This window comes from Thermus sp. NMX2.A1 (assembly GCF_000511705.1).
Classification (GTDB): domain Bacteria; phylum Deinococcota; class Deinococci; order Deinococcales; family Thermaceae; genus Thermus; species Thermus scotoductus.
The window spans coordinates 1-54,711 of sequence record NZ_ATNI01000054.1; the positions used below are offsets into that span (position 1 = coordinate 1).

Genomic DNA, 54,711 nt, shown 5'->3' on the forward strand with positions numbered 1-54,711 from the left:
TTTTGGTAAACTGAATGCGGTGCCTGTAGGCACCTCCTTCGGGGCGGGGTGGAAGTCCCCACCGGCGGTGAAAGCCCGCGAAGCCCCTTTGGGGCCCGACCCGGTGGAATTCCGGGGCCGACGGTGAAAGTCCGGATGGGAGAAGGAGGTCTTTTGCGAGAGCTGGACGAGAGGTTCCTTCGTAGGGCGTTGCAGTTGGCCGAGAGGGCTCGAGGCCACACCCACCCAAACCCCTTGGTGGGGGCAGTGTTGGTGCGGGATGGCCGCATCGTAGGGGAGGGGTACCATCCTAGGGCGGGGGAGCCCCATGCGGAGGTCTTTGCCTTAAGGGAGGCGGGTTCCCTGGCCCAGGGGGCCACCGCCTATGTCTCCTTGGAGCCCTGCAACCACCATGGCCGCACCCCCCCTTGTTCCCTGGCCCTTTTGCAGGCGGGGGTAGCCCGGGTGGTGGCGGCGGCCCGGGATACCAACCCGGCGGCCCGGGGGGGCTTGGAAAGGCTTCGGGAAGCCGGGGTAGAGGTCCAGGCCGGGCTTTTGGAGGCCGAGGCCCAGGAGCAGAACGAGGCCTTCTTTACCGTCCAGAAAAGGGGGCGGCCCTTCGTCCTCCTCAAGGCGGCCCTCACCCTGGACGGCAAGGTGGCGGCCTTGAGTGGGGATGCCCGCTACGTCTCCTCTGAGGAAAGCCGGCGCATCGCCCAGGCCTACCGGCAGTGGCTTCCCGTGGTGATGGTGGGGGTGGGGACGGTCCTCAAGGACGATCCCTGGCTCACCGTGCGGGAGCCGGACTTCAGGCCCTTCCCTCTCATGCTGGAGCCCCCGCCCCTCAGGGACCCGGTGAAGGTGGTCTTGGACACCGAGGGCCGCACTCCCCCCACCGCCCGTATCTTTCAGAAGGGACCCCGGGGGGAGCCTGCCCGCGTGTACGTGCTGGTGGGCAAGGGTGCGCCCAAGGATCGGCTTAGGGCCCTCGAGGAGGCGGGTGCCCGGGTGGTGGAGCTTCCCCGGGAAGGAGGGAGGGTGAGCCTCGAGGGGGCCTTGCACCTTCTCTTGGAGGAGGGACTGGACGGGATCCTTCTGGAGGGGGGTCCGAGGCTGGCTGGGGCCTTCTGGGAGAGGGGACTGGTGGACAAGCTGGCCCTCTTCGTGGCGCCCAAGGTGTTGGGGGAGGGGAGGGGGTTCTTGGAGGGGTTTGCCCTGGAGCGCATGGCCGAGGCCAAGAGGCTGAGGCTCGTCCGCAAGGAGTGGCTTGGGGAGGACCTTTGGCTGGAGGCGTACCCGGAGGGGTGATGTTCACGGGATTGGTGGAGGAAACCGGCGAGATCGTGGAGGTCCGGGAGGGGCCTTTCCTCAGGGTCAGGATCGCCGCCAAGGAAGTGCTTTCTGACCTTAGGGTAGGGGATTCGGTGGCGGTGGATGGGGTCTGCCTCACCGCAGTGGAGGTGGACGAGGGCGGTTTTTGGGTGGAGCTTGCCCGGGAAACCCTGCGCCGCACCGCCCCCACCTGGCGGGTGGGGCACCGGCCCAACCTGGAGAGGGCCCTTAAGGTGGGGGACCGGCTTGGGGGGCATTTCGTCACCGGGCATGTGGACGGGGTGGCGGAGGTGGTGGCCATCCGGGAGGCCCCGGGGGCCAAGGACTACTTCTTCCGACTCCCCCAAGACCTTGCCCGCTACATTGCCGAGAAGGGAAGCGTGGCCCTAAACGGCGTTTCCCTCACGGTGGCGGGCCTAAAGGGGCAGGACTTCTTCGTCACCCTCATCCCCCACACCCTTAAGGTCACCAACTTAGGAAGCCTAAAGGTGGGGGATGGGGTGAACCTGGAGGTGGACCTCATCGCCCGCTATCTGGAGCGGCTTGTGAAGGGGGAATGATGGAGGGTTTGGCCAGCGTCAGGGAACTCATGGAGGAACTCCGCCAAGGCCGCCCGGTGATCCTGGTGGACGACGAGGACCGGGAAAACGAGGGCGACCTCATCATGGCGGCAGAGCACGTGACCCCGGAGTGGGTGAACTTCATGCTCAGGGAGTGCCGGGGGCTCCTTTGCGCGGCCTTGACCGAGGAACGGGCCAGGGCCCTGGACCTGCCCCTTATGGTGGAGAAAAACCAGGATCCCCAGGGTACCCGCTTCACCGTGAGCGTGGATGCCCGGGGGACCACCACGGGGATCTCCGCTTTTGAGCGGGCGGCCACCATAAGGCTTCTGGCTGATCCCGAGGCCACCGCCCAGGATTTCCGGCGCCCTGGGCACATCTTCCCCCTGGTGGCTAGGCCGGGCGGGGTCCTGAGGCGGGCCGGGCACACGGAGGCCACCGTGGACCTTTTGCGCCTGGCGGGGCTTAGGCCGGTGGGGAGCCTCATCGAGATCCTCAAGGAGGATGGCACCATGGCCCGGCTTCCGGACCTTTTGGAGTTTGCCGGGCGCCACGGCCTTAAGGTGGGCACCATCGCCGACCTCATCCGCTACCGCCTGGAGAAGGGGGACCTCTACGTGAAACGGGAGGCAGAGGCCCTTTTGCCCACCCGGTTTGGCGAGTTCCGCATCGTGGGGTATCGGGATAGCCTCACCGGGGAGGAGCACGCCGCCTTGGTCATGGGAAGCTGGGACCCTGAGGAGCCCGTCCTGGTGCGCATGCACTCCGAGTGCCTCACCGGGGATGCCCTGCACTCCCTGAGGTGCGACTGCGGTTTCCAGCGGGATCTGGCTCTGGAGCGTATCTCTAAGGAGGGGAAGGGGGTTTTGGTCTACCTGAGGCAAGAGGGGCGGGGAATCGGCCTCATCAACAAGATCCGGGCCTACCACCTGCAGGACCAAGGCCTGGACACGGTGGAGGCCAACCTGGCCCTGGGGTTCCCGCCGGACCTGCGGGACTACGGGGTGGGGGCCCAGATCCTCTACGACCTTGGGGTGCGCAAGATGCGCCTCCTCACCAATAACCCCCGCAAGGTGAAGGCCCTGTCGGGTTTCGGCATCGAGATCGTGGAGCGCATTCCCCTGAGGGCCGGGGACAACCCCCACAACGAGCGTTACCTCCAGGCCAAAAAGGAGAAGCTGGGGCACTGGATGGACTGATGGGGTTCCCTGGATGGCCCAGGCCATCCCAAAGCCTCTAGCATGAGGCTATGCTCCGGCTTCTTAAGGTTGGGGTCCTCATCCTACTTTTCTTGGCCTTCCTGGATCCCAGGTGGCCCATGCCGGGGCGGGTGGTGTACCTTCTGGACTTTTCGCCCTCTGCCCGGGAAAGCGTCTTCGCCTTGGCGGATAGGCTTCCTAGGGATGGGATCTATGTGGCCTTTGCGGAGCGGGCGGCGAGGCTTCCTTCGCCCACCGCCCGCAGGCTGGACCTGGGGGAGAGGACAGACCTGAAGGCGGCCTTCCAGGAGGCAGAGGCCCTGAGGCCGAGCCGCGTGGTCCTGGTTTCCGACGGGCTTTTCGAACCCATTTCAGCCCCCTTTCCCCTGGATGCGGTTTACGTTCCCCCCAAGCCCCATGTGGCGGTGGAGCTGGTCCCCCCGCCTTACCCCCTGTACGGGGAAACGGTGGGGGTGGGAGTGGTCCTCGAGGCACCCCTCTCCGTGGAGGCACGCCTGAGGGTGGAGGGCCCCGCAGGGACCTGGGAACGAAGCCTTCGGGTGGAGGGGCGTAAGAGCCTGGCGTACACCTTCTCCCTTACGGAGAAGGCGGAGGTGTGGGCGGTGGTGGAGGGTTCCTGGGGCCGGAGCGAGGCCCAGGTGAGCCTCCAACCTGCCGACCGCGGCAGGGCCTTGGTGCTGGGGGACCCGGCCTTGGCCCGTTACCTGGAGGCCCAGGGCTTCCAGGTGGAGGAAGGCCCTTTCCGCCTGCCCCTCGAGGCCGACCTGGTGGCGGTGGGCCTCGGGGTCTTGGACCTTCCCGAGGGGGCCCCGGAGGCCCTGAGGAGCTACCTCCGCCAAGGCGGCGGCCTTCTTTTCACCGCCACCCCCAAGGGTCTTTTCTTCGGCGGCTGGGACCGGGCTTTGCCGGAAGACCTTCCCCTAAAGCCCCTGGGCCGCAAGGGGGCGGCCTTGGTTCTGGTGATGGACGTATCGGGAAGCATGGAGGGGGAGAAGCTTTCCCTGGCGGTGGCGGGGGCCTTGGAGCTGGTGCGGTCGGCGGCGGAGGAGGACTACCTGGGCGTGGTGCTCTTTTCCTCCACCCATCGGGTTCTTTTTCCACCCAGGCCCATGACGGAGCAGGGGAAGAAGGAGGCGGAAAGCCTCCTCTTGTCCGTGCGGGCGGGGGGCGGGACGGTCCTGGGCTCCGCCTTCCGGGAGGCGGTGCGGCTTTTGCAGGGGGTGCCGGTGGAGCGCAAGGGGATCCTGGTGCTCAGCGATGGCCTCATCTCCGACCCCCAAGACCCCATCCTGGCCCTGGCGGAGGCCTCGGGCCTCGAGGTGAGCGCCATGGCCCTGGGAGCCGACGCCGACCGGGCCTTTCTGAAGGTCCTCGCCGAAAGGGGTGGGGGCCGGTACTACCAAGCGGCCACCGCCCAGGAGCTTCCCCGGCTTTTCCTGAAGGAAGGGCAGGAGGTTTTCCAGGGGGAGGGCCTGGAGGGCCGTTTCCCCGTCAAGGCCAGGCTCCATCCCCTGGCCCAGGGGTTTTCCCCACCTCCCCTTTCCGTTCTCCTTCCGGCCCGGGCCGAGCCCTGGGCGGAGGTGGTTTTGGAAAGCGACGGCAGAGCGGTGCTGGCCCTGGGGGAGAGGGGAGAGGGGCGGGTGGCCGCCTTGGCCACGGATCTTTCCCGTTCCTGGCGGGGCTGGAAGGAGGCAGCTTCTTTTCTGGGCGGCCTTGCCCGCTACCTCATGGGGGGCAAGAAGGCCATGGCCCTGTACGCCTATCCCGAGGGGAAAGGGGTGCGGGTGGTGGTTCTGGGCCACCTGGAGCGCCCGCTTTTCCTAAGCGAGGGCCAGGAGATGCCCCTGGTGCCCACGGGGCCTGGGCGGTACGAAATCCAGGCCCCGGCGGCTCCCGGGGTGCTCCTGGACGGCTCGCGCCGCTTGCCCCTGGCCTTCCCCTTGCCCGGGGAGTGGACCCCCAGGGATGGGAAGCTGGTCCTCAAGACCCTGGCCGAGGCTTCCCATGGGCGGTTGCTGGCCCTGGAGGACCTGGGGCAACCTGGATCCTCCCCCCTGCCCCTGCGCCCCTATCTCCTGGCCTTGGCCCTGGCGCTTTTCCTCCTGGAGCGGCTCCTCGAGGCGCGCTCCTTTGCCAGGAAAGCCTGAGCCAGGGTCCAGAGGGCCGGTTCTGGGAGCCAGTGCATGGATCACACCGGGATGCCGAGTCTTTCTTTAATCTGGAATCCATGCGCTGGGATGATTGGGAGAAGCTGATCCGCCGGGAGAGGGAGCAGAGGCGCCAGGAGGAAAAGCCCCTCCATGACCGTATCCACCAGCTGGAGGCGGACCTCTACTTTGCCAGGCAGGAGATCAGGCACCTGCAGCGGGAAAAGAAGGAGCTTTGGGAAAGGTCCCAGGCCGTGGCCCTGGGTACCGTCTTCCCGGGAAGGGAGCTGGAGGAGGTGAAGAAGATCCTGGAAGAAGCCTGGCTGGAGCTGGTTCTGGTGGCCTCCCCCAAAGCCGAGGGTCTTTCCCGCATTATCGGCCTTTTGGAGCGGTATCTCCTTGGCCGAAGCCCTCGATGATCTGCACCAGGACCGCCTCCCCCCGTACGGTCACCTCCCCGTTGGCGTAGAGTTCGGTTTCCACCACCACCTTCCTCCCCTTCACCTCCTTGGCCCGGCCCACCAGGACCAGCTCGGGCCCCAAAGGGGTGGGCTTCAGGTAGTCCACCTTGAGGCTGGCGGTGACGAAGCGGAGGGGGTGGGTTGCCAGATCCAGGCCCTCAGCATGGGCCTTGGCGGCGGCGGCGGTGGCGGTGGAGTGGCAGTCCACCAAGGAGGCGAGAAGCCCCCCGTAGACGAACCCGGGAATGGCAGTGTGATGGGGGCTAGGGGTGAAACGGGTTTCGCTCTGGCCCTCGTCCGCCTTCCAGTAGGTCTTGAGGTGGAGGCCCATGGGGTTTAAGTAGCCGCACCCGTAGCAGTGAGCCCACTCCGGGGGGTAGTAAAGCTGGATGGCCTTCATGCTAAGCCCTGGGCCTGCCAGCGCTCCGGCACCGCCCGTTTCAAGAAGTCCACGATCTCCTGGGTGCTGGTTCCGGGGCCAAAGACCGCTGCCACCCCGAGTTCTTGCAGCTTGGGCACGTCCTCGTCGGGGATGATGCCTCCCCCGAAGAGGAGGATGTCCGAGGCTCCTTGCTCCTCGAGAAGCCGCTTCACTTCCCGGAAGTAGTGCATGTGGGCCCCGGAGAGGATGGATAGCCCTATGGCGTCCACGTCCTCCTGGATGGCCGCGGACACGATCATCTCCGGGGTCTGCCTGAGCCCCGTGTAGATCACCTCCATGCCGGCGTCCCTTAAGGCCCGAGCCACCACCTTGGCCCCGCGGTCGTGGCCGTCCAGCCCGGGCTTGGCGATGAGCACCCGTATGCGCCTGTCCATATGCTAATCCTAAACGTAAGCTGGCTCCTGGTAGGTGCCGTAGACCTCCCGCAAGACGTCCATCATCTCCCCCAGGGTGCAGTAGGCCAGGGCGCACTCCACGAAGTGGGGCATGGTGTTCTGCCCTTCCACCGCAGCCCGCCTTAGGCCCGCAAGGGCCTCCTCCACCCGCTTGGGGTCCCGTTCCCGGCGCACCCGGGCCAGGCGCTCCGCCTGGACCCGCTCCACCTCGGGGTCCACCAGCTGGATGGGGACCTTCAGGGGGATCTCGTCGGTGAAGGCGTTGACCCCCACGATGATCCTCTCCTTACGCTCCACCTCCTGCTGGTAGCGGTAGCTGGCCTCGGCCAGCTCCCGCAGGAAGTAGCCTTCCTCGATGGCCCGCACCACGCCCCCCATGCGCCGGATCTCCTCGATGATGGCCATGGCCTGGCGCTCCATCTCGTCGGTGAGCCACTCCACGTAGTAGCTCCCCGCCAGGGGGTCGATGGTGTGGGTGACCCCGCTTTCGTAGGCGATGATCTGCTGGGTCCTGAGGGCGATGGTGGCGGATTCCTCCGTGGGCAGGGCCAGGGCTTCGTCGTAGGCGTCGGTGTGGAGGCTGTTGGTACCCCCCAAAACGGCAGCCAGGGCCTGGATGGCCACGCGGGCGATGTTGTTGAGGGGTTGCTGGGCGGTGAGGGAAACCCCGGCGGTCTGGGCGTGGGTGCGGAGCATCCAGCTTTGGGGGTTCTTGGCCTTGTAGCGGTAGCGCATCTCCTTGGCCCAGATGCGCCGGGCCGCCCGGAACTTGGCGATCTCCTCAAAGAAGTCGTTGTGGACGTCAAAGAAAAAGCTGATCCTTGGGGCAAACTCGTCCACGTCCAGGCCCCGCTTGAGGGCGGCCTCTACGTACTCAAAGCCGTCCGCCAGGGTCCAGGCCAGCTCCTGCACGGCGGTGGAGCCCGCCTCCCGGATGTGGTAGCCGGAGACGGAGATGAAGTTCCACTTGGGGACGTTCTTGGGCCCCCACTCAAAGGTGTCGATGACCAGCTTCACGCTGGGTTTGGGAGGGAAGATGAACTCCTTCTGGGCGATGAACTCCTTGAGGATGTCGTTTTGAATGGTGCCTCCGAGCTTCTTCCAGTCGTAGCCCTTTTTCTTGGCCACCGCCAGGTACATGGCCCAGATGGCGTTGGCGGGGCTATTGATGGTCATGGAGGTGGTGACCTCCTCGAGGTTGATCCCCTCGAAGAGGATCTCCATGTCCGCCAGGCTGGAGACCGCCACCCCGCACTTGCCCACCTCCCCCTTGGAAAGGGGGTGATCGGAGTCGTAGCCCATGAGGGTGGGCAGGTCAAAGGCCACGCTGAGGCCGGTCTGGCCCGCCTTTAAGAGTTTCTTGAACCGCTCGTTGGTCTGCTCGGCGGTGCCGAAGCCGGCGAACATGCGCATGGTCCAGAGTTTGGACCGGTACATGGAGCCGTAGACCCCCCGGGTGTAGGGGAACTCCCCGGGGAAGCCCCGCTTCTCCTCGTACTCCGGGTCCAGGACCCCGATGTCCTCGGGGGTGTAGAGGGGTTCTGGGGCGATGTCCGAAAGGGTGCGGTGGGCCACAGGCCTCTCGGGCATCTTCTCCAGGCTCTTCTGGTAGGTTTCCCTGAGCCAGTCGTGCTTCTTGCGCATGGGTCCTCCCTTGGGCCATATTCTACGCTTTTATGCGCCCAAGGAAAAGAGCGTTAGAAGACTCCTTCGCCGGCGGGGAAAAGCCAGCCTGTCGGTGGCCCTTTCTGAAGCTACCTTCTCGAGTGGCCAGGGGGGAGCCCTATCCTTTAGCGCTTCCGCTCACTTTCCGGCTCCACGTGGATGGTGACGGCAAGCCCGGGGAAACTTTCCTCCAAAGCCCTTTCCAGCTCGTCGCAGAGCCGGTGGGCATCCTCCACGGTCATGGACCCCGGCACCACCAGGTGGAACTCCAAAAAGGCCCGGTTTCCCGCCTTGCGGGTTTTGAGGTCGTGGACCTCGAGGGCCCTTCCCCCCAAGGCCTCGGCGATGGTTTTTCGGATCCGGCTCACCTCCGCTGGGGAGAGCCCCTCATCCATAAGCCCTCCCACGGACTGGCGCACCAGGCGGAAGCCCATGAGGAGGATGTTCCCCGCCACCAAAAGGGCCAGCAAGGGATCCAGCACCCATAACCCCGTGGCCCAGGCAAGGCTTACCCCGGCGAGAACCCCCACGGAGGTGAGCACGTCGGAAAGCACGTGGTAGCCGTCGGCGGTGAGGGCGGGGGAGCGCAGGCGCCTCCCCTGGCGGAGGAGGTGCCAGGCAAGAAGGCCGTTGATCAGGGAAGCCAGGAGGCTGACCAGGAGGCCCGGTCCCAGGTCCCCTAGGGGCCTGGGATGAAGGAAGCGGGGGATGGATTCCTTGGCGATGAGAAGGGCGGCTAGCACCACCAGGACTCCCTCCAGCACCGCGGAGAAGTATTCGGCCTTGCTGTGCCCGAAGGGGTGGGTTTCGTCGGGAGGACGCTGGGCGAAGCGGATGGCGAAGAGGGCCAAAAGCGCCGCGGCCACGTTCACCGTGGACTCGAGGGCATCGGAGAGAAGGGCCACCGAGCCGGTGAGGAGGTAGGCCAAGGCCTTTAGCCCCAGGACCCACAGGGCCACCAGGAGGCTGAGGCGGGCAGCCCTTTCCGCCACCTAGGCTTCTTCCTCCACCAGCTCCCGCTTGGGCTTGAGCAAGGGGAAGAGGAGGACGTCCCTCAAGGAGGGCTGGTCGGTGAGGATCATGGCCAGGCGGTCCAAGCCGAGGCCAAGCCCCGCCGCCGGGGGCATGCCGTACTCCAGGGCCAACAGGAAGTCCTCGTCGGGCTCCGGGGCCTCCTCGTCCCCTTCCCGTCTGCGCCTGGCCTGCTCCAAAAAGCGTTCCCTCTGGTCCAGGGGGTCGTTGAGCTCGGAGTAGGCGGGGGCGAGTTCCATCCCGCCCGCATAGAGGTCCCAGCGCTCCGTGAGCCCAGGCTTTTCTCGGTGCCGCTTGGCCAAGGGGCTGATGGCCAGGGGGAAGTCGAAGACGAAGGTGGGGTTCTGGAGTTCAGGCTCCACGTAGATGCCAAAAAGCTTGTCCAGAAGCTTGTAACTGGGAACCTGGGCGAGCTCGGGGTGGTGGGCGTCGGCGAAGATCCTAAGCCTTTCCAGGTCCAAGGGGTCAAAGGGCAGACCGGCCTTTTCCTTCAAGGCCTCCACGAAGGAGATGCGTCTAAAGGGTGGGGTAAAGTCCAGCACCCGCCCCTGGTAGGGGACCTGGTAGCTGCCGAAGAGGTGGAGGACCAGGCCGGAAAGGAGTTCCTCCACCAGCTTGGCCATGTCCTGGTAGTCGGCGTAGGCCCAGTAGGCCTCCAGCATGGTGAACTCGGGGTTGTGGTTGTGGTCGATGCCCTCGTTGCGGAAGTTCCGCCCGATCTCGAAGACCTTCTCAAACCCTCCCACGAGAAGGCGCTTCAGGTAAAGCTCCAAGGAGATGCGTAGGTAAAACTCGTGGTCCAGGGCGTTGTGATAGGTTTTGAAGGGCCTGGCCTCCGCCCCGCCGGTGGTGGCCTGGAGGATGGGGGTTTCCACCTCCAAAAACCCCCGCTCCTCAAAGAAACGGCGGATGTAGCGCACCATGGCGGTGCGCCGCCGAAAGACCTCCCGCACCTCAGGGTTTACGATGAGGTCCAGGTAGCGCTGCCGGTAGCGCACCTCCTTGTCCTTGATCCCGTGCCATTTGTCGGGGAGGGGGTGGAGGCTTTTCACCAGGGGGGTCCAGGAGAGGACCTTCACCGTGACCTCCCCGGTCTTGGTGGTGAAGACCGTGCCCTTGACCCCCAGGATGTCCCCCACGTCCAGCTTCTTCAAAAGCTCGTAGCTTGGGGTGAGGTCCTTTTGAAAATAGAGCTGGATCTTGCCGCTTTCGTCCAGGAGGTGGGCGAAGGTGACCTTCCCCATGCGCCTCAAGGCCACGATGCGCCCGGCCAGGGCCACCTCTTCCTCCCACTCGCTTTCCGGGGGAGCCCCCTCCTTGGCGGATAGGATCTCCTTTGCGCTGTGGGTCTTGGGATACCGGTAGGGGTAGGGTTGAAAACCCGCCTCCACCAGGGCTTCCAGGTTGAGTAGGCGTTGCCGCGTCTGCTCGTTCATGTTTAGCCGCGCACCGAAACCACCCGGAACTCCTTCTTGCCCTTGGGGGTATCCAGGCTGAGCACATCCCCTTCCCGGTGGCCCAGGAGGGCTTTGCCCATGGGGGAGGCATCGGAGATCTTCATGGGGGTCTCCAGGACGCTGGCCTCGGCGGGGGAGACCACCTGCACCTCCAGGCGCTCGCCGGTGACGGGGTCTTCCAGCTCCACCACCGAGCCCAGGCCGATGACCTCGGTGGTGGCCCCTTCTATGATCACCGCCCGGGAGAGGATGTCCTCGAGGCTGTCGATCCGGGCTTCGATGCGGGCCTTCTCCTGTTTGGCCGCCTCCAGCCCCGAATCGTCGTAGTCATCGGAGGACTCCATGAGCTCCTGCAGGATGCGGGTGGCTTCTTGCAGGCGTTCCCTTTCCTGCAGAAGTTGCTGCATGAGCCGCTCGTAACCGGCTTTGGTTAGCTTTACCTCGCGCGCCATAGCTCACCTCGTAAGTCATGAAGGTCGGCCAAAGCCGACCTCCTTGGCCCAAGGGCCTCCTTCTCAGGTGAGTATACCGCGAAGGAGGATTTCCCTCAAACGCTCGGGTTCCGCATGGCTGGCGCAGGCTGCCGTGTCCAGGCAGAGGACCAGGTAGCGGAGGTGGGTTTCCCTTCCGCCCACCGGGTGGCGGAAGAAGCCCAAGGCGCTTCCCGAAAGATGGCGGTGGCAGGCCTCGCACACCTGAGGGCTTCCCAGGGTTCCGGGCAGGGGCTCCAGGGTCAGGCGGAGCTCCGGGGGCCCCTTTTCCTGGATAATCACCCGGCCTTCCTCGTCGCGATAATAAAGAATCTCCCCAATGGGGAGAAGTTCGGGGGGAGTGCCTGGAAAGATCTCCAGGATCATCTCCCTTTCCTCGTGGTCCATACGCTTAGCTTAGCCCAAACCGCCCGAGGAGGGGAGGCAAGAGGAGGTAAAGGCCCACCAGGAGGGCGAAGAAGCTCGCCAAAAGCACCGCCGCCGCCGCCGTGTCCTTGGCCCGCTTGACCAGGGGATGGAATACCGGGCTCACCAGGTCGGCCAGGGCCTCGAGGGCGGTGTTCATGAGTTCCAGGGAAAGCACCAAGGCGCTAACGAGCAACACCGGAACCGGATTGACCTCCAGCCAGAGGGCAAGCCCGAGGGCCAGAAGGGCCAAGTAGGCCTCGAGGCGGAAGTTCCGCTGCACCCGCCAGGCGTAGAGAACCCCCTCCCAGGCATAGCCCAGGGAGCGCCAAACGCCCTTTAGAGGGCGAGGATCCTCTCTTGGACGCGGCGGAAGCCCTCCCAATCCTCCTCCTGTTGGTGGTCGTGGCCGAGAAGATGCCATAGCCCGTGGGCCGCCAGGACCAGCACCTCCTCCTCGAGGGGAACCCCTCTTTCCTCCGCCTGCTTCTTGGCAGTGTCCAGGCTGATCCAGATATCGCCCAGGTGGGGGGGTACAAAGGGATCCCCGGGTTCGTAGTGGGGAAAGGAAAGGACATCCGTGGCCTCATCCTCCCCCCACCACTCCCGCTTTAGGACCCTGATCCTGCGGTTCCCGGTGAGGATGACCGTGACGGCCTTGTCCCCCACGCCCAGTTCCTCCATCAGGGCGGAAAGGGCCCGGCGGAGCCTGGGGATGAGGCCCCTTGGCGGACGCTTATTGGCTACGATCTCCACCACGCTCGGCTTCCTCGTAGGCCTTGATGATGCGGGCCACCAGGGGATGGCGCACCACGTCGGACTCCTTGAAGTACACGAAGGCGATGCCCTCAATGCCCTTGAGGATGCGGATGGCCTCCACCAGCCCCGACTTTTGGTGCTTGGGCAGGTCGATCTGGGTGATGTCCCCGGTGATGACCATCTTGGAGGAGAAGCCCATGCGGGTGAGGAACATCTTCATCTGCTCCGGGGTGGTGTTTTGGGCCTCGTCCAGGATGATGAAGGCATCGTTGAGGGTGCGGCCCCGCATGAAGGCCAGGGGGGCCACCTCGATGATCCCGGACTGGAGGTACTGCTCAAAGCGTTCGGCGTCGATCATGTCAAAGAGGGCATCGTAAAGGGGGCGGAGGTAAGGGTCCACCTTGGCCTGGATGTCCCCTGGCAAAAACCCCAGCTTTTCCCCCGCCTCCACCGCTGGCCGGGTGAGGATGATGCGCTTAACCCTTTTGGCCCGGAGGTGGCTCACCGCCATGGCCACCGCCAAATAGGTCTTGCCGGTTCCCGCAGGGCCCACCCCGAAGGTGATGTCATGGTGGGCGATGGCCTCCACGTACCGCCTTTGCCCCGGGGTTTTGGGCCTGAGACGGCCCGGTAGCGCAAGCTCGGTTTCCGGGGTGGTGGCCTGGTACAGGCCCTCCCCTTGCAGGGCCAGGGCCACGGACTGTTCCAGGGTGGGCTGGTCCAGCTCCGCTCCTTGCCTGAGGAGGGCCAAAAGGTCCCGCACGGCCCGCTCGGCCACCCCCACCGCTTCCGGGTCGCCCTCCAGCTCCACCTGGTTGCCCCGCATGATGAGCTTGAGCCGGTCGCCGAAGGCCTCCCGGAAAAGGGAACGGAGCTTCTTCAGGTTTCGGTCTGCCTGGCCCAGAAAGGCCAGGGTTTCCTCGGGTTTTAGGGGGATCACCAGCCTTTGGGCTTCTTCAGGATTTCGTGCCATATCACCCCTTTCAGGATGCTTTCGCCGTCGGTGGTGAGCAGCCTTTTCCGCGGGCGCTTCCTTCGCTCTTCCTCCGGCGAGGATGCTTCGCGGAACCGCACTTCCAAGGGTTGCCGTTCGGGGCTAGAGGACCGTTCTAAACTCTCCGCCTCCGGTTTCTTGGGTGCGGGAAGGGACGGGGGCGGCGGGACCTTGGGCTTGGGCCGGGCCTTGGGCCTGGGGCGGGGTAGGGGTTCGGGTAGGGGCAGGTCCTCGGGAAACCCCGGGGGAATGGGGGGAGGCTGGCCCCGGCGGCTTAGGCCCTGCAGGGCCGGGATGACGATGAAGAAGAGTAGGAAAAGGAGACCCAGAAGGTCGTCTAGGCTCATTCCTCACCCTCGGGCTTGGCGGCCCGGCTGATGGACTCCCGCATGTCGGTGTCGGCCTCGATGTTTTTCAGGCGGTAGTAGTCCATGACCCCAAGCCTTCCCGTGCGCAAGGCCTCCGCCAGGGCCAGGGGCACCTGGGCCTGGGCCTCCACCAGCTTGGCCCGCATGGCCTCCACCAGGGCCCGGTTCTCCTGCTCGGCGGCCACCGCCATGGCCCGGCGCTCCTCCGCCTTGGCCTGGGCGATTTTCTTGTCGGCCTCCGCCTGATCGATCTGAAGCTGGGCCCCGATGTTCTTGCCCACGTCCACGTCGGCGATATCCACGGAGAGGATCTCAAAGGCGGTGCCGGCGTCCAGGCCCTTTTCCAGCACGGTTTTGCTGATGCGATCCGGGTTTTCCAGGACTTCCTTGTGGGAGTTGGCGCTGCCGATGGTGGTCACGATGCCTTCTCCCACCCGGGCGATGATGGTTTCCTCCCCAGCCCCGCCCACCAGGCGGTCGATGTTGGCCCTAACCGTTACCCGGGCCGTGGCCAGAAGCTGGATCCCATCCTTGGCCACCGCGGCCACCATGGGGGTCTGGATCACCTTGGGGTTCACGGAAACCCGCACCGCTTCCAGCACATCCCGCCCCGCCAGGTCGATGGCTGCGGCCCGGTCAAAGGTGAGCTTGATGCCCGCCTTGTCGGCGGCGATCAAGGCATCCACCACCCGGTCCACATTGCCCCCGGCCAGGTAGTGGGCCTCGAGGCGGTCCAGGCGGACATCCAGCCCCGCCTTGGTGGCCTTGATGAGGGGGTAGATGATCTTGGCCGGGGGAACCCGCCTCAGGCGCATGGCCACCAGGGTGATCAAGGGCACCCTGACCCCTGCGGCCCAGGCGGAGATCCAGAGGCCTACCGGGATGAAGCTGAAGAAAAGAAAAACGAGGATGAGAACAAAAAAGGCCAGAAAGAGCACGCCGAGTCCTTCCATATTATTCCTCCAAGGCTTCCACCACCACCGTGGGTCCCCTGACCTCCACCACCCTAAGGGTGGTGCCCTTGGGCAGGAAACCCCGGTTGGCCACCACATCGATGCGCTTGTTGCCGAAGCGGGCCACCCCGCCTGGCCTCAGGTCGGTGAGGGCCACGCCGATGGCGCCCACCTCCACCTCGTCCCCGGTGGCGTGTTCGGAGATGGTGCTTTCCAGCACCAAGGCCCTTGCCGGACGGGTCCTGGGTAGGAAGCGAAAGACCAGGAGCAGGCCGAGGCCCAAAGCGATCACCGCAATGGCGATGACCATGAGGGCGTTCTCCCCGAAGGTGAAGTACACGGAGGCCAATATGGACCCCACGCCCAAGGCTCCAGCGATGCCAAACCCGGGGAAGAGGAAGGCCTCGGCCAGGAGGAGGGCCACCCCCAGGAAGAAGAGAACCAGCTCGAAGGCCCCGGAAAGCCCGGCGAGCCACCCCCCGGCAAAGTAAAGGGCTAAAAACGCCAGGCCCAAGGTCCCCATGACCCCAAAGCCCGGGGTGAAGAGCTCGAGGAGGAGAAGAAGAAGCCCAAGGGCCAGGAGAAGCCCCGCCACGGTGGAGCTGGTGAGGAACCGGGCCACCTGCACCCTAGGGCCAGGCTCAAGCCTTTCCGTTTCCAGGCTGTACCCTGCCTGGCGCAGGGCCTCGGAGAGGCTTCCCGCCTTGAAGTCCGCCACCTTGAGCTCCACCGCCTTGTCGGCGGAGAGGGTGAGGGGCTCTCCTTTGGCGGAGAGGCCAGGGATCTCCACCTGGGGGTCCACCATGGCCTCCGCCAGCTCCACCGGTCTTCCCCGGGCCTCGGCCACCGCGCGGAACTTGCCCTTAAGGGCGGAGATGATCTTCTGGTCCGCGGCCTGGGGCTGCTGCAGGGGAAGAGCCACCACCGGCAGGGCTGCCCCGATCTCCGAGCCCGGCAGCATGGCGATCTGGCGGCAGGAAAGGGCGATCAGGGCCCCGGCGGAAAAGGCGTTCTGCACCACCGCCAGGGTGGGAAGGGGGGTTTGCAGGATCCGGTCGGAGATGCGGATGGCGGCGTCCACCCGGCCCCCTGGGGTGTCGATGAGAAAGGTCACACCGCTGGCTCCTTCCCGCTCGGCGCGGGCTAGAGCCTGCTCCACAAAGACCGCCAAGGCGGGGTCAATCTCCCCCTGGATGGGGATGAGGTAGGTTTTCCCCAGGGCCAGGGAGAGCAGGAAGCATAGGGCAAGGAGCCTTTTCACCGTCCTCATTCTATACGGCTTGGGTGAGGGAGTAGGGTGGGGTATCCTGAAGTTCATGTTGCGCCTGGCGGTGTTGGGCAGTCCCATCGCCCACTCCCTGTCCCCGGCCATGCACCGGTACGCCTTGAGCTCCCTGGGCCTCGAGGGAAGCTACGAGGCCTTGGAAACCCCCCTCGAGGTCCTGAAGGACCGCCTGGAGGAGGTGCGCCGGGAATACCGGGGCGTGAACCTGACCATCCCCCTTAAGGAGGCGGCCTTGCCCCTTTTGGACTGGGTTTCCCCGGAAGCCCAGGCCATTGGGGCGGTGAACACGGTGCTTTCCGTGGAGGGGAGGCTTCTCGGCTTCAACACCGATGCCCCTGGGTTTTTGCAGGCCCTGAGGGCCGGGGGGATTCCCCTCATGGGCCCTGCCTTGATCCTGGGGGCCGGGGGGGCGGGGCGGGCGGTGGCCTGGGCCTTGAGGGAGGCGGGCCTAGAGGTCTGGATCTGGAACCGCACCTGGGAAAGGGCCTTGGCCCTGGCGGAGGAGGTGGGGCTGAAGGCGGTTCCCTTGGAGCGGGCCAAGGAGGCCAGACTCCTGGTGAACGCCACCAGCGTGGGGCTTAAGGACCCAGGGGCTACTCCCTTGCCGGCTGAGTTTTTCCCCAAGGAGGGGGCTGTGGTGGACCTGGTCTACCGTCCCCTCTGGACCCGGTTGTTAAGGGAGGCGAGGGAGAGGGGCCTTCAGGTGCAGACTGGGCTTCCCATGCTGGCCTGGCAGGGAGCCTTGGCCTTCCGCATCTGGACCGGCCTTCTCCCGGACCCCAGGGGCATGGAGGAGGCGGCCCGCCAGGCCCTGGAGGGGGAGTGAATGGCCTACACCCTGGCGGCCCCGGTGGTTCACGAGGAGACCATTCAGAAAAGCCGCTTCATCGCCAAGGCGGCCCCAGTGGCCTCGGAGGAGGAAGCCTTGGCCTTTCTGGAAGCCCAGCGGGAACCCCAGGCCACCCACAACTGCTACGCCTACAAGCTGGGCAACCTCTACCGCTTCTTTGACGACGGCGAGCCCACGGGCACGGCGGGTAAGCCCATCCTCCACGCCATTGAGGCCCAAGGGCTGGATAGCGTGGTGGTTTTGGTGGTGCGCTATTTCGGCGGGATCAAGCTGGGGGCCGGGGGGCTTGTCCGGGCCTACGGGGGGGTGGCTGCGGAGGCCCTAAGGCGGGCTTCCAAGGTGCCCTTGACGGAGTGGGAGGAGGTACGGTTTGTGGTCCCTTTTCCCCAGGTGGGCCGGGTGCACAGGCTTTTAGCCTCCCGCTCCTGGACGGCTTTGGAGGAGTACCTGGCGGAGGGGGTGCGGTTTCACCTCAAGCTTCCCGCAGAGGAAAAGGAGGCTTTTTGGCAGGAGCTCAGGGACCTCACCCGGGGGCAGGTGCGCTGGGAAGGCTAGGGTAGCATAAGGGCGATGCTGCCCCTCTTTGAGCCCAAGGGCCGGGTGCTTCTGGTGGACGGCCACCACCTGGCCTACCGTACCTTTTTTGCCCTGAAGGGCCTCACCACCAGCCGCGGGGAGCCGGTCCAGGCGGTGTACGGGTTTGCCAAGAGCCTTTTGAAGGCGCTAAGGGAAGACGGGGATGTGGTGATCGTGGTGTTTGACGCCAAGGCCCCCTCCTTCCGCCACCAGACCTACGAGGCCTACAAGGCGGGGCGGGCTCCCACCCCCGAGGACTTTCCCCGGCAGCTTGCCCTTATCAAGGAGATGGTGGACCTTTTGGGCCTGGAGCGCCTCGAAGTGCCGGGTTTTGAGGCGGATGACGTCCTGGCTACCCTGGCCAAGAAGGCGGAAAAGGAAGGCTACGAGGTGCGCATCCTCACCGCGGACCGGGACCTTTACCAGCTTCTTTCGGAGCGAATCTCCATCCTTCACCCGGAGGGTTACCTGATCACCCCGGAGTGGCTTTGGGAGAAGTATGGGCTTAAGCCTTCCCAGTGGGTGGACTACCGGGCCTTGGCCGGGGACCCTTCCGACAACATCCCCGGCGTGAAGGGCATCGGGGAGAAGACGGCGGCCAAGCTGATCCGGGAGTGGGGAAGCCTGGAAAACCTTCTTAAGCACCTGGAACAGGTGAAACCTGCCTCCGTGCGGGAGAAGATCCTTAGCCACATGGAGGACCTCAAGCTATCCCTGGAGCTATCCCGGGTGCGCACGGACTTGCCCCTTCAGGTGGACTTCGCCCGGCGCCGGGAGCCGGACCGGGAGGGGCTTAAGGCCTTTTTGGAGAGGCTGGAGTTCGGAAGCCTCCTCCACGAGTTCGGCCTGTTGGAAAGCCCGGTGGCGGCGGAGGAAGCTCCCTGGCCGCCCCCCGAGGGAGCCTTCGTGGGGTACGTTCTTTCCCGCCCCGAGCCCATGTGGGCGGAGCTTAACGCCTTGGCCGCCGCCTGGGAGGGAAGGGTTTACCGGGCGGAGGATCCCTTGGAGGCCTTGCGGGGGCTTGGGGAGGTGAGGGGGCTTTTGGCCAAGGACCTGGCGGTGCTGGCCCTGAGGGAAGGGATTGCCCTGGCACCGGGCGACGACCCCATGCTCCTCGCCTACCTCCTGGATCCTTCCAACACCGCCCCCGAAGGGGTAGCCCGGCGCTACGGGGGGGAGTGGACCGAGGAGGCGGGGGAAAGGGCGTTGCTTTCCGAAAGGCTTTACGCCGCCCTCCTGGAGCGGCTTAAGGGGGAGGAGAGGCTTCTTTGGCTTTACGAGGAGGTGGAAAAGCCCCTTTCGCGGGTCCTGGCCCACATGGAGGCCACGGGGGTACGGTTGGATGTGGCCTACTTAAAGGCCCTTTCCCTGGAGGTGGAGGCGGAGCTCAGGCGCCTCGAGGAGGAGGTCCACCGCCTGGCCGGGCATCCTTTCAACCTGAACTCCCGGGACCAGCTGGAAAGGGTCCTCTTTGACGAGCTTGGGCTTCCCGCCATCGGCAAGACGGAGAAGACGGGCAAGCGCTCCACCAGCGCCGCCGTTTTGGAGGCCTTGCGGGAGGCTCATCCCATCGTGGACCGCATCCTTCAGTACCGGGAGCTTTCCAAGCTCAAGGGAACCTACATCGATCCCTTGCCTGCCCTGGTCCACCCCAAGACGAACCGCCTCCACACCCGTTTCAACCAGACGGCCACCGCCACGGGGAGGCTTAGCAGCTCGGATCCCAACCTGCAAAATATCCCCGTGCGCACCCCTTTAGGCCAGCGGATCCGCCGGGCCTTCGTGGCCGAGGAGGGGTGGAAGTTGGTGGTTTTGGACTACAGCCAGATTGAGCTCAGGGTCCTGGCGCACCTTTCCGGGGACGAGAACCTGATCCGGGTCTTCCAAGAGGGCCAGGACATCCACACCCAGACGGCCAGCTGGATGTTCGGCGTGCCCCCAGAGGCCGTGGATTCCCTGATGCGCCGGGCGGCCAAGACCATCAACTTCGGCGTCCTCTACGGCATGTCCGCCCACCGGCTTTCGGGAGAGCTGGCCATCCCCTACGAGGAGGCGGTGGCCTTCATCGAGCGGTATTTCCAGAGCTACCCCAAGGTGCGGGCCTGGATTGAGAAAACCCTGGCGGAAGGACGGGAACGGGGCTATGTGGAAACCCTCTTTGGCCGCCGGCGCTACGTGCCCGACTTGGCTTCCCGGGTGAAGAGCATCCGGGAGGCAGCGGAGCGCATGGCCTTCAACATGCCGGTCCAGGGGACCGCCGCGGATTTGATGAAACTGGCCATGGTGAAGCTCTTTCCCAGGCTTCAGGAGCTGGGGGCCAGGATGCTTTTGCAGGTGCACGACGAACTGGTCCTCGAGGCTCCCAAGGAGCAAGCGGAGGAAGTCGCCCAGGAGGCCAAGCGGACCATGGAGGAGGTGTGGCCTCTGAAGGTGCCCTTGGAGGTGGAAGTGGGCATCGGGGAGGACTGGCTTTCCGCCAAGGCCTAGGGGTCGTGGGGTATAGTCGTTCCCATGAGGCGTTACTTCGGCACCGACGGGGTGCGGGGGGAGGCGGGCAAGCACCCCCTTACCCCCGGGTTTGTCCTTAAGCTTGGCCAGGCGGCGGGGGCCTATCTTCGCAAGGCGAGCCCCAGGCCTGTGGTCCTCCTGGCCAAGGATACCCGGGAATCCAGCGATCTTCTGGAGGCCGCCTTGGCGGCGGGGCTTATGAGCCAGGGGGTCAGGGTGGAGCACCTGGGGGTGCTCCCCACCCCGGGGGTGGCCTATCTCACGCGGCACCTTAAGGCCAGCGCCGGGGCCATGATCTCCGCCAGCCACAACCCTTACCAGGACAACGGCATCAAGTTTTTCGGGCCCGAGGGCGAGAAGCTTCCCGACCCCGCGGAGGAGGAGATCGAAGCCCTCCTGGAGGAGGAGCATCCCACGCGGGGCATCGGTACCGTGGGGGATTTTCGGGAGGCGGAGAGGATGTACCTGGACTTTCTTCTGGCCCATGCTCCCGACCTTTCGGGCCTAAGGATCGGCCTGGACCTAGCCCACGGGGCCACCTACCGCCTGGGACCCAGGCTCTTCCAGCGGGCAGGGGCCGAGGTGATGGCCTTCTTCAACACCCCGGATGGCCGGAACATCAACAAGGCCTGCGGTTCCACGCATCCCGAAGCCCTGGCCCGCTTTGTGGTGGAGCTGGATCTGGACCTGGGCATCGCCTTTGATGGGGATGGGGATAGGGTGCAGTTCATAGACCGAAAAGGACGGCTTTTTCACGGGGATCATATCCTCTACCTCACCGCCTTAGCCTTTCAGGAAAAGGGGGTGGTGGGAACGGTGATGAGCAACATGGGCCTGGAGGTGGCCCTGAAGGAGAAGGGGCTGGCCTTCCACCGGGCGGCGGTGGGGGACCGGTACGTTTTGGAGATGATGAAGGAAAAAGGGCTTTTCCTGGGCGGGGAACCCTCGGGGCATGTGATCTTCCTCAAGCACCACACCACGGGGGATGGCCTTCTCACCGCCCTCCTCACCCTCAAGGCCCTAAAGGCCCTGGGAGGGGATCTTGCGGATTGGTACGAGGCGTTGCCCATGTACCCCCAGGTGCTCTTGAACGTACGGGTTTCCGACAAGAACAGGATCATGGCCCACCCCCGGCTGATGGAGGCGGTGGAGGAGGCGGAAGGGAGGCTTGGGGGCCTTGGCCGGGTGAACGTGCGTCCCTCGGGGACCGAGCCGGTGGTGAGGGTTATGGTGGAGGCCAAGGAAGGGGCGGAGGAGGTGGCGAGGAAGCTTGCCGATTTGGTTTCCCGCCTGGACCGGGAGTAATCTGAGGGTGGTGAGTTACGGAAGGGCCCACCTCGAGGAGCGCCTTAAGCGGGCGCTGGCTGAGGCCATCGGGGGCCTGGAAGACCCCAGGCTTTTCCTCCTTACCGTGGAGGCGGTGCGCCTGTCCCCCGATGGCCGGGTGCTCACGGTGTACGTGGAGGCCTTCAGCGACGAGGAGAAAGCCCTTCTGGCCTTAAGCCACGCGGAGAGAAGGCTCCTTTCCGAGATCGCCCGCAGGGTGCGCCTACGCCACCTGCCTCGTCTGGAGTTCGTGCCGTGGAGAGCGAGACCCGCATAAAGGTGCGTTATGCGGAAACCGACCAGATGGGGGTGGTCCACCACTCCGTCTATGCGGTGTACCTGGAGGCGGCCCGGGTGGAGTTTTTGGAAAAGGCAGGCCTGCCCTACCACCGGGTGGAGGCCCGGGGGGTGTTCTTCCCCGTGGTGGAGCTGGGCCTGACCTTCCGTGCCCCGGCCCGCTTTGGGGAGGAGGTTCTGGTGCGAACCCGCCTGGCCCACCTTTCTCGGCGGGATCTTCTCTTTCGCTACCGGGTGGAGCGGGAGGGGACGCTCTTGGCGGAGGGCTTTACCCGGCATCTATGCCAGGTGGGGGAGAAGGCTGGCCGCATTCCGGAAGACATCTACCAAGCCTTGAGTGTGCTACACTTAGGATAGCATTGTGGGCATGAGCCATGGCCCTTTTACGCTTTTTGAGCGGCACATCAATCCCGGCTTGGCAGGGTTGCTTCGCTTCACCGGTCTGGACCGGATCGAGTCCCATGCCGAAGGTCCCTACGTCTGGGACACCACGGGCAAGCGCTACCTGGACTTTTTGGGCCTCTACGGCACCCTGAACCTGGGCCACCGCCACCCCAAGGTGGTGGAGGCCGTCAAGGCCCAGCTTGAGCGCATGCCCATGTCCGTGCGGGTCCTGGTTTCCGAGCCCACGGCGAGGCTTGCGGCCAAGCTGGCGGAGATAACGCCCGAAGGCCTGGAAATGGTCTTCTTCGGCAACTCCGGGGCGGAGGCGGTGGAGGCCGCCATCAAGCTGGCCCGGGCCTATACGGGGAAGCCGGGCATCGTTACCACCCACGGGGGATTCCACGGCAAGACCATGGGGGCCCTCTCCCTTACCCCCAAGCCCGAGTATCAGGATCTGGCCAAGCCCCTTCTTCCCGGGGTGAAGGCGGTGCCCTATGGGGACCTCGAGGCCCTGGAAGGGGCCATAGATGAGGAAACCGCCGCGGTGATCGTGGAGCCCATCCAGGGGGAAGGGGGAATCCGGGTGCCCCCGGATGGCTACCTGAAGGGGGTGCGGGAGATTACCCGGGAAAAGGGCGTCCTCATGATCGCCGATGAGGTGCAGACCGGCCTCGGGCGCACGGGAAAGCTCTTTGGGGTGGACTGGGAGGAGGTGGCTCCCGACCTCATGACCCTGGCCAAGGCCTTGGGGGGCGGGGTGATGCCCATCGGGGCCTGTGTGGGCCGGAGGGAGGTCTTTGAGATCTTCAAGCAAAACCCCCTCTTCCACTCCTCCACCTTTGGCGGTAACCCCCTGGCGGCGGCGGCGGCCCTGGCGGCCATCGAGGTCACCCTGGAGGAGAACCTGCCGCAAAGGGCCCTGGAGATGGGGAGCTACCTGATGGCGGGGCTCAAGGAGCTTAAGGCCCAGTATCCTCGCCTTATAGAGGACGTGCGGGGCCGAGGCCTGATGCTGGGCGTGGAGTTCACCGATGCCGACATCGGCGCCTTGGTGGTGGCGGAGCTGGCGGAAAGGGGGGTGATCACCGCCTTCGGGCTCAACAACCCCAAGGTGGTGCGCCTCGAGCCTCCCCTCATCATTGGCAAGGAGCACGTGGACGAGGCCCTTTCGGCCTTCTCAGAAAGCCTTAAGGCTACGAAGAAGGCCCTGGAAGGCCTTTTGGGTTAGAATGCGGGAAACCTTATTGGAGTTTTTCAAAAAGACCGGCAGGCCCCACCGCTTGGAGGAGATTCTCAGGCGCTTTGGGCTGGAAAAGCGAGAGGCCAAGGCCTACCTTAAGGCCCTGGTGCGGGAAGGGTTGTTGGAGAAGAAGGGAAGCCAGTACTTCCTCCCCGCCCGGGTGCAGGGACCCATCAGCCTCCACAGGGATGGGTATGGCTTCGTGCGCCTTCCCGAAAAGGACCTCTTCATCCCGCCCGGCTACACCCAGGATGCCTGGCCCGAGGATCTGGTGGAGGCCCGCATCATGCCTCCTGGCCGGGACGGGAAGCCCTGGGGGGTGGTGGAGCGGATTCTCAAGCGGGCCCGGGAACGGGTGGTGGGTACTCTGGATTTCCGCAAGGGGTATGCCGTCCTCATCCCCGACGAACCGGGCTTGCCGGAACTCAGGCTAATCCCTGAGGGGCTCCACGGCCTCAAGCGGGGAAGCCGGATCGTGGTGAAGGTGCACTACGACCGGCGCCCCTACGGGGAGTTCTTGGAATACCTGGGGGAAGGGGACGCCCCGGAAACGGAAACCCAGGCGGTGATTGCTAAATACGGCCTGAGGGCCGAGTTCCCGGAGGAGGTCTTGCGGGAGGCGGAGGCCATTCCCCTAGAGATTCCGGAGGCGGAGCTAGCCCGCCGCCAGGACTTCCGCCACCTTCGGGTCTTCACCATCGACGGGGTGGACGCCAAGGACTTTGACGACGCCATCCACGTGGAGCGCCTTCCCAAAGGGTATCGCATCGGGGTGCACATCGCCGACGTTTCCCACTACGTCAAAGAGGGTAGTGCCCTGGACCAGGAGGCCTTCCTAAGGGGAACCAGCGTCTACCTGCCGGGGCGGGTTCTGCCCATGCTCCCCGAGAGGCTTTCCAACGGGGTGTGCTCCCTGAAGCCTCACGAGGACCGGCTGGTCCTCTCCGTCCTGGTGGAGCTGGATGAGGACCTGAAGGTGAAGCGGGTGCGCTTTGCCGAGGGAGTTATCCGGAGTGTGGCCCGGATGACCTACACGGAGGTGGAGGCCTTCGCCGAGGGCTTTGGCCTGCCCGAGGAGCACGCCTTTTTGGCCGAGGATCTGAACCTCCTCCTGGACCTTACCCAACGGCTCAGACAAAAGCGCCTCGAGGCGGGGTCCCTGGACTTTTCCTTTCCCGAGGTGAAGGTGGAGGTGGAAGACGGCACCCTCCACCTCATCCCCCAGGAGGAGCCCAGGGCGAGAAGCCTTATTGAGGAACTCATGCTCCTGGCCAACCGGGTGGTGGCCGAGCACCTGGTGAACAAAGGGCTTCCCGGGCTCTTTCGGGTACACGAGGAGCCCTTGGAGGAAGCCTACGGGAAGCTCCGCACGGCTTTGGCCCGGCTGGGGTATACCCTGCCGGAGAAGCTTTCCTCCAAGGCCCTGCAACGGGTTCTCCTCGAGGCCAAGGGCCGGCCGGAGGAGCCCGTGGTGGCCAACCTGGTCCTGCGCTCGTTGCGTTTGGCTCGGTACGCTGCGGAGAACCTCGGGCATTTCGGGCTGGCCATGGAGCACTACCTGCACTTCACGAGCCCCATCCGCCGCTATCCGGACCTGGTGGTGCACCGGGTGCTCAAGGCCATCCTTCGGCGGAGCCTTACCCCAGCCAAGAAGGTCCGCTGGCAGGAAACCTTTCCCGCCATCGCCGAGCACGCCTCCGAGATGGAAAGGAAGGCGGAGGCGGCGGAGCGGGAACTCACCAAGTACTACATGGCCAAGTGGGCGGAGCTTCACCTAGGGGAGCGGTTCGTGGGCAAGGTGACCGGGGTGGCCAGCTTTGGCGCCTTCGTCACCCTGAAAAACGGGGTGGAGGGCTTGGTGCGCCTCGAGGCCCTGGGCCCTTACACCTACAGCGAGGAGGCTCTGGCCCTTCTGGGTCCCAAGGGCAAGAGGATCCGCCTGGGGGACGAGATGGAGGTGGTGATCGCCGCCGCCAACCCGAGGCTCAGGCAGATCGACCTCCTGCCCTACCGGGAAGAGGAAAAGAAGGAAGCTTCCAGGGGAAAAGCCCTGGTGAAGAAGGGAAAGGCAAAGGAGGAGGAGATGCGCAAGGTGGTAGGACCGCCTACGGATAGAAGCCGCGACAGCCGGCCCGAGCGGGCCACGGTGAACACCGTTTACTTCGGTGAGTGGGCTCCCAGGGAGGAAAAGGCCGGGATGCACCGCCCGGTGGACACCAGGGCCAAGAGGCGGCGTAGGCGCCGCTGATACCGCCCCACCCTGGCTTCGCCAGGGACCCGGCAAAGCCCTTCGGCCCTCGCCTTGGGTGGCCGTGGGGTACGATCCGGGGAGAGAGGGCATGAGGCCCCATCGCCTGGGGTTTAGCCGGGAAGGGTGGGGAAGACCAGGGTGCCGGCCCCCACGGCGGAGAGGGTGGGGGCCTCGAGGTCCAGGCGGTAGGCCAGGACCTGGCCCCTCCGGCCGGTGAGGAGGGGGCTGAGGCTTGCCACCACCTCCACGGCGTCCACGCGGGTGGGATTCCCTCCCAAAACGGCCAGGGCGGCTTCCGGCTCTCCCTGGGCAAGCCTTTCCAGAAAGCCTAGGTCCCGCCTCCGGGCCTCCGCCGCCAGGGAGCGGGTCAAGGGGCCATCCCCAAACCGCGGCCCCACGTGGGAGAGGTCCACGGCCAGCACCAGGAGGCCGGGGTAGTCCCTCTGCACCATCCTCAGGGCTTCCCCCAGCTCGGGGCTGCGCCGCCCTACCAGGAGGGGGAGGAGGCGGCTTTTCCCGAAGCGCCCCTTGAGGAAGAAGAGGGGGAGTTCCAGGCTGTGCTCCTCCCGGAAGGCCAAGGGGGTATTGAAGAGCTCAAAGGGGAGGAGAGCATCTAGGGCCTGGAGGGCGGGGAGGTCGGGTTCAGCGGGGCCAAAGGGGGTATGGAAGGGGACGGGGAGGGCCGCGGCCTTTTCCCGGAGGGGGCGGTGGGCCACCCCTACCAGATAGATCCTTTCCGGCTCCGGGGTGTGCTCCAAAACGGCCAGGGCCGCCCCGTAGGCCTCGGGCGCCCGGGCAGGCTCCAGGTGGGGCAGGAGAAGGATCTCCGCCCTCATCCCCTCCCCGGGGAAGCTTGCCCGGAAGGCCTCCCAATAGGCCCGGGCTTCCTTCTCCCCTTTGGGGTAGGAAAGGCCCGCCAGGCGCATGGGGCGCTCTTTCCTTAGGCTTTCCTCCTCCTCCCTTAGGCGCCTTTCCACGGTTTCCGTAAGCACGAGCCCCGCCTCCTCCAGGGCCTGGACCAGGTCCTCAAGCTCCTTTCTAGGCACCAGAACCCCGTGGGTCTTGAACACCTCCTCCTGCACCTCTTCCAAGGTTCTCCCGTCCATAAGGGAGACCAGGAAAAGCCCCCCCTCGCTGAGGGCCACGGGCTTTTCGTAGACCCCATAGGGGTCTGTGAGGAGGAAGCCCCCCTCAATGGGGGTGATCTGGGGCTCGCGGAGCCTGAGCCTCTTTTCCATTCCTCCAATATAGGAGAAAGGCCCGGGCCTCCTCCGGGGTCTTTACCCGGCCCTCGGCCTGGGCCTCGAGGAGGGCGGCGAGGGCCCTGCCCACCTCGGGCCCCGGGGAGAGGCGGAGGAGGGCCATCACCTCCTCCCCGGAGAGGAGGGGGCGTTCGGGGAGGGGCTCGGAGAGGGTTTCCCAGTAGGCCTCCAGTACCTCCCAGGCTTCCTTTTCCACGCCTTTCGTGCCCAGGCGGTCTGCTGCCATGAGGTAGGGAAGGGCGGGAAGGAGGTGGTGGCGGCGGAAGTAGAAGCGGCGAAGGGCCTGTTTCCCCTCAGGGGGGCGGTCCATGTGCCGTCCCACCAGGGCCTTGGCCCTCTCCACCGTTTCCTTTGGGAACCGTAGCCATTCCAGGGAAGCTCCCGTCAGCTCGGCCCCTACCTCCGCATGGCCGAGGAAGCGGAAGCGGCCCGCTTCCGGGTCAAAGCGACGGGTCAGGGGCTTGCCCACGTCGTGGTAAAGGGCGGCCAGCCGGGCCTCCAAGGGGGCCTCGGGCCAAAGCCAGGCCAGGTGGAAAAGCACGGAGAGGGTGTGCTGCCAGCCATCCAGATGGTGGACGCCCCCCTGCTTAAGACCCACCAGGAGGCGGAGCTCGGGAAGGTAGACGTCCAAAAGGCCCGTGCGCTCCAGCAGGTGAAAGCCCCAGGCCGCCCTGGGGGAGAGGAGGAGCCGGCTCAGTTCCTCCTTCACCCGTTCCCGGGCGGGAAGGGCCTCGAGGTGAGCCTGGAGGAAGCGGGCATGGTGGGAAAGGGCGTTTCGGGTTTCCCCGGGCAGGCCAAGGCCCAGGCTGGCAGCCAGGCGCACCGCGCGGAGGCTTCGGAGATGGTCCTCGTAAAGATTGGCCTCCCGTACGGGAACCAGCACCCTCCGGTTCAGATCCTCGTCCGCCCCGCGGATGCCGAGGATGCGGTTTTGCCTCCAGAAAAGAGCGTTAAGGCGGAAGTCCCGCTTGAGGAGGTCTTCCTCCAGGCTTCCCTCCAGGGGGGAGAAGTCCAGGACGAGGCCCCCTGTGACCAGGCGGTACTGGCCCCGCTCCTCGTCCAAGGGGAACAGGGTGCCCCCCAGGTGGCTTTGGGCATCCTGTGCCGCCTTCCTGGGGTCCTCCGCCACGAAGTCCAGGTCCTGCGGCCTCCTCCCGAGAAGGAGGTCCCTTAGGGCACCCCCCACGGGGATGGCCCCCTTGGGGGTATAAAAGGGGAAGTCCCTATGGGCGATCGGGCGAAGCACCCCATCATTATCGGCATCACCGGGAACATCGGAAGCGGCAAGAGCACGGTGGCCGCCCTCCTAAGGTCCTGGGGCTACCCGGTCTTGGACCTGGATGAGCTGGCGGCACGGGCCAGGGAGAACAAGAAGGCGGAGCTTAGGCGGCTTTTCCCGGAGGCCTTTGCGGGCGGGGAGCTGGACCGGAGGGCGCTGGCCCAGCTGGTCTTTTCCGACCCGGAAAGGCTTAAGGCCCTCGAGGACCTCCTCCACCCAGAGGTGCGAAGGCTTTTGGCCGAGGAGCTGGCCCGCATCAAAGCCCCCTTGATCTTCCTGGAAATCCCCCTGCTTTTTGAGAAGGGGTGGGAGGCCCATCTGGATGGAACCCTTTTGGTGGCGGCTCCTGTGGAGGAGCGGGTGAGGCGGGTGGTGGCGCGCTCGGGGCTTTCGCCGGAGGAGGTCCTGGCCCGGGAAAGGGCCCAGATGCCCGAGGAGGAGAAGAGGAAGCGGGCCACCTGGGTTTTGGAGAACCGAGGAGGGCTTAAGGAGCTGAAGGAGGGGCTGAGGGAGATCCTGGCCCGGATCCAGGAGCGTTTTGGGATAAGCTAAAGGGCATGCGGGTGGCCTTGGTATCGGGGGCAAGCCGGGGGATTGGGGAGGCCATCGCCCGGCTTCTCCACGCTAAAGGGTACAGGGTAGGGCTTTTTGCCCGGGATGAAGGGAGGCTTAAGGCCTTGGCCTCGGAGCTGGGGGAAGGGGCCGTGGCCTTGCCTGGGGATGTGCGCTCCTTTGCGGACTGGCAGAAGGCGGTGGCGGGCCTCTTGGAGGCTTACGGCCAGCTGGACCTCCTGGTCAACAACGCTGGGATTGGCGTGATGAAGCCCGTGGCCGAGCTCAGCGAGGAGGAGTTCCGCCAGGTTTTGGAGGTGAACCTGGTGGGGCCCTTTTTGGGCCTCAAGGCGGCCTTGCCAGCCCTCTTGGCCTCGAGGGGGGTGGTGGTGAACATCGCCAGCCTGGCGGGCAAGAATGCCTTCAAGGGCGGGGCCGCCTATAACGCCAGCAAGTTCGGGCTTTTGGGTCTCATGGGGGCGGCCATGCTGGAGCTCCGGGAGGCTGGCGTGCGGGTGGTGAATATCCTGCCAGGCTCGGTGGACACGGGCTTTGCCGGCAACACCCCGGGGGCCTCCTGGAAGCTTTCCCCTCTTGATGTGGCCCAGGCGGTGCTTTTTGCAGCGGAGATGCCGGAAAGGGCTATGGTGAGCGAGATAGAGCTCCGTCCCACCCATACCACTCCCAAGGTGGGCTAAGCTGAGGCCATGGCCTTGCCCAAGAAGCTTCAGGAAGCCCTGGATCTGATTCGGGCCATGCCCAAGGAGCTCAAGGCCCAGGTGCTTCTGGAATACGCAAAAAAGGTGCCCACCCCGCCTCCTGGGGTGGAGCTGGAACGGGTTCATGAATGCCAGACCCCCTTCTTCCTGAGGGCGGAGGTGGAGGGGGGAAGGGTTAGGCTTTACTTCTTCGTCCCCGATGAAGCCCCCACGGTGAAGGCCTTTGCGGGTCTTCTGAAGGAGGGCCTCGAGGGGGAGCCCCCTGAGGCGGTGCTTTCCGTGCCCCCCACCTTCTACCAGGGAGCAGGGCTAGAGGAACTCCTCACCCCCTTACGGCTAAGGGGCCTCGAGGCGGCCCTTTTGCGGTTGCAGGACCAGGTGCGGAGAGCCCTTTAATGCCACCCTACTCTGCCACTAGGCAGGGTGGGGGCCCCGGTAAACCACCCCACGCTGCCTTGCGGCAGCGTGGGGGCCCCGGTAGGGTATAAGCCATGCTCCTTGCCTTCGTTGTCGGCTACTTCCTGGGAAGTTTCCCCATAGCCTTCTGGTTCGGGGCCCTTAGGGGAAGAAACCTGCTTAAGGAGGGCTCGGGCAATCCCGGGGCCTTTAACGCCTACCGGGTTTTGGGGCCCGTGCCTGGCCTAATGGTTCTCCTCCTGGACGCCTTTAAGGGGATCCTGGCGGTGGCCCTGGGGGAGGGCGTTGCGGGAAGCCCTTTGGGAGGCTTGGCCGGAGGGGTGGGAGCGGTGTTTGGGCATGCGTTTTCCCCCTGGCTTGCTTTTCGGGGAGGCAAGGGCCTGGCTACGGGGGCCGGGGTGCTTTTGGCGGTGGATCCCCGGATGCTTTTGGGCTCCCTCCTTCTTTTCGCCATCCTCCAGGCCCTCTTTCGCCGGCCCTACCGGGTGGCCTTGGCGGTGGCCTTGGCCCAACCCCTCTTGGCGGCCTTGCTTCATCCTTCTTTCGCTTTCCTCCTCTTCGGCCTGGGGCTTGGCCTTCCCGTGGCCTTGCGCCACCTCAAGGACTGGGATCGCTAGCTAGTAGGGTAGGGGCCAGGTGCGGAAGTAGTTGCGCATCCTTCCCCAAAGCCCCACCAATCCCAGGGGTTCCAGGATGAGAAAGGCCAGGATGAGGAGGCCGAAGGCCACGTTGCGCCAGGCGGCCAGGGTGGCGGCGTACTGGGGGCCAAGGGCCCCCACCAGGCTGTTCAGAACCTCAGGGATGAGGAGGACGAAGAAGGCGCCCAAAACCGCCCCCAGCACCGTGCCCGCCCCCCCCACGATGACCATGGCCAGGTACTGGATGCTCACCGTGAGGGGGAAGTACTCGGGGGTTACCGCCTTGTAAAGCTGGGCCAAAAGCCCCCCCGCCACCCCAGCGTAGAAGGCGGAAAGGGCAAAGGCCATGAGCTTCACCCGCACCAGGTCCACCCCCGCCACCCTGGCGGAGAGGTCGTTGTCCCGCACCGCCATGAAGGCCCGTCCTGCCCGGGTCATGAGGAGGCGTTTTCCGTAAAAGAAAAGGGGAAGGGTAAAGAAGAGGACCAGGTACCAAAGCTTCTCCGGCGTGTCCAATGCGAGGCCGAAAAGCTCTGCCGGGGGTAGGGTCCTTCCCCGGATACCCCCGGTGACCCCTTCCCAGTTCTTGAAGACGTAATCGGCCAGGAACTGGAAGGCCAGGGTGGCGATGGCCAGGTAGACCCCCTTGATGCGCAAGGAGGGAAGGCCCAGAACCAGACCCAAAAGGGCGGCGATTCCCCCTCCCAGGAGGATGCCCAGGAAGGCCAAAGGGCCGTAAAGGTGGCTTGCGGTGTAGGCGCCTACCCCCATGAAGGCGGCATGCCCCAAGGAGATCTGTCCCGCACCGCCCACGAGAAGGTGGAGGCCCAAGGCGCTTAAGGCGCCAATGGCCACCAGGGTGGCCACGTACATGGGGTAGGGGGAGAGAAGGAAGGGTAGGAGCACGAGAAAAAGCAGGAAAACCCCCAAGGCCAGACGCCCCAAGGGCGTGCTGGCGTAGGCTTCGTCTTCCCGGTAGGTTTCCCGCACCGCCCGGGCGAAGCGGCGGCTAAAGGCATCGGTAAGCTGTTTGCTAAGGGGGTACATCCTAGACCTCCTGCACCTCTAAGGTGGCCTCGAGCCTCCCTTCTCCTTCCAGGTAGCGGATGGGGAGCACCACCTCCACCCGTCCCCCCTCCCCGTAGAGGGCCTGGATCACCGGGCCGTAGCGGGCCTCCACCACCTGGCGGCGCACCTTGCGGGTACGGGTGATCTCCTCGTCGTCGGGGTGGAGCTCCTTGGGAAGGATGGCGAAGCGCTGGATCTTGAGCTTTTCGGGAAGGGTCTGGTTCACCATGCGGATCTCCTCGGCGATCAAGGCCTTGACCTCGGGCCGTTCCGTGAGGGATAGGTAGGTGGTAAAGGGAATGCCCCGTTTCCTGGCCCAGTTCTGCACGTTTTCCGGATCCAGCTCGATGAGGGCCGTGACAAAGGGTCTTCCGTGCCCCAGCACCACGGCCTCGCGGATGTAGGGGGAGTACTTCAGGCGATTTTCCAAAAACTGGGGAGCAAACCGGGTACCGTCCAAAAGGGCCCCCACCTCCTTCACCCGGCCCAGGATCACCAGATGCCCCCTTTCGTCAAAGAAGCCGGCATCCCCGGTGCGGAAGAAGCCATCCTCGGTGAAGCTTTCCTCGGTGGCCTTCTCCTGGCGGAAATAGCCCTGGAAGACCTGGGGCCCCTTGACCTGGATCTCCCCTTCCTCGCTGATGCGCACCTCCGTGTGGGGCAGGGGTGGTCCCACGGTCTCCGGCGGGGCATCCCCGGTGGTGTGGGCGGTGGTGGCGGCTGCGGTTTCCGACTGGCCGTAGACTTGGCGGATGTCCAGGCCTAGGGCCCGGAAGAAGGTGAAGACCTCGGGGCCTAAAGGGGCACCCCCGGTGACGGCGATGCGGCAGGCGGCAAGGCCTAGCCTGGCCCTTAGGGGCCTGGCGATGAGGGGGTAGAAGAGGGCCCGCTTTAGGTTGAGCCAAAGGCTCACCTTCTCCCCCCGGAACTCGCGGCTCGCCCCTTCCAGAAGGGCTCCCATCCCCACGCGGTAGAAGAAGGCCTTCAGGAGATCGGCATCCACCATGCGGCTTTGGATGAGGCTGGCCATGTCCTCCCAAAGCCTCGGGGGGGCCAGGAAGAAATCGGGCTGGACCTCTTTCAGATCTTCCCGGAGAGTGGTGGGGTCCTCGGGGAAGTGCACGGTGGATCCTTCCACCAGGCCTTGCACCACGGTGAGCATCTGTTCCCCGATCCAGGGGAGGGGCAGGTAGCTGAAGACCCAGGCCCCTTTCTGGAAGCCCAGGGCTTCCCGCAGGGCATAATGGCCGGCGAGAAGATTCTGGTGGGAGAGCATGGCCAGCTTGCTCCTCCCCGTGGTGCCCGAGGTGGGGGCGAGGAGGGCCACCTCCTCGGGGCGGCGCTTTTTCAGGGCTTCCTCGCCCACCCTGGGATCCCCGAAGGCCTGGCTGAAGCGCCGCACCTTGCCCTGGAAGTGACGGGACATCCCCGCCTCCTCCCAGACCAGGACGAACTGCACCAGGTGCAGGTGCGGGTAGACCTTGTCCAGCTGCTCCTCGTCGGAGACCACGATGCCCTTGGCCCCGGTGAACTCCAGGAAGTAGCCCACTTCCTCGGGCATAGCGTCCGCGTAGATGCCCATGGGCAAGGCTCCCAAGGCTTGGGCAGCCAGCTCGGCCTCCACCCACTCGGGGGCGTTGTGCCCAAGAATGGCCAGGACCTCACCTTCCCCCAGGCCCAAGGCCCATAACCCCCCGGCCAGGCTTAGGGTGCGGTCCAAAAGGTCCTTCCAGGAGGTCTTCTGCCAGACCCCAAGCCGCTTCACCCTAAGGGCTGGGGCCTCTGGCTCCCGGCTAGCATGCTGGTACAGGTAAGCGAGCAACGTTCCTTCCATGTTTCCTCAAGGTCAGCCTGCATGGGCTTACTACGCCTGCCCCAGATAGGCCTCCGCCACCTTGGGGTCCTGGCGTACCCCTTGTGGCGGGCCATGGTAGAGCACCTCTCCGTAGGAGAGAACTAAGACCCTGTCGGAAAGCTCCAAAACGGCCCTTAGGTCGTGTTCTACCCAAAGAAGGGTTACTCCCCATTCCTCCTGGGCATCCAGGAGGAAGCGGGCCAGGTCCTGCTTTTCCTCGAGGGACAGACCGGCCATGGGCTCGTCCAGGAGGAGGAGTTTGGGCCGACTGGCCAGGGCCCGGGCCACCTCCACCCGCTTTTGCAGCCCGTAGGGAAGCATGCCCGCAGGGGCGTGGCGGAAGGGGGAGAGGTGGAGGTAGTCCAGAACCTCCTCGGCCCAAGCCCTAATCTGCCATTCCCGCTGGGCCCGGGGGAGGGCCAGGGGGTAGGTGGACAGGGCTAGCTCGGCCCCTAGCTTCACGTTATCCAAAACGCTCATGCCCCGGAAGATCTCCAAGCCTTGGAAGGTGCGGGCCAGGCCCATCCGGGCCCTTTCCTGGGGGCTTTTCCCCCGGAGGTTTTGGCCCAGGAAGGTTACCTCTCCCTCGTCGGGCTCGTACACCCCGGAAAGGACGTTCAAGAGGGTGGTTTTCCCTGCCCCGTTGGGCCCGATCACCGCGAAGAACTCCCCCTCAGCTACGCGGAACTCCACCCCCACCAGGGCCTTGACCCCCTTGAAGGCGAGGTGGAGGTTCTTGGCCTCGAGGATCACACCCATCGCTTCCTCCTGCGGTAGCGCTTGGACTGGCGGAAGCCCACCTCTTCCTTGCCCAGGTAGAACTCCAACACATCCTGGTCCTCCTGGGCAGCTTTGGCATCCCCCTCAAACACCACCCGGCCCCGCTCCAGCACGTAAACCCGGTCCACGATGGAGAGGGCCGCCCGGGCGTTTTGCTCCACCAAGAGGAGGCTCAGGTTTTTCTCCCGCCTTAGGGCCTCCAGGGTGCGCATCACCTCTTCCACCAGCTTGGGGGCGAGGCCCAGGGAAGGCTCATCCACCACCAGCACCTTGGGCCGGGTGAGAAGGGCCATCCCCAGAAGGAGCATCTGCTGCTCGCCCCCCGAAAGGTAGCCCGCCTGCTCGTGGCGCCTTTCGTAAAGCCGGGGAAAGCGGGCGAAGACCTCCTCCATGCCCTCTTTGAGCTCCCGTGGGGAAAGGCGGTGTCCCGCCGCCACCAGGTTCTCCACCGGGGTCAGGTAGCGGAAGATGGGGCGCCCCTCGAGGACCGCGGTAAGCCCAAGGCCCGTGATGCGCACCGGGTCCAGGTGGGTGGTGTCCTCCCTGAAGAGGCGGACGTGCCCGTCCAGCACCCGCCCTTCAAACTGGGATAGCAGGCCGGCTACGGCCCGCACCAAGGAGCTCTTGCCGGCCCCGTTGGGGCCCAACAGGGCCACCGCTTCTCCCTCCCTGACCTCCAGGGAGACCCCATCCAGGGCCAGGATCACCCCCCGGTAGACTACCTTGAGGTTCTCTACAGCTAGGATCATGCTTTGGCAACCTCCATGCCCACGGAGTTTGGAGAAGGGTTCTCCCTGGGTTCCCACCCTGGCGTCAGCCAGGGCGGGGTGGTGTCACGCCCTCTCAATCTGCCGCTCGCCCAATAGCCCATAGGGCCTCACCAGAAGGACCAGGAGCACCACCACGAAGGGCAGGGCCTCGGTGAAACCGGGAAGGAGGGGTTCCAGATAGCGCTGGGAGAGGGCCTCGAGGACCCCAAGGATCAACCCCGCCAAAAGCGCTCCCCCCACCGAGTCCAATCCCCCCAGGATGGCCACGGGGAAGACCTTTAGTCCCAAGAAGACCAGGTTGGGCCCTACCCCGCTGGCCGCAGCCAGAAGGGCCCCGGCGAGGGTGGCCAGGAGGGCGGAGATCCCCCAAACTCCCGCCAGGATGCGGGCGGTGGGGATGCCCAGGGCCAGCGCGGCCACCTCCCGCTCGGAGATGGCCCGCACCAAGACCCCATAGCGGCTTTTCCTGAGGAGCCAAAGGAGGCCAAACCCCAAAGGCAAGGCCAGAACCAGGTTCCAGACGGCCCGGGGGGGCACGAAGGTGTCTCCTAGCTGAAAACCGAGCTGGGGCAACTCCCCCCTAAGGTACTTTAGGTCTGGCCCCCAGACCAGCTGGACCCCGCCGTCCAGAGCCGCGGCCAGGCCGATGGTGGCCATGATCACCGCCACCACGCTCCTGCCCAAAAGCGGTCGCACGAAACCCCGTTCCACCAGGAGTCCAAAGAGGAAGGCGAGGGGCAAGGCAGCCAGTATCGCCAGGGGTAAGGGGAGGAAGAGGGCGAAGGTATAGGTCAGGTAAGCCCCCACCAGGAGGAACTCGCCGATGGCGAAGTTCACCACGCTGGTGGCCCGGTAGACCAAGACGAAACCCAAGGCCAGAAGGCCGTAGAGGGCTCCGTTGGCTAGGCCGCCGATGAGATACGGTAGAAGGTCGGGCATAGGCGTGTTGGGCTGCCCCCAGGCACGGGAAGCCTGGGGGCGGAACAGGGGTCAGGCCAGCTTGATCCAGTCGGTGATGGCGTTGAAGCGCCCGTCCTTCACGCTGGCCCGGTAGAGCTTGGTATAGGGGAGGCGGTGGTTCACGAACTGGAAGCCCCGCGTTAGGCCCATGGCGTTATAGTCCCCGATCTTCTCCAGTTGCTCCACCAGCCCGGCCCGGGTGAGCTTTCCCGCCTGGGCTGCCCGGCGCATGGCCTCGGCGATGGCCAAGGCCACGGCCACGCTCCCCATGTAGTAGGTGGGCCGGTAGGAGGTGTCCCGTCCCTTTTTCTGGCGGGACTTCCTTAGCTCGTTCACCGCCGGCACCAGGGTGTCGTACCAGTAGGCGTTGTGGTAGGTCACGGTGAAGCCCTCGGCGGCGGGGCCTGCCCGCTGGATGAGGGCCAGCTCTGCCGAGTAGTAGGTGCCCATGAACTGGGCCCTTAAGCCTTGCTCCCTGGCGGTGCGGAGGATCAAGGGTTCCGCGGAAAGGACGTAGCCCTGGAGGATCACGAAGTCGGGATTGGCCCGGCGCAGGTTGAGGACCACGGGGGTGGCGTCCGTGAAGGCCGGGGGCGTGACTTCCTCGTGGACTATCTCCATCCCTAAGGCCTTGGCCCGCTCCTTGGCGTAGGGGATGGGATCGCGGCCGAACTCCGTGTTGGAGTAGACCAAGGCGATCCGGGCCCGGCCCTTTTGCAGGCGTATCTGGCGTAGGAGGGCCTCCATCATGTCGTTGTAGGTGGGGCCGAAAACGAAGATGGTGGGGTAGGTCTTGGGGTCGGCCAGCTCGTTGGCGAAGCTGGTGGCGGAGTAGGGAAGGCCCATGCGGGCGATCTCCGGGGCCAAGGCTTTGGAGAGCCCCGTGGAGTCCCCGTATACGAAGAGGAGCTCATCGGGGCGTTCCCGGGATACCACCCGGTTGAAGGCGGCCGTGCCCTTGGCCACGTCGTAGCCGGTATCCTCCACAATGAGCTCCAGCTTGCGGCCACCCACGCCCCCCAGGACCTCGTTCACGTAGTCCACCCCGTCCACGAAGCCTTCGCGACCGGCGTTACCTGCAAAGGCGAAGGGTCCTGTGAGGGGAAGGAGTGTGGCCAGCTTCACCGGTCGAGCCTGGGCGGTGGCGATATAGGGCATGCCCACCGCGGCCAATGCACCTACACCCAGCTTCTTCAAAAACTCCCTGCGCTTCATCGTACGCCTCCTTTCGGGTTGTACTCGGAAAAATACCATGCCCGAAGCCACCCGTCAAGTCCTTCGGGAAGGTCTAGGATGAAAGCATGCGTTGGCACACCGTTTACCGCCGCTTTGTCCTGGGCCGCCACTACCGCTTTGCCCGCGAGGCCCTGGTCCCCCATTTCTTTGATGCCCTGACCGCCTACGCCATGGAGCTTTCCCGGTTGGGCATTCCCAGGGCGGAGGAGGCGGTGACGGCTTTGCAGGAACTCCGTACCCTTCCCTTGCCCAGCTTTACGGGGGAGGTGGAGGATGTCTTCTTCTCCATCTACTCCCAGCTTGCCGAGCACTGGGGGGAAGAGGTGGCGGGGGCCATACGCCGGGGGCTATCCCGCAACGACCTGGACCTCACGGCCTTTCGCGCTTACCTGAGGGACCGGGTGTTGGCCTTGCTGGGGGATTTCCTCCGCCTGCGGGAGGTGCTTTTGCGGGTGGCGGAAACCCATGCTGGGGTTCCTCTGGTCCTGCGCACCCACCACCGGCCCGCCCAGCCCTCCACCTTGGACCATTACCTTCTGGGGGTAGCGGCCCTTTTGGAGAGGGATTTCCGCCGCCTGAGGCAGGCTTTGGATACCTTGGACCGCTGTCCCTTGGGGGCCAGTGCCCTGGCGGGAAACCCCTACCCTGTGGACCGCAGGCGGCTGGCTGCGCTTTTGGGTTTTGCGGGACCGGTGGAGAACACCCTGGATGCCGTGGCCTCTGGGGATTATGCCCTGGAGCTGGCCTCGGCCCTGGCGGGACTGGGCACCAGCCTCTCCCGTTTCCTCACCGACCTGCTGGCCCTGGCGGAGCGGGGGGCCTTCGTGGTAGGGGAGGGGTTGGCCCAGGGTTCCAGCTTCATGCCGCAGAAGCGAAATCCCGTGGTGCTGGAGCACGCCCGCATCTATGCGGGCCAGCTGGTGGGTGGAATGGGTACCTTGGCTTCCCTGAACCACAACACCCCCTTCACCGACTTGAACGACCACTCCACGGGGGTACTGGAGCCCTTGACGGCCCTTTTGGGAAGCGCCGAGGCGGCGTTGGAGCTTACCCGGGTGGCCCTCGAGGAAAGCCAGTTTGAGCCAGCCCTCCTCCTGGAGGAGCTCTCCCCGGAGGTCCTGGCCTCGGAGGCGGTGGACCTGTTGGTGCGCAAGGGGGTGCCCCTTGCCGAGGCGTACCGGCGGGTACAGGGGGCTTTGCCGGGGGTCCGGCCCGAGCTCTTGGGGGTGGAGCGGGAGGAACTCATCGCCTGGATGAGCCTCGAGGGCTTTTTCGCCCGCCGGGAAGTCCTGGGGGGTGTGGGGCCCAAGGCCCGGGCGGAGGCGATGGCCCGGGCCAGAAAGCGCCTTAAGGAAGACCGAAAGACCTTAGCGGCCCTGCGGGCTCGGGTGCGCCTGGCCAGGCGCCTGTTGGCCAAAGGGCCTGAGGGTTTCCAGGCGGAGGAAGGCCAGAAGGCTACGGATCAGCAGGGGCAGGTAGAAGGCCAGGAGCACCAGGAAGAGCCCCTGGGCTAGGAGGTGCAGGAGTAGGCTGTGCAGGCCCTCGGCCAGGGTCCTGGTGGCCAGGGTGAAGGCCGCCATGGGAAAGACGAAGGCCCATAGCCCGGGCTGGAACCCTAACCGCACCCGGTGGAGGAGAAGGTTTTCCAGAAAAAGGGCCATGGCCAGGACAAACCACCACCCGCCCAGGCCCCATAGGGCGATCCCGAACAGGTATAGGCCCTCGAGGCCTCCTGGGAACAAGCCCAGGGCCTTGGCGCCCTTAAGGAGGGAGAGGGGAGCGAGGATCCCCACCCCCACCGGGGCGAGGCCGATGAAAAAGCTGGGGACCAGCTCGGGGGCCGGGCGTTCGTGGGCGTAGAGTCGGGCCAGGAGGTTCGCCCCCACCCAGAGGAAGAGGATGAGGCCAAGCCCCAGGAACATGAGCATCCAGTAGAACGCCTCCTTGGCCCAGGGGCCCATAAGGGGCAGGAGGGGGCCTCCCGCCAGGGGCACCACGATGGAGGATACTGGCGGGATGAACCAGGTGCCGTTGGCGGCCTCGAAGGGAAGGCGCATGCGGGTGAAGATCAAATAGCTGAGAAGGAGGCTCAGGAGGAGGACCAGGGGTGAGCCCACGGTAAAGAGGACCAGGGCCAGCTTCCCTTGCCCCAAAACCTCGTGGGTGGCCAGGCTGAAGAGCAAGAAGGCCAGGGGGAAGGTGGCGTAAAGCTGGGAAAGAAGGGGATGATGGAGCTCTTCCCAGACCCGGTCCCGGTGGCCGAAGAGTTTGGCCAGGAATATACCCAGGCTTGCGAGGAAGAGAAGGGCCACCACACCGTAATTCACCAGGGCCAGGGCCTCGAGGCCGAAGCGGTGGAAGGCAAGGGCCACCCCGCTTCCCCCCATGACCAAGGCGAACCAGGCGGGGTGAAAGAAACGAGCACTCATACCCCCCATCATCGGATAGGGGAGGGGGGTATGTCAACGGGTGCGGAAGTATTCCACGGTGAGCCGGATGCCCTCCCGGAAACCCACCTCGGGCCGCCAGCCGTGGGCCATGAGCTTCAAGGGAGAGAGCACGCTTCTTTCCAGATCACCAGGACGCGGAGGGGCTGGGTTGACCTCTGGACTCTTACCGGCGGCCTCGGCCACCGCCAGGAGGACCTCCTGGGTGGTGTGTCCCTCCCCCGTTCCCACGTTGTAGATTCCCTCCAGACCCTTCAGGGCCAGGTTGTGGGCCCGCACCACGTCGGCCACGTAGATGTAGTCCCGCACGCATCCCTCGTCCCCGGGGGTCCTTCTGGCGTAGAGGGTGACCGGTTCTCCCTTGAGGATCCTTTCCGAGAAAATGGCCACCACCCCGGCCTCCCCGTGGGGGTCCTGCCGGGGGCCGTAGACGTTGCCGTAGCGCAGGGACACCCACTTGAGCCCGTAGTTTTGCCCGTAGGCGGAGAGGTAGTGCTCAAAGGAGGCCTTGCTGGCGGCATAGGGGCTTTTGGGTTTGGGGGGCCAGGTTTCCTCGGCCCGTTCCCCTTCGGGAACCTCCCCGTAGATGGCTCCCCCGGTGGAGGCGAAGACCATTTTCTCCGCCCCCCACTTCCGCATGGCCTCGAGGAGGTTCAAACCGCCCAGGAGGTTCACCTCGAAGTCCAGGGTGGGGTTATCCACGCTTACCTTCACCGAGGCCTGGGCCGCCTGGTGGGAAACGTGGGTGGGGCGGAACTCCCTAAAGACCCTTTCCAAGCTTTCCTTGTCCCTGAGGTCCACCTTGTAGAAGTAGATGCCTTTGGGGACGTTTTCCCGTCTGCCCGTGGAGAGGTTGTCCAAGACCGCCACCTCCACACCCTCGCGCACCAGGCTTTCCGCGATGTGGCTACCGATGAAACCCGCTCCGCCCGTTACCAATACGCGCATGCATATCCTCCTCAACCGCCCGTAGCAGGGCGGGGTAAACCGCCTCCATCCTATAAGGCCCTCGTCTGGGGATTAGCCGATTTTGACCTCGGGCTCATTCCCAGGCCGCCACTTGATGGTGCAGCCGATGGCGGGAGCCTCCTTAAGGGGTGGCTCCTCCCCCCTGAGCAGGGCTTCGATGGCGGCCTCGAGGTCGTGGGTCTGGACCTGTTCGGGGAACTTGGGGCTATCGTTCACCCGGCCGTGGTAGCGGAGGAGGCGCCTTTCGTCGAAGAGGAAGACCTCGGGGGTGCGCAAGGCCTTGTAGGCCTTGGCCACTTCCTGGCTCTCATCCAGAAGGTAGGGGAAGAAGATGCCGTGTTCCTTGGCGAACTCCACCATCTTCTCCGGGGCGTCGTCGGGGTAGCGCTCGTAGTCATTGGGGTTGATGCCCACGAAGGCCACCCGGCCCCGGTACTTCTCCGCCAGGCTCACGATCTCCTGGATGGAGCCCTTCACGTAGGGGCAGTGGTTGCACATGAAGATCACGGCCAAGAGGGGTTCCTGGAACTGGGAAAGCCGGTACCGTCCTCCTCGTGGGTCGGGAAGCTCGGCGTCGATCAAGGGGCTTCCTAGGGGTAGCTCCGGGTACTGCAGCATGGCGTCATCTTACCGCAGGGCCCAGGTGGGGGACAATAAGTCCCCGGCGCTCCAGGTATCATGCCCCTATGCGGGGGCTTACCTCACAGGAGGCGCAAAAACGCTTGGTAGAATACGGCCCCAACGCCCTTCCGGAAAAACCCTCTGAACCCCTTTGGCAACGGTTCCTGCGCCAGTTTCAAAGCCCTCTCATCTACATCCTCCTCTTTGCCTTGGCGGTGGACCTGGGCCTTTGGCTCTATGAGGGAGCCCATGGGCTTCCCCTGGAGGCCTTGGCCATTCTGGCCATCCTGATCCTCAACGCTACCCTGGGTACCCTGCAGGAGAAGCGCTCCGAGGAGGCCCTTAGGCGTCTTAAAGCCCTGGCGGAGCCCATGGCCTGGGTCCTCCGAGATGGTCGCTTCCAGCACCTCCCCAGCCGGGAGATCGTGCCCGGGGATGTGGTGCGCCTGGAGGCAGGGGACCGCATACCGGCAGATGGGGTGCTCCTGGAGGCCAGCGGGGTCTTGGTGGATGAAAGCCTCCTTACCGGGGAAAGCGTTCCGGTGGAGAAGAGGGTAAGGGACGAGGTCTTTTCCGGCACCCTGTTGGTGCGGGGAAGGGCCTTAATGGAGGTAAGCCGTACCGGCCTAAGGAGCGCCATGGGCCGCATCGCCGGGCTTCTGGCAGAGATGGAAGAGGAAAAAACTCCGCTGGAGCGGCGCCTCGAGGCCTTTGGCCATAGGGTGGCCCGCTGGGTGATGGGGCTTGCCGCAGCCCTAGTGGCACTGGGTTTTCTGGCGGAGGGCTTTTCCGCCCAAGTCCTTCTCTTCGCCGTGGCCCTGGCGGTAGCGGCGGTGCCCGAGGGGCTTCCTGCCGTGCTCACCCTGGCCTTGGCCCTGGGGGTGGAGCGCATGGCCCGCCGCAAGGCGGTGGTGCGGCGCCTTGCTGCGGTGGAGGCCTTGGGGAGCGTTACCGTTATCGCCACCGACAAGACGGGTACCCTCACGGAAAACCGCATGGAGGTGCAAAAGGTGGTGGGGCCGGACCCCCAGAGGGCTCTTCTCGCCATGGTCCTCTGCAACGATGCCGATCTGGAAACCGGCGCAGGGGACCCCTTGGAACTGGGTCTTTTGCGCTATGCGGCCCGGCACCTGAATGTGCAGCAAGTGCGCCATGAACACCCCAGGCTCTCTGAAAGGCCCTTTGACAGCGCCTGGAAGTACATGCGGGTTACCACGCCCGAGGGAAGCTTCCTCAAAGGGGCTCCCGAGGCCCTTATCCCCCGCCTTGCCCTAAGCCCGGAGGACAAAGCTTCCCTTTTGGAACAGGCGGAGGCCTATGCAAAGGAGGGCTTCCGGGTGCTGGCCTTGGCCCATGGCGAGGGGGAGAGGGAAGAGGGGCTAAGCTTTTTGGGCTTCGTCCTCCTTCTGGATCCTCCACGTCCGGAGGTACCGGAGGCGGTGGCCAAGGTGTTGAAGGCAGGGGTCAGGGTGGTGATGGTCACGGGGGATCACCCGGCCACTGCCTTGGCCATCGCCCGCCAGGTGGGTATTCCTGCGGAAGTGGTGGCCACCGGGGACGAGATCGGGGAACTCTCCGACGAAGAGCTTCTAGAGGTGGATGTCTTCGCCAGGGTCAAGCCTGAGGATAAGCTCCGCATAGTAGAAGCTTTTCGGAAGGCAGGCGAGGTGGTGGCCATGACCGGGGACGGAATAAACGACGCCCCGGCCCTCAAGCGGGCGGACGTGGGGGTGGCTATGGGCCAACGGGGCTCGGATGTCTCCCGGGAGGTGGCGGACCTGGTTCTCATGGATGATAACTTCGCCACCATCGTGGCGGCCATTGAAGAGGGGCGGAGCATCTACGAGAACATCCAGAAGTTCATTCGCTTCCTCTTCTCCACTAACCTCTCTGAGGTCTTGGTGGTGGCCTTGGGCATGGTGTTTGCCGCTCTCCTCAACCTCAGGGACGAGGCTGGGTACCTGCTTCTTCCCCTCACCGCGGTGCAGATTCTCTGGATCAACCTGGTGACCGATGGCCTTCCCGCCCTTGCCTTGGCCCTGGACCGTAATCCCGGGGTATTGGAGCGGCCGCCCAGGCCCAAGGACAGCCCCCTTTTGGACGCTCCCTCCTTGCGGTTCATCCTCCTCACGGGAACCATCAAGGCCGCCTTTGCCTTGTCGCTCTTGGCCCTTCTGCCGGGATGGGGGCGGATCCAAGCCCCTTTGGGTGCCGCCGAGGTGGCGCGTACCGCCACTTTCCACTTCATGACCCTGGGCCAGCTCTTCTTCGCTTACGCTGCTCGGCACACCCACCTGATGCCCCTGCCCAACCCGTATTTGCACGGGGCTGTGGCTTTGGGCATCGTCATTCAGCTCCTGCTGGGCACCCTGGCCCCGGGAGTTTTGGAAGCCGTTCCGGTGCCCGCATGGATCTGGGGGCTGGCCTTGGGTATGGCTCTCCTTGCCTGGCTCATGGCTGAAGGAATAGACCGGTTAGTATGGCGGAAGGAGGTTAAGAGATGAAGGCCAAGGACGCCATGACCAGCCCAGTGGTGAGTGTGCTTCCGGATACCTCCCTGGCGGAGGTGGCCCAGCTGATGTTGGGGAAAGGAATCGGGAGCGTGCTGGTGGTGGACAAAGAGGGCCGCTTGGTGGGCATTGTGACGGAAAGCGATTTCCTTAAGGAACGGGGCGTGCCCTTTTCCACCTTTCGGGCCCCCATGCTTCTGGGTCGCTTCCTGGGTTCTGACGGCCTGGAAGCAGTTTTGGCGGAGGCCAAGAGTACCCGGATAGAGGAGATCATGAGCAGCCCGGTGCACGCCGTGGGGCCGGAGGAACCGCTTTCCCGCGTCTTGGAGCTCATGCTGGCCTACGACATCAACCACGTTCCCGTGGTGGATGGGGAGGGTAAGCCTCTGGGGATCATCACCCGGTTTGACCTGCTCCGCCTGCTTCAGTCCCAGCTATGACCTGGCTGGCCTTCTTGGCGGTGGCCTTGGTCATCCTCCTGGCTGGGCGGCAGGTGGCCTTTTACGGGGATGTGCTATCGGAAAAGACCGGCCTCGGCCGCACCTTTATGGGGCTTTTCCTGGTGGGTATCACCACCAGCCTCCCCGAACTCTTCAACGTCACCAGCGCTGCCCTTCAGGGCCTCCCCGATATCGCCGTGGGGAACCTCCTTGGGGCCAGCATGGTCAACTTTCTTCTGCTCACGGTGCTGGATGCCGTCCATCCCCGTCCCCTCACCGTCCGGGCCAGCCAGGGGCACGCCTTGAGCCTGGGACTCGTGGTCCTCCTGTTGGCGGTGGCAGGGCTTGGCCTTTTGGCAGAGCGGGGTCTGGGGCGAGTCGGATGGTTTGCCCTGGGGCTTTTTCCCCTGTACCTTTTGGCCCTGTGGCTTTCCTTTCGCTACGCCAGGCGTTTCCCCCACGATGAGGTCCTCGAGGAGGAGGCCTACGCCCAAATTCCTTTGAGAAGTGCCTTGGGGCGCTACCTCCTGGGGGCTGGGGTTTTGGTGGGGGCGGCGGTCTTGCTTCCGGATTTGGCCGAGGCCCTAGCCCGGGAAACCGGGCTGGGCCAGGCCTGGGTGGGCACCTTCTTGGTGGGGTTGGTCACCACCTTGCCTGAGGCCACGGTGACCCTGGCGGCTGCCCGCCTGGGGGCGGTGGACTTGGCCCTGGGCAACGTGGTGGGGAGCGTGATGTTTAACAGCTTTCTGCTCTCCTACGCGGATGTCCTGGCGCCTGGCCCGCTGCTGATCCAGGTGGGGGGAAGCCATCTGCTGAGCGTCCTGGTGCTTTTGGGTATGGCAGGGACGGTGCTCACCGGGCTCATGTACCAGAGCCTGAGAAAGCTATGGGTCCTGGCCTACGATTCCTGGGCCATCGTGGCCCTTTACCTGCTTGCGGCTTCGCTTCCGCTGGTGCGGTAGGGGACTACCAGGACCGGTTTGGAGCTTCTGCGGACCACCTCCTGGGCCACGCTACCCAAAAGCACGGCATCCAACCCCGTCCGTCCGTGGGTGGCCATCACCAAAAGATCGTGCTTTCCCGCCTCCTTAAGGATGGCCTCCGCCGCCCGCCCCTCGAGGAGATGGGCCTCAAATCCCACCCCGAGCTCCTCCGCCATGCGGGTGGCCCGGTCCAAGGCGGCCATGCCCTCTTTCCGCATGTCCTCCACCAGGGCCTGGTAGTAGGGAAGGGTTTCCGGGCCCAGGAAAAGCCTGGGCCCTACGGGCTCCAGCACGTAGAGAAAGGCCACCCGGGCCCCCAGGGCCTTGGCCAGGCGGAGCCCCTCCTTTACCCCAGCTTCGGCGGCCGGGCTTCCATCTGTGGGAAGAAGAAGGCTTCGGTACATGATTCACCCCTCGATGACCACGGGAAGGATCATGGGATCCCGGCCCGTGGCCTTCTTCAGGAACTTTTTCACCGGGAAGTAGATGTCGTCCCGGATGCGTTCCAGGGTCTTCTTCTCCCGCACCCCGTTTTGCAGGGCCTCGAGGGCCATGCGCTTCACCTCGCCCAAAAGCCGCTCCCCGGCCTTGACAAACCCCCGGGACACCACCTCCACCACCGGGTCCTGGCTCGCTAAGGCCGTGATGACCACGATTCCCTCCTCGGCCATGTGCTGGCGGTCGGCCAGGATCTCCTCGGTGATGTCCCCAACCCCCAGGCCGTCCACATAAAGGACCCCGGAGGGCACCTGGCCCACCTTCTCAAAGGTGTCCCGGGTTAGGCGGTAAATGGCCCCGTTCTCCCCGATAAGGGTTTTCTCCGGGGGACGGCTCATGGACTCCGCCAGCCACTTGAAGTTGGTCTGGTGGCGCACCTCCCCGTGCCAGGGGAGGAAGAAACGGGGGGTGGTGAGGTTCAGGATGAGCTTGAGCTCCTCTTGGGAGGCGTGCCCCGAGGCGTGAACCTTGTAGGTAGGGGGGTAGAGGACGTAAGCCCCCAGGGCGTAGAGCCGGTTGATGACCCGGTTCACCGCCTCCTCGTTGCCGGGGATGGGGCTGCTGGAGAGGATCACCGTGTCCCCGGGCTTGATGGCCATCTTGGCGTGGCCTTCAAAGGCCAGGCGGTGGAGGACGGACATGGGCTGCCCCTGGCTTCCCGTGGCCAGGATCAGCACCTGGTGGTCGGGGAGGTCCTTGACCTCCTCCAGGGTGTAGAGGCGGTCCTTCACCTTGAGGTAGCCCAGCTCCATGGCGATGCGGCTGAACCGCACCATGCTCCGCCCCTCCATGGCCACCTTGCGCCCATACTTCTCCGCCGCCCAGATCACCGCCTGGATGCGGTGGATGTGGCTGGCGAAGGTGGTGACGAAGACCCTGCCCGGGGCCCGGCCGATGACCCGGTCCAGTTCCTTGGCGATCTCCATCTCGCTCGGGGTGTAGCCGGGGCGCTCGGCGTTGGTGGAGTCGGCGATGAGGAGTAAGACCCCTTCCGCCCCCGCCTGGGCCACCTTGGCCAGGTGGGAGAGTTTACCGTCTATGGGGGTGGCGTCCAGCTTGAAGTCCCCGGTGTGCACGATGGTGCCGACGGGGGTGCGGATGACCAGCCCGGAGTTATCGGGGATGGAGTGGGTCATGCGGAAGAGGTCCAGGGTGAAGTAGCGCCCCACGCTGATGCGGTCATCGGGGGAGATCTCCTTGAGGTTGAAGCTCCCCGGCCTCAAACCGAACTCCTCCAGCTTCCCCTTTAGGAGGCCCAGGGTAAGCTTGGCCCCGTAGATGGGCACCTGGCTTTCCTTCCCGAAGACCATGGGGAGGATGAAGGGAAGCCCCCCGATGTGGTCCTCGTGTCCGTGGGTCAGGATCCAAGCCTTGATGAGGTGCCGGTTTTCGATGAGGTAGTCCACCCGGGGGATGAGGAGGTCCACCCCGGGCATGGCCTCGTCGGGGAAGGCAAGCCCCCCGTCCAGCACGAAAATCTCGTCCCGGAAGCGGAAGACGGTGATGTTCTTGCCGATCTCCCCCATCCCCCCTAGGGGAATGATCTCCACGTAGTCCTTACCCTCTCCAAGGCCTGGGGGAGCGGCGTCCGATGGCCTTCTGCGCCGTCTTTTCCTTGGCTTGCGTTCTTGGTTTTCCATAAACCTCCCATCTTCCCGGCCTGGCCGGGATCTTGCCCTAAGGAAAACCCCCCAGGGCTAGCTGCGCCGCCTGGGGGGGATCTTGCCCTCCAGCTCGGGCCGGATCAGGTCGATCTTGCCCCGCTCGTCGATGCGGTGCACCTTGACCTTGATCACGTCCCCCACCTTCAAGTGGTCCTCCACCCGCTCCACCCGGCCGGGGGCGATCTGGCTGATGTGAAGGAGCCCTTCGGTGCCGGGGAACAGGCTCACGAAGGCCCCAAAGGGGGTGATTTTGGTGACGGTGCCCTCGTAGATCTCGCCCACCTTGGCCTCCATGGTGAGCTCCTCGATGCGCTTCTTGGCCTTCTGGGCCGCCTCCATGTCGCTGGAGTAGATGCGCACCGTCCCGTCCTCCTCGATGTCCACCTCCACCCCAAGCTCCTCGAGGGCCCGCACGTTCTTCCCCCCGGGCCCGATGACGAGGCCGATCTTCTCCACCGGGACCTTCAGGGAGAGGATGCGGGGAGCGAAGGGCTTGAGCTCGGGGCGCGGGGCGGGAAGGACGCTTTCCATGAGGTCCAGGATCTTCATGCGGGCCTCACGGGCCTGCATGAGGGCTTCCTTCAGCACCTCCCGGGGAAGCCCACCCACCTTGTTGTCCATCTGCAAGGCGGTGACCCCCTTTCGGGTTCCCGCCACCTTGAAGTCCATGTCCCCCAGGGCATCCTCGAGCCCCAGGATGTCGGTGAGGATCACCGCCCGCTCCCCCTCCCACACAAGACCCATGGCCACCCCGGCCACCGGCGCCTTGAGGGGAACACCCGCGTCCATCAGGGCCAGGCATCCCGCACAGACCGTGGCCATGGAACTGCTGCCATTGGACTCCAGCACATCCCCCACCACCCGGATGGTGTAGGGGAAGGCCTCCTCGGGAGGCAGGACCGCCTTCAGGGCCCGCTTGGCCAGGTTGCCGTGGCCTATCTCCCGGCGGGAAACCCCCCTCAGGCGCTTAACCTCCCCGGTGGAGAAGGGGGGGAAGTTGTAGTGCACCAGGAACTTTTCCGTTTCGTCAATCCCCAGGTCGTCGATGATCTGCTCGTCCCGTCCCGTGCCCAGGGTGACGGTGCCCAGCACCTGGGTCTCCCCCCGGGTGAAGACGGCGGAGCCGTGGGTGCGGGGCAGGACGTCCACCTCGATCCAGATGGGCCGGAGGTCCTTGGGGGTGCGGCCATCCGCCCGCTTGCCTTCCTCCAGCACGAGGCGCCTGAGCTCTCTGCGCACCACCTCGTCAAAGGCGCTTTCGTAGAGGGGTTTCTTGCTCTCGTCCGGGGTGCCGTCCTCCAGCTTGGGCAGGGCCTCGGCCACCAGGGCCTCGGCGAAGGCCTCGAGGGCCCGGCTCCTCTCCCCCTTGCTGGCGGTTTGGAGCACAGCGGAAAGCCCCCGCTCCACGGCCAAGCGGTAGAACGCTTCCTTCTCCTCCTCGCTGAGGGTCTCCGGTGGGGTCCAGGCCATCTTGGGCTTGCCCAAGGCCTTGGCCATCTCCTCCTGCAGGTCCAGGATGGGCTGCATCTCCCGGTGGGCGAACTCCAGGGCCTGGACCAGGGTTTCCTCATCTACCTCCTGGGCCCCGGCCTCCACCATAAGGATGGCGTCCCGGCTTCCCGCCACCACCAGGTCCAGGGCGCTTTCCTCCAGCTCCTGCAGGGTGGGGTTCAGGACGAACTGCCCCCCAATGAGGCCCACCCGCACCGCGGCCACGGGGCCTTCCCAGGGAATGTCCGAAAGCATGAGGGCGGCGCTGGCCGCCGTGGGCCCCAGGATGTCCGGGGGGTTCTTCTGGTCGGCGGAGAGCACGGTGACGATCACCTGTACCTCGTGCCGGAACCCCTTGGGGAAGAGGGGGCGGATGGGCCGGTCCGTCATGCGGGCGGAGAGAATGGCCTTTTCCCCGGGCCGCCCTTCCCGGCGCATGAAGCTTCCCGGGATTTTGCCCACGGCGTAGTGCCGCTCCTCAAACTCCACGGTGAGGGGGAGGAAGTCCGCCTCTATGGGCTCCTCGGAGGCCTGGGCGGTGGCCAGGACCACGGTGTCGCCGTAGCGCACCAGGACCGAGCCCGAGGCCTGTTTGGCGTATTTCCCTGCCTCCAGCACCAGGGGGCGGCCAGCCACCTGGGTTTCGTACCTATGGGCCTGTGGGGTGTTGGGTGTGGCTTCCGGCATAGTTTCCTCAAGCGAAAGGCGGAGCCCTAAGGCCCCGCCCCCGACCTGGTTACCAGTTTACTTCCTAAGGCCCAGTTTCTCAACCAGGGCCTGGTAGCGCTCGGGGTCTTCCCGCTCCAGGTAGCGGAGAAGCCTGCGCCTCTGCCCCACCAGCATGAGAAGGCCGCGGTGGGAATGGTGGTCGTGCTTGTGGACCTTGAGGTGCTCGGAAAGCCGGTTGATGCGCAAGGTGAGTAAGGCCACCTGCACCTCAGTGCTCCCCGTATCCCCGGGGAAGCGGGCGAACTCCTCTATGACCTTTTGCTTTTCCTCTTTGCTGATGGGCATCTCTACCTCCGTCAGGGGGGAAGGCGCTTTTGGCCCCTTCCTCCTCGAGGCCCCGAAGGACCTCTATCAGGTTAGGGCCTGGCCCTCCTTCCGTCAAGCAGGAAAAGCAGGAGAGCCAAAAGGGCCAGACCCGCCCCCACGCTGAAGGCCAGCTCAGGCCCATAACTTTGCCAGAGAAAGCCGAAGATCAAGCTGGCCGGAAGGAGCAGAATCCCCACCACCGTGTGGTAAAGGCCGATGGCGGTGGCCTTGGCCTCCTGGGGTATGAGGGTGGCCAGATAGGCCCGGCTCGCCCCTTCAAAGGCCGCCGAGTACAGGGCGTAAAGAAGCAGGAGGGCCACGCCCCAAAACGCCGTCTCAGCCCAGGCGAAACCCAGGTAGACCGTGGCGTAAAGGGCAAATCCCAAGGCCACCACCCGCCTTAACCCCACCCGGTCCGCAAGGCCGCCCAGAGGGTAGGACAAAAGGGCATAAAGGAAGTTGTAGCCGGTGTAGGCCAGGGTGACTTGCTCCTGCGGGAGGCCTAGGTCCTTGAGCCGAAGGAGAAGGAAGGCATTGGAGGAAAGGGCCAGGGCAAAGATGCTGGAAACCAGGAGGAAGCGCCGGTAGGCGGCCGGTAGGGTCCTTAGGTAGCCTGACCGAAGGGATGGAAGGGAGTCCGTGGCCACCTTTACGCTTCTGGCTTCCCGGATCCAAAGGAGCGTGAGCACGGCCAGGAAGGCGGGAATGGCGGAAAGCCAAAACACCCCCCGCACCCCCACCTGGGGCAGGAGAAGGAAGGCCAGAAAGGGTCCCACGGTGGCCCCCAGGGTGTCCAGGCCCCGGTGAAGGCCGTAGGCCCGCCCCAGGGCGCTTTTGTCCACGCTTTCCGCCAGAAGGGCATCCCGGGGTGCGGTGCGCAGGCCTTTCCCGAGCCGGTCCAGGAAGCGGTAGAGGAGGACGTGCCAGGGACTCGAGGCCAGGGCCAGGATGGGTCTGAGAAAGGCGGGAAGGCCATAGCCCGCAAGCAGGAGGGGTTTCCTGCGGCCTACCCGATCCGAAATCCTTCCCCCCACCACCTTGAAGAGGCTGGCGGTGGCCTCGGCCACTCCCTCCACCAAACCGATGGCCCCGGCTCCTGCGCCCAGGCTGGCGAGGAATAGGGGCAAAAGGGGGTAGACCATCTCGCTGGCCACATCCATCAGGAAGCTGACCAGCCCTAAAAGGTAAACCAAGGGAGGAAGTTTCATGGACGATGGCGAAAGTAGAGCCAGAGCAAGAAAGGCTCAGGCAGAACCATGATGAGGGAAAGGGGGTCCAGGGGAGCGGGGGAGAGAAGGGCAGGACCCAACGGGGTGAAAAAGGGCAAGGGCAGGGTGCGGGTGACCAGGAAAAGCAGGAGAAACATCCCAGAAAGCCCCACCCCAACCTTCCATACCACGGGGGCGAAGGAAGGGTCCCTGTCCGGGTACATGAAGCGGAGGACCCAAAGGGCTAGAGCATAGGTTACCTTCAAGGCCAGGAGGACCAAAAAGAGCTGGCCGTAAAGGTAGTACTCGTTCACCAAGCCGTACATCACCGCCTCAGCTTCGGAAACCCCTAGGGCGCTTCCGCAAAGCCCCTGGCCCAGCTTATCCCCCAAGCCCAGTCCCAGAAATTGCAGGAAGAAGGGAAGGAGGGAGAGGCCCACCACCCAAGGGAGACTCCTACCAGGGATAAACCCCACGCCCATAGCCTTTTCCTTTGCGGGAAAAAGGTCAAGGGCCGGAAGTCTCCGGCCCTTGCGCCACCCATGATCTACCAGAGGCGCATCCCCGGCACCGGGTTCAGGTTGCTGAACAGCTGCACCAGGGTGGGGCCATAGGCCAGCACCACCAGGATCACCGCCACCAGGAACCAGAAGCCGATCCGGTCCATGGCCTGGACCAAGGGACGGTCCTCGGGGCCGGAGATGACCTCGGCGAAGGGCACCGGGGCCTCGGCCAGCTCTGCCTTGCGCTCCCGGCCCAGAAGGACGCTGAAGAGGCCGTAGATGAAAAGGAGGAGGGCCACCAGCAGGATGATGCCCGCCAGGATGTTGAAAACCATGGGCAGGGCGGCATGGGTGTACGCGTCTGGCACCTGGGAGATGTAAGCCCGCCTGGGTACGTTCAAGAGACCTTGCCAGTGAAGCCCCAGGGCCATGAGCATCATGCCGATGAACCAAAGCCAGACCACTGCCAGGCCGAGCCGCCTTTGCCCATCGGAGATGGGCTTACCCGTGAGGTTTGGGATGAGCCACCACAAGGAACCCATGCCCGTGAGGGTCACCAGGCTGGCCACCTGGAGGTGGAAATGGCCAGGGATCCAGGCTGTGTTGTGGACCACGTAGTCCAGGGTGAAACTGGCGTTGACGATACCCCCGGCTCCCCCCGGGATGAAACCCAGGAGGCCCAGCACAGGGGCCACAAAGGCGGGGTTATCCCAGGGCAGGGCCTTGATCCAGCCGAAGAGCCCCTTACCCCCCCGCATCCTGCCAGCAAACTCCAGGCTGGCGGCCACGGTGAAGGCGGTCATGAGACTGGGCACGGCCACGAAGAGGGTGAGGATGGAGTGGATCATCTTCCAGGTGGGGTCAATGCCGGGGTCGGCGAACTGATGGTGGAACCCCACCGGGGTGGAGAGGAGAAGGAAGAGCAGGAAGGCCAGACGGGCCATGGGATCGGATACCAGCTTGCCCCCTGCTTGCTTGGGAAGCACGGTGTAGATGATGGCGTAGGCCGGCATAAGCCAGAAGTAGACGATGGGGTGGCCCGTCCACCAGAAAAGGGTGCGGGCGATCAAGGGGTCAACGCCCTGGATAAGGCCAAAGGACCAGGGGAGGAGGAAAAGCACCGCCTCCAGCACCAGCCCGATGGAGGCGATGAACCACATGAGCCAGTACACCACGGCCATGTAGGTGACCAGGGGGGTCACCTGACCAGGATGCTGGGCCTTCCAGCGCCGCCAGAGGTCCAGGACAATATAGATGCTAACCCAGGTGGAGAGGACGAAGATGCTGGCCCCCAGGTAGAAGGCCCAGTGTCCTTTAAGGGGTGGGTAGAAGGTATAGAGGACCGTGGCCTCGTTGGCCAGAAGAGGCAGGGCAGCGATGACCAAGCCGATAAAGGCCATCCACCAGGAAAGCCACATGAGCCCCATGTTGGGCCGCAGGTTCAGCTCCCTGGCGGGCAGGTAGACCATGATGGCCTGGGCGAAAAGCTGGGTGAAGACAATGGCGTTGAGCACCCCGTGCAGGGTCAGGCCCTGGTAGTAAGACTGCACGAAGGGAAGAAGGCGCTTAAGAAGGGGATAGGCGTCCACGTTCCCGTAGTTCAGGGCCTGGAAGGGGCCAAAGAGGCTTCCAATAATCACGGCGATGAAGCCCAGGACCAAGAAGTAGAGGGTGGCCTTCTTCTCCGGATAGGCCTCGTAGATCCGGCTCAAATCAGAGGTACGCACCGCCATGGCTCACTCCTTCACCACGACCTTGCCGAACATGTTCTGGTGGCCTATGCCGCAGTACTGGTTGCAGATGATCCGGTATTCCCCGGCCTTTTTGAAGGTATACCGCACGGTGGACACCTCCCCGGGGAGAACCTCCACGTTGATGTTGGTGCCCTCCACATGGAAGCCGTGGATCACATCGCGGCTAGTAACCTTGAAGATGATCTCTGCCCCTTTGGGAACCTCAATGGGGTTAGGCTGATAGCTGTAGGCTAAGGCCAGGACATAGACCGTGTACTGATTGGGACCGGTCTGCACCACTGCCTGGGCGGGATCGGCCCACGGGCCTTTGTCTTGGACCTTGGTAGGATCCACCCGCTCCAGCTGCCCTGCAGGGATCACCCCGGCGGTGTGGGTGGCCAGGGTGTAGGCGATGAGGGCGATAAAGACCACCAGCATGACCAAGGAGAAGGCCAGCCATCCCTTCTCGTAAACCAGAATCGCTTTGTGGGCCTTGTGCTCATCCACCATACCCTACCCCCTGGAGAAGAAGACGGCGTATACCCCCAGCCAGAAGACGAGGATGGTGAGGGTAAGAACCACTATCACTCCCATTGCGCCGACCGGTTTTTCCTCCATACCCTTCCTCCCTTACGGCAGGTTGCCGTATACGGGGCCCATGTTAGCCCAAAGCTGAGAAAAGGGTGAAGTACATTTGTCCCTATATGAGAAGGACTGAGGCAATGGGGGCTCCTTTCAAGAAGATAGGGGCGAGGCCTGATGCCTCGCCCCTTGGGAAGGGAGATCCCTAAGTGCTTCCCACTCGGGCCAGCACCTGGCGGCTCACTTCCTTCAGGGTTTCAAAAACTCCTTTACCCTCTGTGGCCACGGCCTCGAAGACGGGAAAGCGCCCTTCGGGGTCCACCACCGCCTGGATCATCTCCACGGGAAGGGCGTCGGGTAGGTCCCGTTTGTTTACCTGGAGCACCACGGGGATGTCCTCCACCTTGAGCCCGTATTCCGCCAGGTTCTCCCGCATGTTGCGCATGCTCTCGGCGTTGGCCCGGAGACGGTTGGGGGCGGAATCCGCCACGAAAACGATGCCGTCCACACCCCTCAGGATCAGCTTGCGGCTGGCGTTGTAGAAGACCTGCCCCGGCACGGTGTAAAGATGGAAGCGGGTCTTGAAACCCTTGACCTCACCCAGGTCCAGGGGAAGAAAGTCAAAGAAAAGGGTGCGCTCGTCCTCGGTGGCCAGGGAAACCATCTCCCCTTTACGGCCTTCGGGGATGCGGCTGTATATCCACTTGAGATTGGTGGTTTTCCCGGAGAGCCCCGGGCCATAGTAGACGATTTTGAAGTTGATCTCGCGGTTAGCGAAGTTGATGGTGCTCATGCTAGTTGCCGAAGAGTTCGTCCAGCAGGGCTTTGGCCTCCTCGCGGTACTGGGTGTCCAGGTTCAGCTTGGGTGGGTTGGCCAGGGCTTCCTCGGCCAGGCGGGCCAGCGTTTCCGCCGCCCGCTTCCCGTGGAGCTTGATCTTGCCCAGGGGGGCGTTCTCGTCAAAGACCAGGACCAGGAGGGCCGCCTCGCCGGCTTCGTCCACATAGAGCCCCATGTGTTCCCCTTGGTGCACCACCTCTTGGAAGCGTGCCTCTCCCAGCAGCTTGGCCAGGGCCTGGGTGGCGGCGGCGTTTCCCGCTACCAGGGTGGCCAGGG

55 protein-coding genes, 1 pseudogene and 1 riboswitch (1 of these 57 only partly in view) are annotated in these 54,711 nt (G+C 64.9%); of the genes and pseudogenes, 21 read left to right on the top strand and 35 right to left on the bottom strand.

Features of this window, described 5'->3' with window-relative positions; all coding sequences use genetic code 11:
- The first annotated feature begins 30 nt into the window (after positions 1–30).
- Positions 31–151, top strand: a riboswitch (FMN riboswitch).
- Positions 152–153: 2 nt separating this feature from the next.
- The 5 genes from ribD (at position 154) to TNMX_RS04995 (ending at position 5,657) form a co-directional block, all read left to right on the top strand.
- Entirely contained in the window at positions 154–1,287 is a 1,134-nt protein-coding gene (ribD, locus tag TNMX_RS04975; RefSeq protein ID WP_084221132.1) for a bifunctional diaminohydroxyphosphoribosylaminopyrimidine deaminase/5-amino-6-(5-phosphoribosylamino)uracil reductase RibD, read from the top strand.
- Positions 1,287–1,871: a riboflavin synthase gene (locus tag TNMX_RS04980; protein WP_015716822.1), complete on the top strand. Its 585-nt coding sequence runs from the start codon at positions 1,287–1,289 to the stop codon at positions 1,869–1,871. The genes ribD and TNMX_RS04980 overlap by 1 nt, the downstream gene beginning before the upstream one ends.
- Complete coding sequence (locus TNMX_RS04985; protein ID WP_038030214.1) at positions 1,871–3,070, top strand: bifunctional 3,4-dihydroxy-2-butanone-4-phosphate synthase/GTP cyclohydrolase II; 1,200 nt, start codon at positions 1,871–1,873, stop codon at positions 3,068–3,070. The genes TNMX_RS04980 and TNMX_RS04985 overlap by 1 nt, the downstream gene beginning before the upstream one ends.
- 50 nt (positions 3,071–3,120) lie before the next feature.
- The gene (locus TNMX_RS04990) at positions 3,121–5,238 is read left to right on the top strand and encodes a vWA domain-containing protein (RefSeq protein ID WP_038030075.1); all 2,118 of its coding nucleotides are present in this window, start codon (positions 3,121–3,123) and stop codon (positions 5,236–5,238) included.
- Positions 5,239–5,318: 80 nt separating this feature from the next.
- On the top strand, positions 5,319–5,657 hold the full coding sequence (locus TNMX_RS04995) for a hypothetical protein (protein WP_038030078.1): 339 nt from the start codon (positions 5,319–5,321) through the stop codon (positions 5,655–5,657).
- Here TNMX_RS04995 and TNMX_RS05000 read toward each other — a convergent pair.
- From TNMX_RS05000 to TNMX_RS05060, 13 genes are all read right to left on the bottom strand, one after another.
- Entirely contained in the window at positions 5,611–6,099 is a 489-nt protein-coding gene (locus TNMX_RS05000; RefSeq protein ID WP_015716826.1) for a PaaI family thioesterase, read from the bottom strand. The genes TNMX_RS04995 and TNMX_RS05000 overlap by 47 nt on opposite strands.
- Positions 6,096–6,515: a cobalamin B12-binding domain-containing protein gene (locus tag TNMX_RS05005; protein ID WP_015716827.1), complete on the bottom strand. Its 420-nt coding sequence runs from the start codon at positions 6,513–6,515 to the stop codon at positions 6,096–6,098. Before TNMX_RS05005 ends, TNMX_RS05000 begins: the two co-directional genes overlap by 4 nt.
- A 9-nt stretch (positions 6,516–6,524) precedes the next feature.
- Positions 6,525–8,180 (bottom strand): methylmalonyl-CoA mutase, encoded by a 1,656-nt coding sequence (locus TNMX_RS05010; RefSeq protein ID WP_038030080.1) that lies wholly within the window; start codon positions 8,178–8,180, stop codon positions 6,525–6,527.
- Positions 8,181–8,326: 146 nt separating this feature from the next.
- Positions 8,327–9,193 (bottom strand): cation diffusion facilitator family transporter, encoded by an 867-nt coding sequence (locus TNMX_RS05015; protein ID WP_038030082.1) that lies wholly within the window; start codon positions 9,191–9,193, stop codon positions 8,327–8,329.
- Positions 9,194–10,669, bottom strand: a complete 1,476-nt coding sequence (gene lysS / locus TNMX_RS05020; RefSeq protein ID WP_038030085.1) for a lysine--tRNA ligase — start codon at positions 10,667–10,669, stop codon at positions 9,194–9,196.
- A gap of 2 nt (positions 10,670–10,671) precedes the next feature.
- Positions 10,672–11,142: a GreA/GreB family elongation factor gene (locus TNMX_RS05025; RefSeq protein WP_015716831.1), complete on the bottom strand. Its 471-nt coding sequence runs from the start codon at positions 11,140–11,142 to the stop codon at positions 10,672–10,674.
- A 63-nt stretch (positions 11,143–11,205) separates the two neighbouring features.
- On the bottom strand, positions 11,206–11,568 hold the full coding sequence (locus tag TNMX_RS05030) for a hypothetical protein (RefSeq protein WP_015716832.1): 363 nt from the start codon (positions 11,566–11,568) through the stop codon (positions 11,206–11,208).
- 4 nt (positions 11,569–11,572) lie between these two features.
- Entirely contained in the window at positions 11,573–11,971 is a 399-nt protein-coding gene (locus TNMX_RS05035) for a diacylglycerol kinase family protein (RefSeq protein ID WP_038030087.1), read from the bottom strand.
- Positions 11,926–12,345, bottom strand: a complete 420-nt coding sequence (ybeY, locus tag TNMX_RS05040) for an rRNA maturation RNase YbeY (protein ID WP_038030089.1) — start codon at positions 12,343–12,345, stop codon at positions 11,926–11,928. The genes TNMX_RS05035 and ybeY overlap by 46 nt, the downstream gene beginning before the upstream one ends.
- A complete protein-coding gene (locus TNMX_RS05045; RefSeq protein WP_015716835.1) occupies positions 12,323–13,318 on the bottom strand; it encodes a PhoH family protein in 996 nt (331 codons plus the stop codon). Before TNMX_RS05045 ends, ybeY begins: the two co-directional genes overlap by 23 nt.
- Positions 13,282–13,686 carry a hypothetical protein gene (locus TNMX_RS05050; protein ID WP_038030091.1) on the bottom strand — a complete coding sequence of 135 codons (405 nt, stop codon included), beginning with the start codon at positions 13,684–13,686 and terminating at the stop codon, positions 13,282–13,284. The genes TNMX_RS05045 and TNMX_RS05050 overlap by 37 nt, the downstream gene beginning before the upstream one ends.
- A complete protein-coding gene (floA, locus tag TNMX_RS05055; RefSeq protein WP_026328903.1) occupies positions 13,683–14,660 on the bottom strand; it encodes a flotillin-like protein FloA in 978 nt (325 codons plus the stop codon). The genes TNMX_RS05050 and floA overlap by 4 nt, the downstream gene beginning before the upstream one ends.
- Before the next feature lies 1 nt (position 14,661).
- Entirely contained in the window at positions 14,662–15,930 is a 1,269-nt protein-coding gene (locus tag TNMX_RS05060) for a nodulation protein NfeD (RefSeq protein WP_157626361.1), read from the bottom strand.
- A 46-nt stretch (positions 15,931–15,976) separates the two neighbouring features.
- On the opposite strand from TNMX_RS05060, the gene aroE reads away from it, so the two are divergent.
- Genes aroE through rnr form a run of 8 tightly spaced genes read left to right on the top strand, consistent with a single transcriptional unit; the run spans position 15,977 to position 25,374 of the window.
- Positions 15,977–16,771, top strand: coding sequence for a shikimate dehydrogenase (aroE, locus tag TNMX_RS05065; RefSeq protein WP_038030094.1), 795 nt, complete (start codon positions 15,977–15,979; stop codon positions 16,769–16,771).
- Entirely contained in the window at positions 16,772–17,350 is a 579-nt protein-coding gene (locus TNMX_RS05070; RefSeq protein ID WP_038030095.1) for a YigZ family protein, read from the top strand.
- A gap of 6 nt (positions 17,351–17,356) precedes the next feature.
- Positions 17,357–19,858 carry a DNA polymerase I gene (polA, locus tag TNMX_RS05075; RefSeq protein ID WP_156919424.1) on the top strand — a complete coding sequence of 834 codons (2,502 nt, stop codon included), beginning with the start codon at positions 17,357–17,359 and terminating at the stop codon, positions 19,856–19,858.
- A gap of 24 nt (positions 19,859–19,882) precedes the next feature.
- Positions 19,883–21,184 (top strand): phosphoglucosamine mutase, encoded by a 1,302-nt coding sequence (gene glmM, locus TNMX_RS05080; RefSeq protein WP_015716842.1) that lies wholly within the window; start codon positions 19,883–19,885, stop codon positions 21,182–21,184.
- A 10-nt stretch (positions 21,185–21,194) separates the two neighbouring features.
- A complete protein-coding gene (locus tag TNMX_RS05085) occupies positions 21,195–21,482 on the top strand; it encodes a ribosome-binding factor A (RefSeq protein ID WP_015716843.1) in 288 nt (95 codons plus the stop codon).
- On the top strand, positions 21,461–21,859 hold the full coding sequence (locus tag TNMX_RS05090; protein WP_019550119.1) for a thioesterase family protein: 399 nt from the start codon (positions 21,461–21,463) through the stop codon (positions 21,857–21,859). Before TNMX_RS05085 ends, TNMX_RS05090 begins: the two co-directional genes overlap by 22 nt.
- A gap of 10 nt (positions 21,860–21,869) precedes the next feature.
- On the top strand, positions 21,870–23,114 hold the full coding sequence (locus tag TNMX_RS05095; protein ID WP_038030101.1) for an aspartate aminotransferase family protein: 1,245 nt from the start codon (positions 21,870–21,872) through the stop codon (positions 23,112–23,114).
- A gap of 1 nt (position 23,115) precedes the next feature.
- Positions 23,116–25,374 (top strand): ribonuclease R, encoded by a 2,259-nt coding sequence (gene rnr / locus TNMX_RS05100; RefSeq protein ID WP_038030103.1) that lies wholly within the window; start codon positions 23,116–23,118, stop codon positions 25,372–25,374.
- A 113-nt stretch (positions 25,375–25,487) separates the two neighbouring features.
- Here the strand turns inward: rnr and amrB are convergent, their stop codons facing one another.
- Both amrB and TNMX_RS05110 read right to left on the bottom strand, forming a co-directional pair.
- The gene (gene amrB, locus TNMX_RS05105; RefSeq protein ID WP_038030105.1) at positions 25,488–26,615 is read right to left on the bottom strand and encodes an AmmeMemoRadiSam system protein B; all 1,128 of its coding nucleotides are present in this window, start codon (positions 26,613–26,615) and stop codon (positions 25,488–25,490) included.
- Positions 26,569–27,885 carry an HDIG domain-containing metalloprotein gene (locus TNMX_RS05110; protein WP_038030107.1) on the bottom strand — a complete coding sequence of 439 codons (1,317 nt, stop codon included), beginning with the start codon at positions 27,883–27,885 and terminating at the stop codon, positions 26,569–26,571. The genes amrB and TNMX_RS05110 overlap by 47 nt, the downstream gene beginning before the upstream one ends.
- Here TNMX_RS05110 and coaE point away from each other — a divergent pair.
- From coaE to TNMX_RS05130, 4 genes are all read left to right on the top strand, one after another.
- A complete protein-coding gene (gene coaE / locus TNMX_RS05115; RefSeq protein WP_015716849.1) occupies positions 27,865–28,470 on the top strand; it encodes a dephospho-CoA kinase in 606 nt (201 codons plus the stop codon). The two genes, TNMX_RS05110 and coaE, sit on opposite strands and share 21 nt — an antisense overlap.
- Before the next feature lie 5 nt (positions 28,471–28,475).
- Positions 28,476–29,168, top strand: coding sequence for an SDR family oxidoreductase (locus TNMX_RS05120; protein WP_038030115.1), 693 nt, complete (start codon positions 28,476–28,478; stop codon positions 29,166–29,168).
- 9 nt (positions 29,169–29,177) lie between these two features.
- Positions 29,178–29,585, top strand: coding sequence for a SufE family protein (locus TNMX_RS05125; protein ID WP_038030117.1), 408 nt, complete (start codon positions 29,178–29,180; stop codon positions 29,583–29,585).
- A 95-nt stretch (positions 29,586–29,680) separates the two neighbouring features.
- Entirely contained in the window at positions 29,681–30,223 is a 543-nt protein-coding gene (locus TNMX_RS05130) for a glycerol-3-phosphate acyltransferase (RefSeq protein WP_038030118.1), read from the top strand.
- Here the strand turns inward: TNMX_RS05130 and TNMX_RS05135 are convergent, their stop codons facing one another.
- The 6 genes from TNMX_RS05135 to TNMX_RS05160 form a co-directional block, all read right to left on the bottom strand.
- Positions 30,224–31,291, bottom strand: coding sequence for a branched-chain amino acid ABC transporter permease (locus TNMX_RS05135; RefSeq protein WP_038030120.1), 1,068 nt, complete (start codon positions 31,289–31,291; stop codon positions 30,224–30,226).
- 1 nt (position 31,292) lies between these two features.
- Positions 31,293–33,146, bottom strand: coding sequence for an AMP-binding protein (locus tag TNMX_RS05140; protein WP_038030121.1), 1,854 nt, complete (start codon positions 33,144–33,146; stop codon positions 31,293–31,295).
- 30 nt (positions 33,147–33,176) lie between these two features.
- A complete protein-coding gene (locus TNMX_RS05145) occupies positions 33,177–33,926 on the bottom strand; it encodes an ABC transporter ATP-binding protein (RefSeq protein WP_015716855.1) in 750 nt (249 codons plus the stop codon).
- Positions 33,917–34,693 carry an ABC transporter ATP-binding protein gene (locus TNMX_RS05150; protein WP_026328951.1) on the bottom strand — a complete coding sequence of 259 codons (777 nt, stop codon included), beginning with the start codon at positions 34,691–34,693 and terminating at the stop codon, positions 33,917–33,919. The genes TNMX_RS05145 and TNMX_RS05150 overlap by 10 nt, the downstream gene beginning before the upstream one ends.
- A gap of 87 nt (positions 34,694–34,780) precedes the next feature.
- Positions 34,781–35,656 (bottom strand): branched-chain amino acid ABC transporter permease, encoded by an 876-nt coding sequence (locus tag TNMX_RS05155; protein WP_038030123.1) that lies wholly within the window; start codon positions 35,654–35,656, stop codon positions 34,781–34,783.
- Positions 35,657–35,707: 51 nt separating this feature from the next.
- Positions 35,708–36,892: an ABC transporter substrate-binding protein gene (locus TNMX_RS05160; protein WP_038030125.1), complete on the bottom strand. Its 1,185-nt coding sequence runs from the start codon at positions 36,890–36,892 to the stop codon at positions 35,708–35,710.
- A gap of 86 nt (positions 36,893–36,978) precedes the next feature.
- Here TNMX_RS05160 and TNMX_RS05165 point away from each other — a divergent pair, with 86 nt between their 5' ends.
- On the top strand, positions 36,979–38,427 hold the full coding sequence (locus TNMX_RS05165; protein WP_038030127.1) for a lyase family protein: 1,449 nt from the start codon (positions 36,979–36,981) through the stop codon (positions 38,425–38,427).
- Between the two features lie 3 nt (positions 38,428–38,430).
- On the opposite strand, the pseudogene TNMX_RS13260 reads toward TNMX_RS05165, so the two are convergent.
- From TNMX_RS13260 to TNMX_RS05180, 3 genes and pseudogenes are all read right to left on the bottom strand, one after another.
- A pseudogene (locus TNMX_RS13260) lies at positions 38,431–39,354 on the bottom strand (tellurite resistance protein-like permease); the annotation flags it as partial.
- Between the two features lie 21 nt (positions 39,355–39,375).
- Positions 39,376–40,308: an NAD-dependent epimerase/dehydratase family protein gene (locus TNMX_RS05175; RefSeq protein WP_038030131.1), complete on the bottom strand. Its 933-nt coding sequence runs from the start codon at positions 40,306–40,308 to the stop codon at positions 39,376–39,378.
- A gap of 72 nt (positions 40,309–40,380) precedes the next feature.
- The gene (locus TNMX_RS05180) at positions 40,381–40,947 is read right to left on the bottom strand and encodes a thioredoxin family protein (protein WP_038030133.1); all 567 of its coding nucleotides are present in this window, start codon (positions 40,945–40,947) and stop codon (positions 40,381–40,383) included.
- A gap of 68 nt (positions 40,948–41,015) precedes the next feature.
- Between TNMX_RS05180 and TNMX_RS05185 the strand changes: the two genes are divergently transcribed.
- The 3 genes from TNMX_RS05185 to TNMX_RS05195 are packed head-to-tail and all read left to right on the top strand — an operon-like array spanning position 41,016 to position 44,862.
- On the top strand, positions 41,016–43,454 hold the full coding sequence (locus TNMX_RS05185; protein WP_038030135.1) for a cation-transporting P-type ATPase: 2,439 nt from the start codon (positions 41,016–41,018) through the stop codon (positions 43,452–43,454).
- Positions 43,451–43,900, top strand: a complete 450-nt coding sequence (locus tag TNMX_RS05190) for a CBS domain-containing protein (RefSeq protein ID WP_038030137.1) — start codon at positions 43,451–43,453, stop codon at positions 43,898–43,900. Before TNMX_RS05185 ends, TNMX_RS05190 begins: the two co-directional genes overlap by 4 nt.
- Positions 43,897–44,862 (top strand): sodium:calcium antiporter, encoded by a 966-nt coding sequence (locus TNMX_RS05195; RefSeq protein WP_038030139.1) that lies wholly within the window; start codon positions 43,897–43,899, stop codon positions 44,860–44,862. Before TNMX_RS05190 ends, TNMX_RS05195 begins: the two co-directional genes overlap by 4 nt.
- Here the strand turns inward: TNMX_RS05195 and TNMX_RS05200 are convergent.
- The 11 genes from TNMX_RS05200 to TNMX_RS05250 form a co-directional block, all read right to left on the bottom strand.
- Complete coding sequence (locus tag TNMX_RS05200) at positions 44,826–45,287, bottom strand: universal stress protein (protein WP_038030141.1); 462 nt, start codon at positions 45,285–45,287, stop codon at positions 44,826–44,828. The two genes, TNMX_RS05195 and TNMX_RS05200, sit on opposite strands and share 37 nt — an antisense overlap.
- A 3-nt stretch (positions 45,288–45,290) precedes the next feature.
- Positions 45,291–47,021 (bottom strand): ribonuclease J, encoded by a 1,731-nt coding sequence (locus TNMX_RS05205; protein ID WP_038030143.1) that lies wholly within the window; start codon positions 47,019–47,021, stop codon positions 45,291–45,293.
- 57 nt (positions 47,022–47,078) lie between these two features.
- A complete protein-coding gene (gene pnp, locus TNMX_RS05210) occupies positions 47,079–49,223 on the bottom strand; it encodes a polyribonucleotide nucleotidyltransferase (RefSeq protein WP_038030146.1) in 2,145 nt (714 codons plus the stop codon).
- Positions 49,224–49,280: 57 nt separating this feature from the next.
- Positions 49,281–49,550, bottom strand: coding sequence for a 30S ribosomal protein S15 (gene rpsO / locus TNMX_RS05215; protein ID WP_038030148.1), 270 nt, complete (start codon positions 49,548–49,550; stop codon positions 49,281–49,283).
- A gap of 71 nt (positions 49,551–49,621) precedes the next feature.
- Positions 49,622–50,779 carry an MFS transporter gene (locus tag TNMX_RS05220; protein ID WP_038030150.1) on the bottom strand — a complete coding sequence of 386 codons (1,158 nt, stop codon included), beginning with the start codon at positions 50,777–50,779 and terminating at the stop codon, positions 49,622–49,624.
- Positions 50,776–51,261: a hypothetical protein gene (locus TNMX_RS05225; protein WP_126164725.1), complete on the bottom strand. Its 486-nt coding sequence runs from the start codon at positions 51,259–51,261 to the stop codon at positions 50,776–50,778. Before TNMX_RS05225 ends, TNMX_RS05220 begins: the two co-directional genes overlap by 4 nt.
- Before the next feature lie 65 nt (positions 51,262–51,326).
- Positions 51,327–53,015 carry a b(o/a)3-type cytochrome-c oxidase subunit 1 gene (locus TNMX_RS05230; protein WP_038030152.1) on the bottom strand — a complete coding sequence of 563 codons (1,689 nt, stop codon included), beginning with the start codon at positions 53,013–53,015 and terminating at the stop codon, positions 51,327–51,329.
- A 3-nt stretch (positions 53,016–53,018) separates the two neighbouring features.
- Entirely contained in the window at positions 53,019–53,525 is a 507-nt protein-coding gene (locus TNMX_RS05235) for a cupredoxin domain-containing protein (RefSeq protein ID WP_038030154.1), read from the bottom strand.
- A 3-nt stretch (positions 53,526–53,528) separates the two neighbouring features.
- Entirely contained in the window at positions 53,529–53,633 is a 105-nt protein-coding gene (locus TNMX_RS05240) for a cytochrome c oxidase subunit 2A (RefSeq protein ID WP_038030155.1), read from the bottom strand.
- Between the two features lie 169 nt (positions 53,634–53,802).
- Positions 53,803–54,390 (bottom strand): ATP/GTP-binding protein, encoded by a 588-nt coding sequence (locus TNMX_RS05245; RefSeq protein ID WP_015716872.1) that lies wholly within the window; start codon positions 54,388–54,390, stop codon positions 53,803–53,805.
- Between the two features lies 1 nt (position 54,391).
- Positions 54,392–54,711, bottom strand: partial view of a roadblock/LC7 domain-containing protein gene (locus tag TNMX_RS05250; protein WP_038030157.1) — the 3' portion only. Its footprint extends 172 nt past the window's final position; only the last 320 of its 492 coding nucleotides appear in the window; the start codon falls outside the window, past its right edge — the gene reads right to left on this strand; its stop codon occupies positions 54,392–54,394.

Bases quoted from the DNA above. Each gene is read 5' to 3' on its own strand.
- TNMX_RS05160 (WP_038030125.1), bottom strand. From the start codon at position 36,892: ATGAAGCGCAGGGAGTTTTTGAAGAAGCTGGGTGTAGGTGCATTGGCC.
- TNMX_RS05195 (WP_038030139.1), top strand. From the start codon at position 43,897: ATGACCTGGCTGGCCTTCTTGGCGGTGGCCTTGGTCATCCTCCTGGCT.
- TNMX_RS05145 (WP_015716855.1), bottom strand. From the start codon at position 33,926: ATGGGTGTGATCCTCGAGGCCAAGAACCTCCACCTCGCCTTCAAGGGG.
- TNMX_RS05070 (WP_038030095.1), top strand. From the start codon at position 16,772: ATGGCCTACACCCTGGCGGCCCCGGTGGTTCACGAGGAGACCATTCAG.
- TNMX_RS05005 (WP_015716827.1), bottom strand. From the start codon at position 6,515: ATGGACAGGCGCATACGGGTGCTCATCGCCAAGCCCGGGCTGGACGGC.
- TNMX_RS05010 (WP_038030080.1), bottom strand. From the start codon at position 8,180: ATGCGCAAGAAGCACGACTGGCTCAGGGAAACCTACCAGAAGAGCCTG.
- TNMX_RS05095 (WP_038030101.1), top strand. From the start codon at position 21,870: ATGAGCCATGGCCCTTTTACGCTTTTTGAGCGGCACATCAATCCCGGC.
- TNMX_RS04985 (WP_038030214.1), top strand. From the start codon at position 1,871: ATGGAGGGTTTGGCCAGCGTCAGGGAACTCATGGAGGAACTCCGCCAA.
- TNMX_RS05120 (WP_038030115.1), top strand. From the start codon at position 28,476: ATGCGGGTGGCCTTGGTATCGGGGGCAAGCCGGGGGATTGGGGAGGCC.
- TNMX_RS05220 (WP_038030150.1), bottom strand. From the start codon at position 50,779: ATGAAACTTCCTCCCTTGGTTTACCTTTTAGGGCTGGTCAGCTTCCTG.
- TNMX_RS04995 (WP_038030078.1), top strand. From the start codon at position 5,319: ATGCGCTGGGATGATTGGGAGAAGCTGATCCGCCGGGAGAGGGAGCAG.
- TNMX_RS05225 (WP_126164725.1), bottom strand. From the start codon at position 51,261: ATGGGCGTGGGGTTTATCCCTGGTAGGAGTCTCCCTTGGGTGGTGGGC.
- pnp (WP_038030146.1), bottom strand. From the start codon at position 49,223: ATGCCGGAAGCCACACCCAACACCCCACAGGCCCATAGGTACGAAACC.
- TNMX_RS05050 (WP_038030091.1), bottom strand. From the start codon at position 13,686: ATGAGCCTAGACGACCTTCTGGGTCTCCTTTTCCTACTCTTCTTCATC.
- TNMX_RS04990 (WP_038030075.1), top strand. From the start codon at position 3,121: ATGCTCCGGCTTCTTAAGGTTGGGGTCCTCATCCTACTTTTCTTGGCC.
- TNMX_RS05130 (WP_038030118.1), top strand. From the start codon at position 29,681: ATGCTCCTTGCCTTCGTTGTCGGCTACTTCCTGGGAAGTTTCCCCATA.
- TNMX_RS05140 (WP_038030121.1), bottom strand. From the start codon at position 33,146: ATGGAAGGAACGTTGCTCGCTTACCTGTACCAGCATGCTAGCCGGGAG.
- rnr (WP_038030103.1), top strand. From the start codon at position 23,116: ATGCGGGAAACCTTATTGGAGTTTTTCAAAAAGACCGGCAGGCCCCAC.
- TNMX_RS05135 (WP_038030120.1), bottom strand. From the start codon at position 31,291: ATGTACCCCCTTAGCAAACAGCTTACCGATGCCTTTAGCCGCCGCTTC.
- TNMX_RS05230 (WP_038030152.1), bottom strand. From the start codon at position 53,015: ATGGCGGTGCGTACCTCTGATTTGAGCCGGATCTACGAGGCCTATCCG.
- TNMX_RS05060 (WP_157626361.1), bottom strand. From the start codon at position 15,930: ATGAGGACGGTGAAAAGGCTCCTTGCCCTATGCTTCCTGCTCTCCCTG.
- TNMX_RS05000 (WP_015716826.1), bottom strand. From the start codon at position 6,099: ATGAAGGCCATCCAGCTTTACTACCCCCCGGAGTGGGCTCACTGCTAC.
- TNMX_RS05045 (WP_015716835.1), bottom strand. From the start codon at position 13,318: ATGGCACGAAATCCTGAAGAAGCCCAAAGGCTGGTGATCCCCCTAAAA.
- aroE (WP_038030094.1), top strand. From the start codon at position 15,977: ATGTTGCGCCTGGCGGTGTTGGGCAGTCCCATCGCCCACTCCCTGTCC.
- floA (WP_026328903.1), bottom strand. From the start codon at position 14,660: ATGGAAGGACTCGGCGTGCTCTTTCTGGCCTTTTTTGTTCTCATCCTC.
- amrB (WP_038030105.1), bottom strand. From the start codon at position 26,615: ATGGAAAAGAGGCTCAGGCTCCGCGAGCCCCAGATCACCCCCATTGAG.
- TNMX_RS05200 (WP_038030141.1), bottom strand. From the start codon at position 45,287: ATGTACCGAAGCCTTCTTCTTCCCACAGATGGAAGCCCGGCCGCCGAA.
- TNMX_RS05165 (WP_038030127.1), top strand. From the start codon at position 36,979: ATGCGTTGGCACACCGTTTACCGCCGCTTTGTCCTGGGCCGCCACTAC.
- TNMX_RS05125 (WP_038030117.1), top strand. From the start codon at position 29,178: ATGGCCTTGCCCAAGAAGCTTCAGGAAGCCCTGGATCTGATTCGGGCC.
- TNMX_RS05245 (WP_015716872.1), bottom strand. From the start codon at position 54,390: ATGAGCACCATCAACTTCGCTAACCGCGAGATCAACTTCAAAATCGTC.
- glmM (WP_015716842.1), top strand. From the start codon at position 19,883: ATGAGGCGTTACTTCGGCACCGACGGGGTGCGGGGGGAGGCGGGCAAG.
- TNMX_RS05185 (WP_038030135.1), top strand. From the start codon at position 41,016: ATGCGGGGGCTTACCTCACAGGAGGCGCAAAAACGCTTGGTAGAATAC.
- TNMX_RS05025 (WP_015716831.1), bottom strand. From the start codon at position 11,142: ATGGCGCGCGAGGTAAAGCTAACCAAAGCCGGTTACGAGCGGCTCATG.
- lysS (WP_038030085.1), bottom strand. From the start codon at position 10,669: ATGAACGAGCAGACGCGGCAACGCCTACTCAACCTGGAAGCCCTGGTG.
- TNMX_RS04980 (WP_015716822.1), top strand. From the start codon at position 1,287: ATGTTCACGGGATTGGTGGAGGAAACCGGCGAGATCGTGGAGGTCCGG.
- coaE (WP_015716849.1), top strand. From the start codon at position 27,865: ATGGGCGATCGGGCGAAGCACCCCATCATTATCGGCATCACCGGGAAC.
- TNMX_RS05180 (WP_038030133.1), bottom strand. From the start codon at position 40,947: ATGCTGCAGTACCCGGAGCTACCCCTAGGAAGCCCCTTGATCGACGCC.
- rpsO (WP_038030148.1), bottom strand. From the start codon at position 49,550: ATGCCCATCAGCAAAGAGGAAAAGCAAAAGGTCATAGAGGAGTTCGCC.
- TNMX_RS05205 (WP_038030143.1), bottom strand. From the start codon at position 47,021: ATGGAAAACCAAGAACGCAAGCCAAGGAAAAGACGGCGCAGAAGGCCA.
- TNMX_RS05175 (WP_038030131.1), bottom strand. From the start codon at position 40,308: ATGCGCGTATTGGTAACGGGCGGAGCGGGTTTCATCGGTAGCCACATC.
- TNMX_RS05235 (WP_038030154.1), bottom strand. From the start codon at position 53,525: ATGGTGGATGAGCACAAGGCCCACAAAGCGATTCTGGTTTACGAGAAG.
- TNMX_RS05190 (WP_038030137.1), top strand. From the start codon at position 43,451: ATGAAGGCCAAGGACGCCATGACCAGCCCAGTGGTGAGTGTGCTTCCG.
- TNMX_RS05030 (WP_015716832.1), bottom strand. From the start codon at position 11,568: ATGGACCACGAGGAAAGGGAGATGATCCTGGAGATCTTTCCAGGCACT.
- TNMX_RS05240 (WP_038030155.1), bottom strand. From the start codon at position 53,633: ATGGAGGAAAAACCGGTCGGCGCAATGGGAGTGATAGTGGTTCTTACC.
- TNMX_RS05155 (WP_038030123.1), bottom strand. From the start codon at position 35,656: ATGCCCGACCTTCTACCGTATCTCATCGGCGGCCTAGCCAACGGAGCC.